Genomic DNA, 54,566 nt, shown 5'->3' on the forward strand with positions numbered 1-54,566 from the left:
TCGCTGTGGTCGCTGGGACCGATCTTCGCCATCGGGCGCGGGCTGACCGCCGATGGCGCCGCCACCTTCATGAGCGCGGTCGTGGTCGCCGGCGCGCTCGCGCAATGGCCGATCGGGTACCTGTCCGACCGGATGGATCGCCGGCGCATCCTCGCCGCGCTGATGGTGGGCGCCATGCTTGCCGGGCTGACGCTCGGCGCCATGCATTTCACCTTGCCCGGCCTCAGCGTGCTCGGCCTGATCTTCGGCGCGCTGTCGCTGCCGGCCTACTCGCTGGCCGCGGCCCATGCCTATGATCGCACGTCAGCCTCCGAATCGGTGGAAACCGCGGCCGGCCTCTTGCTGACCTATGGCATCGGCTCGGTGGTGGGCCCTTCCGTCGCCTCCTTCGCGATGTCCCATTACGGGCCCGGCGCGCTGTTCTACTTCACCGCCGCCGGGCACACGCTGCTGCTGCTGTTCGTGGTGTGGCGGCTCAGCTGGCGGCCGGCGGCGGAACGCTTCACCAACGACACCATCGCCTCCACGCCCACCGGCACGGTGCCCACGCCCGAGATGCCGCCGGACCCGACCGCCGGCATGGATGACCCCTCCCCCGCGCCCCGGCCGCGCCCGGCCACCCGCTCCGCCCCCGGCGACAGCTTTCCCGAGGCGCAGGACGGGCGCTCCGACGGCGGCTGAGGGCGCGGGCCAGCGGTATCGTGCGAGGGTGGAACCCGCGGGCGCCCTCGCCCGTTGACGGCCATCAGCGGGGGTTCGCCATGTTCAAATACGCCGTGATCTTTCTGGTTATCTCGCTTGTCGCCGGGGGCATCGGCTTCACCAATGTGTCGGCGTTCGCACGGCGGATCTCGTTGATCCTGTTCGGCCTGTTCTTCCTCGGCTTCCTGGCGCTGGTGGGGCTGGCCATGCTGGTGGACCAGGCGATGACCACGCCCTGAGGCGGGGGGAGGAAGCACCGCCTCCGGCCTTGACGTAGCGCAAGGCGCGGGCGCGGCGCGTGGGCTAGGCCTTCCTCATCAGGAGGAGAACGCCATGCCTACCGAAACCGCGCTGTTCATCGTCTTCGTTCTGGTCGCCTTCGGCGCCCTTGCCGGCACGCTGGTCTATGTCGACATGCTGACCCGTACCGTGCGCAAGCAGAATCACCCGCTGCCGGGCGAATGAGCCCCGCACGGGGCTGAGGGTTCGGCGGCGCTAGCTGCCGCCGATGAGAATGCCGGTGGCCAGCACCAAGAGGCCGCCGACCACCACCTGCACCGCCGCGCGCAGGAACGGGGTTTCCATGTAGCGGTTCTGGATCCAGGTGATCGCCCACAACTCGATGAAGACGATGACGACCGCGATCGCTGTCGCCGTCCAGAAATCGGGGATCAGATAGGGCAGCGCGTGGCCGAGACCGCCGAGCGCGGTCATGACGCCCGAGGCGATGCCTCGCTTGATCGGCGAGCCGCGCCCGGAGATGACGCCGTCATCATGGGCGGCCTCGGTGAAGCCCATCGAGATGCCCGCGCCCAGCGCCGCCGCAAGGCCGACCTGAAGCGTGGTCCATGAATTCTGGGTGGCGAAGGCGGTGGCGAAGATGGGGGCCAGCGTCGACACCGAACCGTCCATCAACCCGGCGAGGCCCGGCTGCACCCAGGTGAGCACGAACTGGCGCCGGGCGCGGTCGTTCTCCTCCTCGCGGGCGTCGGTGACCTTGTGAGCCATCTCCATGTGCTCGGCCATGTCGTAATGCTTGCGCTCTTCCATGGCGAGGTCGCCGAGGAGCTTGCGCGTGGCCGGATCGGTGCTGGACTGCGCGGCGCGGGTGTAGAAGCCCGCCGCATCATCCTCCATCCGCGCCGCTTCCTCGCGGATGCGCTCGATGCCGAGATTCTCCACCAGCCAGACCGGACGGCGCGAATAGTAGCCCGCCACATGCTCGCGGCGGATGAGCGGGATTACCTTGCCGAAGCGCTGCTGGAACAGATCGATCAGCCGCGAGCGGTGGCCGTCCTCCTCCCCCGCCATGGCGTCGAACGTGGCGGCGGTATCGGGAAAATCGTGGCGCAGCTTCTCGGCATATGTGGCGTAGATGCGCCCGTCATCCTCCTCCGAGGAGATCGCAAGCGCGAGCACCTCCGCCTCCGACAGATCGGAAAAGCGGCGACGATTGGCGAAGGACGAGAACATGGGCCACCTGATTAGAATTATTCTAATAAGGTGGGACTATGTCGCAACGCGGCGAGCCTGACAATCCGTTTCCACGCCGCATCCGCGGAAGTTCGGCGGCGCAACGGCCGGCGGGTCACACGCGCAGCGTGCCGGTGGCCGTTACCGTTCTGTCAGGGCGAGCTTCACCCCAAGCGCGACGAAGGCGGCGGCAAAGCTGCGGCGGAGCCATGCCATGATCGCCGGACGATTGACGATGCGCTCGCGCACGGCGGCGGCGAAGAGCCCGTAGAACGCGAAGACCACGAAGGTCAGGCCCATGAAGACGCTGGACAGTTCCAGCATCCGCAGCAGCGGACGGGCCTCGCCCGCGGCAATGAACTGCGGGAGGAAAGACACGAAGAAAATGGACAGCTTTGGATTGAGCAGATTGAGCAGAATGCCGTCGGCAATCACCTTCAGCGGCCGACGTACCCGGCGCTCGCCGTCCACGTTGAGGGCACCCCTCGCCCGCAGGCTCTGCCAGGCCATGAAGAGCAGATAGGCGACGCCCGCATATTTCACCGTCTCGTACGCGAGCGCGCTCGCGTGCAGCAGCGCGGCAAGGCCGAGCATCGCGGCGGCGAGATGCGGAACGATGCCGAGCGTGCAGGCGAAGGCCGCCAGCAGGGCCGCGCGAGGGCCCTGCCCCAGCCCGGCCGACAATGTGTAGATGGCACCGGTGCCGGGAGAAGCGACCACGATGAAGGTGACGAGGAGAAACTCGGGCGACATGGCGGCTACCCCATCAGCGAAAGGGGTATTATCCGCCGTTGCCGCCGAGGGGGCCACCCGGAAACGCCCTCAATTGGGATCGTCCGGGGTGCCGTCGTCATCCATGTCCGCGTGGAACACATGCAACACGTGGTGAACGATGGGGGAAAGCACCACGCCCGTGGCCAGCACGATGACCAGACCCGAGAAGATGGCGTAGGAGCCGGAGAACAGCTTCCCCGCTTCGCTGTGCAGCTCGGAAACCGGGCCCATGCCGGAGAGGATCATCGCCGCGTTGAGATAGGCGTCGACAAGGTCCATGCCTTCGAAGGCGGCATAGCCGGCCATGCCGATGCCGAGGCCGAACAGCATGATGGCGAACCAGATGGCGACCGCCGCGCCGAGGCGGCGGAAGAATTCCTGGCGGGTGGTGTAGGGCCCGCCGACCCGGCCCCAGAACGACAAGGGCGGCGCCGCCGGCTTCGTGTGCTGGTCGGCCGCCGCCCTCTTCGTCATTCTGCGCGCCATCAGGTGTAAACCCTCGCGCTCGCCCGTCCGCTCAGTTGTCGAGGAACGACCTCAGCTTGCGGCTGCGCGAGGGGTGCTTGAGCTTGCGCAGGGCCTTCGCCTCGATCTGGCGGATACGCTCGCGGGTCACCGAGAACTGCTGGCCGACCTCTTCCAGCGTGTGATCGGTGTTCATGCCGATGCCGAAGCGCATGCGCAGCACGCGCTCCTCGCGGGGGGTGAGGCTGGCCAGAACGCGCGTGGTGGTCTCGCGCAGGTTGCTCTGGATCGCGGCGTCGATCGGCAGGATCGCGTTCTTGTCCTCGATGAAGTCGCCGAGGTGCGAATCTTCCTCGTCGCCGATCGGGGTTTCGAGCGAGATCGGCTCCTTGGCGATCTTCAGGACCTTGCGGACCTTCTCCAGCGGCATGCCGAGCTTTTCGGCCAGCTCTTCCGGGGTCGGCTCGCGGCCGATCTCGTGCAGCATCTGGCGCGAGGTGCGCACGATCTTGTTGATCGTCTCGATCATGTGCACCGGAATACGGATGGTGCGGGCCTGATCGGCGATCGAGCGGGTGATGGCCTGACGGATCCACCACGTCGCATAGGTCGAGAACTTGTAGCCGCGCCGGTACTCGAACTTGTCCACCGCCTTCATCAGGCCGATGTTGCCCTCCTGGATCAGATCCAGGAACTGCAGGCCGCGGTTGGTGTACTTCTTGGCGATGGAGATGACGAGGCGCAGATTGGCCTCCACCATTTCCTTCTTGGCCTGGCGGGCTTCCTTCTCGCCCTTCTGCACCATCTGCACGATCTTGCGGAATTCCTGGATCTCCAGGCCCGTCTCGGTCGCCAGCGTGTGAATGTGCGAGCGCAGGTCGCGGATGCCGTCCAGCTCCTGGCCGACAAAGCCCTTCCAGCCGCGCGAGGTCAGGTTCTTCACCCGGTTGATCCACTTGGGATCAAGCTCGGAGCCCTGATACTGCTTCAGGAAGTCCTCGCGCGAGACGCCGAAGCTCTCGGCGAGGCGCATCAGGCGGCCTTCAAGCGACACGAGGCGCTTGTTGATGTCGTAGAGCTGCTCGACGAGGTTGTCGATGCGCGCCTGATTGAGCGAGAGCGACTTCACATCGAGGATGAGGTCGTCCTTCAGCTTCTTGTACTTGCGGTCCTGGGACGGCGAGAGGCTCTCGTTCTTGAGCTTGGACTCGACGTTCTGGTCCTGCAGGCGGCGCAGCTTCTTGTAGGCATCGGCGATGCGGTCGAAGGTTTCGAGAACCTTCGGCTTGATCTCGGCTTCCATGGCGGCGAGCGACAGGGAGTTCTCCATGTCGTCGTCGTCGTCATTGGCGATGGTCTCGCCGACGGTGGGCTCGCGCTCCTCGGCGGCCTCGGGCGCCAGAGAGCCGCCCTCGACAATCGGGTTGTTCTTCGCCTCGGGGCCGGCATAGGTGGCTTCGAGATCGATGATGTCGCGCAGGAGGACCTTGCCCTCCACCAGCTCGTCGCGCCAGATGATGATGGCCTGGAAGGTGAGCGGGCTCTCGCACAGACCGGCGATCATCGCCTCGCGGCCGGCCTCGATCCGCTTGGCGATGGCGATTTCGCCCTCGCGCGACAGCAGCTCGACCGAACCCATCTCGCGCAGATACATGCGCACGGGGTCGTCGGTGCGCTCGCCCGGCTCGGACTTGGTCTCGGAACGAATCACCGCGCGGGGAGACGCCTCGGTCAGTTCGCCGCTGCTCTCTTCCTCGTCGTCGGCCGCCTCGGCGGCCGCACCGCCCTCGGCCTCGCCCTCGGCTTCCGCCTCCTCGGCCTCGACGACATTGATGCCCATCTCGTTGAGCATGGCATAGATGTCTTCGATCTGGTCGGAAGAGACCTCGTTCGAGGGGAGGACTTCGTTCAGTTCGTCATAGGTGACATAGCCGCGCTTCTTGGCGAGCTTGATCATCTTCCGGACGGCGGCATCCGAAAGGTCCAGCAACGGGCTATCCGGGGTTTCGCCATCCTTCTCGGGGGCTTCCGTCGCTTCCGCTGCCTGCTTCGCCATGCGTGTGCTCCTCAAACGCCGAGCGGCGTCCCGCTTCGACGGACGACAGGCCGCCGAATTCCGGCACCCCGTATGCAAAATTCCGCGCGCCCCTCACCCGACATGGTGAAAGCCGACGCAAACAGGGCCTTCCGCTCCACAGCGCTGCGACGCGCGCGGGCGGGCGACCCGGAGATTTTCTACATCGACCGCATCGGTCGACCCGACGCAGCGCCGAACCCCTCTACCAAAGCTTCGGTTCCGTCAAGTGCTGCGAGCTGTCTTTGTACATCGAGAAACCGTGCCCAATTCATTTCGGAGGGCTCCTCCGCGAGGCGTTTCTCGGCTTCCTTCAGGTCCTTAGATAGGGCATGGCTGCGCCGGTGCAAGACCAGCCGCTGGTTCCACCACAATTCGACATCGCTGCGGCCGGCATCGGCAAAAGCGGGCCAGTCGTGACGGGGCACCGCGACCTGGGCGAGCCGTGCGGCCAGCGGCGCCAGCCCCGCCGCGTCGAGCCGCGCGGCCATCTGTGCGGCGTCGTCGGCCTCGCCATCGATATGGGCATCGAGCAGCGCATTGCGCAGGTCGGCCATTTCCTTGTTCAGAAACGCCATCTGCGCGAGTTCCTCGGAAAACTGGTCGAGCAGCCAGGGGTGGTTCATCGCCGCGAACAGCAGCAGCGCCTCGTTGCGCGGGATCTGCGCCGCCGCCCCGCGCAGCAGGCCCGACAGCCGCATGCTCTCGCCGGCCACCGCCGTTGGGGCCCGCCCCTCCCCCATGCCGCGCGATCCCATGCCGCGCGACCCCTGGCCGTTGCCGCGCCAGGTTCCGCGCGGGCGGGCGCCGCCGGCGGTGAAGTCGCGGCGCTGCCCCCCGCCCTGCACCACGGCCGGCTGGAACAGGCGGCGGAAACGCTCCATCAGTTCGCTGCGGTAATGCTTGCGCACGGTCTCATCGGCGATCAGCCGCACAATGTCGCCGATGCGCGCCTCCAGCGCGGCGCGGCGCTCGGGCGTGTCGATGCTGGCATTCTCGACCTCGCGGATCCAGAGCACGTCGGCGAGCGGCTGGGTGCTCGCGAGCACCGCGTCCACCGCCTCGCGGCCGCCGGATCGCACCAGATCGTCCGGGTCCTGCCCGTCCGGCAGGGTGCCGAAGGTCAGGCTCATGCCGGGCTTGAGATGGGGCAAGGCGAGATCGAGCGCACGATAGGCGGCGCGGCGGCCGGCCTTGTCCCCGTCGAACAGCAGCACCGGCTCGGGCGCCATCTTCCACAGCAGGGCCAGCTGGTCCTCGGTCAGTGCGGTGCCGAGCGGGGCGACCGCGCCGGCGAAGCCGGCCTCGACCAGCGCGATGACGTCGACATAGCCTTCCACCGCGATCACCGGCGCGCCCTTGTGGGCGGCGGCGCGGGCGTTGAAGCCGTTATAGAGCAGCGAACCCTTGTGGAAGAGCGAGGTCTCCGGCGAGTTGAGATATTTGGCCGAGACGTCCTTTTCCAGCGCCCGCCCGCCGAAGGCGACCACGCGCCCGCGCAGATCGGTGATGGGAAACATCACCCGGTCGCGGAAGCGGTCATAGGGCACGGGAATATCGTCGGCGGCGACAAGAAGGCCGGCCTCGACCATGTCCTCCACCGGCACGCCGCGGGCGCCCAGAGCCTCCTTGAGGGCGAAGCGCTCGGGCAGCGCGTAGCCGATGCGGAAACGCGCCTGCGTTGCCGGACCGAGCCCGCGATCGGCCAGATAGCCGCGCCCCTTGGCGCCGGCCCGGCCCTGCAGGGCGGCCTCGTAATATTTCGCCGCCAGGTCCATCACTTCGTGAAGCGTCTTGCGACGGCTCTCGCGGACCTCTTCCTCGCGCGACTGCACCGGCATCGGCAGGCCCGCCATGCCCGCGAGCCGCTCCACCGCCTCCGGGAACGGCAGGCCATCGACCTCCATCAGGAAGTCGAACTGGTCGCCATGCTTGCCGGAGGAGAAGCAGTGATAGAAGCCCTTCTGGTCGTTCACATAGAAGGAGGGCGACTTCTCGGGATTGAACGGCGAGAGGCCGCGCCATTCGCGCCCCTGCTTCTTCAGCTGCACGCGCTTTCCCACCACCTCCGACACCGGGAGGCGAGTGCGTATCTCGTCGAGGAACGAGGGCGGGAAGCGCATGGTGGACGCGGTTCTTTCGTCGGCCGGGCCGAATCAGCAGGCAAGACACGGGCCGTGCTGGCCCATTAGGCGCCTATGGTGGCGCTTAAGTGGCGCCGCGCCGAGCCTTTGCCAACCACGATCCCCGCTATTCACCGCGGGAACAGCAAACCGAACGGTTTACGCTCACCGCAGACAGCCCGGTTTTGAACCACATGGCCGACCAAGCGCGCATCGCCGCACGCCGGCTCCCGCCAACCCACCTCGCCCAGGCCCGGGAACGGCTCGGCTTCTACGCGCGGTTCTGGACCGGGCGGCGTGATCGGCCTGACGCCGGGAATGGCCGGGGATGGCCCGGCCATCAGGCCGCACGACGCGGATGCGCCATACCGCTCAGGCGGTGAGCAGGGCCTTCACGGTGCCGCTGGCCTTGCCGAAATCCATCACGCCGGTATAGCGCTCCTTGAGCGCGGCCATGGTGCGGCCCATGTCCTTCAGCCCGTGCGCGTCGATCTCCGCGATCACCGCGCTGATGGCGGCCTGCGATTCGGCCTCGCTCATCTGCTGGGGCAGGAACACCTTGATGACCTCGATTTCCTCGCGCTCCTGCGTGGAAAGATCGACGCGGCCGGCTTCCTCATAGACCTTCGCGGATTCCTCGCGCTGCTTGATCATCTTGGTCAGCAGGCCCATCACTTCGTCGTCGGCAAGCGGGTCGCGGCCGTGGCCGCGCGCCTCGATGTCGCGATCCTTGATCGCGGCGTTGACCAGTCGCAGCGTTGCGAGACGCAGCTTGTCACCGGCCTTCATCGCCTCCTTGAGGGAGCTATTGATCTCGTCGCGCAGCACTTGTCAGCCTCTTCCATGTGCGCGGGCCGGCCGCGCGGAACTTTTCCGCACCCTGCCGTCATCCGCGTTCGTGTTGTTGATCCGCCCCGACGCCCTTCACGCCACCGCAGATGGCGCTCCCCCGCAGCCATCCGTTCCCCGAAGGACAGATGCGCAACCACAAGGCTGGCGTCCGGCGCGGCGACCGACTAATTAGGGCACACGACGACAGGGAACAAGACACGATGAACGGAAGCGCTGGACAGCACTCCGACGATGAGGTGCGGGTCGACGACGCATGGGCCGAGCCGGTGCCGACGGCACTGCTGGTGCTGGCGGATGGAACGGTGCTGGAAGGCTTCGGCCTCGGCGCCACCGGCCATGCCGTCGGCGAGGTGTGTTTCAACACCGCCATGACCGGCTATCAGGAAGTGCTGACCGATCCGTCCTATGCCGGACAGATCATCACCTTCACCTTTCCACATATCGGCAATGTCGGCACCAATGAGGACGACATCGAGACCATCTCGATGGCCGGCGCCTCGGGCGTGCGCGGCGTGGTCGTGCATTCGGCGATCACCGAACCGTCGAACTACCGTGCCACCCGCCATTTCGACCAGTGGCTGAAGGCCCGCGGCATCATCGCCATCTCCGGCGTCGACACCCGCGCCCTCACCGCGCTGATCCGCGATGGCGGCATGCCCAACGCGGTGATCGCCCACGCCCCCGACGGCATTTTCGACGTCGAGGCGCTGAAGCGCCAGGCCGCCGAATGGCCGGGTCTGGTCGGCATGGACCTGGTGCCGATGGTTACCTCCGCCCAGCGTTTCAGCTGGGACGAGACGCCGTGGACCTGGCCCGAGGGCTTCGGCCGCCAGAGCGCGCCGGGGCACCACGTGGTCGCGGTGGACTACGGCATCAAGCGCAACATCCTGCGTCTGCTGGCCCGCGCGGGCTGCAAGGTCACCGTGGTGCCGGCCACCACGACGGCGGAGGAGATCCTGGGACTGAAGCCGGACGGGGTGTTCCTCTCCAACGGCCCGGGCGACCCGGCCGCGACGGGTGAATACGCCGTGCCGGTGATCCGCGAGATCATCGACAGCGGCGTGCCGACCTTCGGCATCTGCCTCGGCCACCAGATGATCGGCCTGGCGGTGGGCGGGCGCACCATGAAGATGCACCAGGGCCACCACGGCGCGAACCATCCGGTCAAGGACATGACCACCGGCAAGGTCGAGATCACCTCGATGAACCATGGCTTCGCGGTCGACCGCGACAGCCTGCCGGACACCGCGCAGGAGACCCACGTCTCGCTGTTCGACGGCTCGAACGCCGGCATCCAGCTCACCGACAGGCCGGTATTCTCGGTGCAGTACCACCCCGAAGCGAGCCCCGGCCCGCAGGACAGCCACTATCTGTTCGATCGTTTCATCGAGATGATCGCGAAGAACAAGAAGGCGGCGTAAGGCCGCCTTCCCTCACCTCTCGCGGGCGCCAGAACGGCGCTCGCTTCGCCGACCCTTCCCCGCCACCGGAATCTGGTTTAAGGGAAGCGCCAAATCGCGGGTTTAACGCCCGCCAAGAAAGTCCGATCCGGGAACGGCCAAGGACGCGTTGACCGACGCGTCCTTTTTAGTGTGCCCGGACAAATGCGCGAGCCGCACGGGATCCGATGCCGAAACGCACAGATATCTCCACCATCCTCATCATCGGTGCCGGACCTATCGTTATCGGTCAGGCCTGCGAGTTCGACTATTCCGGCACCCAGGCGTGCAAGACCCTCAAGGCCGAGGGCTACCGCGTGGTGCTGGTGAACTCCAATCCGGCAACCATCATGACGGACCCGGATCTGGCGGACGCGACCTATATCGAGCCGATCACGCCGGAAGTCGTCGCCAAGATCATCGCCAAGGAGCGCCACGCCATCTCCGGCGGGTTCGCCCTGCTGCCGACCATGGGCGGCCAGACGGCGCTGAACTGCGCGCTCTCGCTGCGCAAGATGGGCGTGTTGGACGAATTCGACGTCGAGATGATCGGCGCCACCGCCGAGGCCATCGACAAGGCCGAGGACCGCGAGCTGTTCCGCGACGCGATGACCAAGATCGGTCTCGACACGCCGCGCTCGCGCCAGATCAAGAACCTGCCGCAGGCGCTGGAAGCGCTGGATGAGATCGGCCTGCCGGCCATCATCCGCCCCTCCTTCACCATGGGCGGACAGGGTGGCGGCATCGCCTACAACAAGTCCGAATACATCGAGATCATCGAGCGCGGCATCGACGCCTCCCCCACCAACGAAGTGCTGGTGGAAGAGAGCGTGCTGGGCTGGAAGGAGTATGAGATGGAGGTCGTCCGCGACAAGGCGGACAACTGCATCATCATCTGCTCCATCGAGAACATCGACCCGATGGGCGTGCACACCGGTGATTCGATCACCGTCGCCCCGGCGCTGACGCTGACCGACAAGGAATACCAGATCATGCGCGACGCCTCGCTGGCGGTGCTGCGCGAGATCGGGGTGGAGACCGGCGGTTCCAACGTGCAGTTCGCGATCGACCCGGAAACCGGGCGCATGATCGTGATCGAGATGAACCCGCGGGTGTCGCGCTCCTCGGCGCTGGCTTCCAAGGCCACCGGCTTCCCGATCGCCAAGGTCGCAGCGCGCCTGGCTGTCGGCTACACGCTGGACGAGATCGCCAACGACATCACCGGCGGGGCGACGCCTGCCTCGTTCGAGCCGACCATCGACTACGTCGTCACCAAGATCCCCCGCTTCGCCTTCGAGAAGTTCCCCGGCGCCGACCCGGTGCTGACCACTTCGATGAAGTCGGTTGGCGAGGCGATGGCGATCGGGCGCACCTTCCAGGAAAGCCTGCAGAAGGCGCTGCGCTCGCTGGAGACCGGCCTTACCGGGCTCGACGAGATCGAGATCGAGGGCCTTGGCCAGGGCGACGACAAGAACGCCATCCGCGCCGCCATCGGCACCCCGACCCCCGACCGTCTGCTCTATGTCGGGCAGGCGATGCGCCTTGGCCTCGACAACGAGACCATCCACGCCAGTTGCAAGATCGACCCGTGGTTCCTCGAACAGCTGCGCGAAATCATCGACATGGAGGCGAAGGTACGCACCCATGGCCTGCCGCGCACCGCGGGCGCCTTCCGGCGGCTGAAGGCGATGGGCTTCTCGGATTCGCGCCTGGCCGGCCTGTCGCGCCTGCATGAGGCGGAAGTCGCCGCGCGCCGGCGGGCGCTGGACGTGCGCCCGGTCTACAAGCGCATCGACACCTGCGCCGCCGAATTCGCCGCCCCCACCGCCTATATGTATTCGAGCTACGAAACCCCGTTCGCGGGCGTCTCGATGGATGAATCGCGTCCTTCCGGCGCCAAGAAAGTCGCCATTCTCGGCGGCGGCCCGAACCGGATCGGCCAGGGCATCGAGTTCGACTATTGCTGCTGCCATGCCGCCTTCGCGCTGAAGGACGCCGGGTATGAGACCATCATGGTCAACTGCAACCCGGAAACCGTCTCGACCGACTACGACACCTCGGACCGGCTGTATTTCGAGCCGCTGACCGCCGAGGATGTGATCGAGATTCTCGACCGCGAGCGCGCCAATGGCGAGCTTCACGGCGTCATCGTGCAGTTCGGTGGCCAGACCCCGCTGAAACTGGCGCGGGCGCTGGAAGATGCCGATATCCCGATCCTGGGCACCTCGCCCGAGGCGATCGACCTCGCCGAGGACCGCGACCGCTTCAAGACCCTGCTGGACAAGCTGAAGCTGCGCCAGCCCGCCAACGGCATCGCCTATTCGGTGGAACAGGCCCGCCTGATCACCGCCGATCTCGGCTTTCCGCTGGTGGTGCGTCCCTCCTATGTGCTGGGCGGACGCGCGATGCAGATCATCCGCGAGGAAAGCCAGCTCGGCGACTACCTGCTCGGCACCCTGCCCGGGCTGGTGCCGAACGACATCAAGGCGCGCTACCCCAACGACAAGACCGGCCAGATCAACACGCTGCTGGGCAAGAACCCGCTGCTGTTCGACCGCTATCTCTCGGATGCGATCGAGGTCGATGTCGACTGCCTGAGCGACGGCGAGGACACCTTCATCTGCGGCATCATGGAGCACATCGAGGAAGCCGGCATCCATTCGGGTGATTCGGCCTGCTCGCTGCCGCCCTATTCGCTGAGCCCGGACATGATCGCCGAGCTGGAGGCGCAGACCCGCCGCATGGCGCTGGCGCTCGGTGTCGGCGGCCTGATGAACGTGCAGTACGCCATCAAGGACGGCACCATCTACGTGCTGGAAGTGAACCCGCGCGCCTCGCGCACGGTGCCCTTCGTCGCCAAGGTCATCGGCCAGCCGATCGCCAAGATCGCGGCACGCGTGATGGCGGGCGAGAAGCTTGCCAGCTTCGGCCTGAAGCCCTTCGCCGGCGGGCATGTGGCGGTGAAGGAAGCCGTGTTCCCCTTCGCCCGCTTCCCCGGCGTCGACACCGTGCTCGGCCCGGAGATGCGCTCCACCGGCGAAGTGATGGGTCTCGACCGCTCCTTCGCCGTGGCCTTTGCCAAGAGCCAGCTCGGCGGCGGCACCAAGGTGCCGACCTCGGGAACGGTGTTCATCTCGCTGCGCGAGGACGACAAGCCGCGGATCCTGGAGACCGCGGCGATGCTGCAGTCGCTCGGCTTCAAGATCATCGCCACCTCGGGCACGCAGCGCTTCCTTGCCGCCAACGGCATCGCCAGCGACACCATCAACAAGGTTCTTGAGGGCCGGCCCCATATTGTCGACGCCATCAAGAATGGCGGCGTCCAGTTGGTGTTCAACACCACCGAGGGAGCCCAGGCGCTCGCGGATTCGCGATCACTGCGCCGCGCAGCCCTCTTGCACAAAGTGCCATATTACACCACGCTGTCTGGTGCGATCGCAGCGGCGCGGGGGATCAAGGCCTATATCGGCGGCGATCTGGAAGTACGCGCCCTGCAGGATTACTTCAGCTCGGGCCGCCACTGACATCGCCTCCCGGCGATGAGGGACGGCCACGAACGACTTACATGATCAGCCGTCGCGGAGGTTTTTGAGCCAGCACTGGTTCACATACCTTCCGCGAGGGCTGTCTTTGCCTTTAGGGAGGTCAAGAACAGACCTATGGAAAAGTTTCCGATGACCGCCGGCGGTCACGCCGCGCTTGAGATCGAACTCAAGCAGCGCCAGCAGGTCGACCGGCAGCGCATCATCGCCGCGATTTCCGAGGCGCGCGCGCATGGTGACCTGTCCGAGAACGCCGAATACCATGCCGCCAAGGAACAGCAGGCGCTGAATGAGGGCCGGATCGCCGAGCTTGAGGACAAGCTGTCGCGCTCTGAAATCATCGACGTGGGCAAGCTGTCCGGCGACACGGTGATGTTCGGGGCGACGGTGACCCTCATCGACGAGGACACCGAAGAGGAAAAGCGCTGGCAGATCGTCGGCGACATGGAGGCGGACGCCAAGGCTGGCCGCATCTCCATCTCCTCGCCCATGGCCCGCGCGCTGATCGGCAAGAAGACCGGCTCGTCCGTGGAGGTCGTCACCCCCAAGGGTGCGCGCTCCTACGAGATCGCCGACGTCCGCTTCGCCTGACATCCCGCCGCGCGGAGCGCCCGCCCATGACGGCTCGCACATGACAGCCCTGCCATGAAAGCTCGGCCATGACGCGCCCCGCGGGGATCGATGCCGGGCGACTGGAAGTGGTGGCGCCGAACTTCAAGCGCCGCCTCTCCGGTGTCACCGCGACGCTGGAACGTGTGCTGCCCTTCCAGGCCCGTGCGCTGCACATCGCCGCGCTCGGGCCTGGTCTTTCACCTGACGTGCCGCGTATCGGCTTTGCCGGGCTGCTTCATTTCTGGAGCCGCCCGGCGGGCCGACGCGTGCGGATCTGGCATGCTCGCCGTAATGTCGAGATGCTGGCGGGAATCGTGCTGCGCGACGTGCTGCGGATGAAGCTGAGGCTGGTATTCACCTCCGCCTCGCAGCGCCATCACAAAAGCTGGACCAAATTCCTCATCCGCCGCATGGACGGCGTGATCGCGACGTCGGCGAAGACGGCGGCCTATCTGGAGCGCCCGTCCACGGTCATCCATCACGGCATCAATGTCGCCCGTTTTCACCCGCCCGCCAGCAAGGCGCAGGCGCGCGCCGCCCTCGGGCTGCCCGATTTGCGACTCATCGGCTGTTTCGGCCGCATCCGTGCGCAGAAGGGCACGGATGTCTTCGTCGATGCGCTGATCGATACCCTGCCCGCCCATCCGGGCTGGGGCGGCATCGTGCTCGGCCGCGCCACCGGCGCGCACAAGGATTTCCTGGCCGAACAGAAGGCAAAGGTGGAGGCCGCCGGGCTCGCCGACCGCATTCTGTTCCCCGGCGAGGTGGCGACGTCCAAGACGCCGGAATGGTATGGCGCGCTGGATCTCTACGTCGCCCCGCAGCGCTGGGAAGGCTTCGGCGTCACCCCGCTGGAGGCCATGGCCTGCGGCGTGCCGGTGGTGGCGACACGGGTCGGCGCCTTTGACGAGCTGGTGATCGAGGGCGAGACCGGGCAGCTTGTGCCGCCCGGCGATGTCGGCGCCATGAACGAAGCCATCGCCGCCTTCATGGCGCTGGACACGGGCGCGCGCGCCGCCAAGGCCGACGCCGCGCGGCGCCATATCGAGAGCACGCACTCGATCGAGGCCGAGGCGCGCAAGATCAATGCGGTCTATGAGGTGGTCTGGGCGGGCAAGGTCACCCGCTGAGGGTAGAACCTCACCAGCCCCGCCGCCTTCCTAGGAACGCGGCTCAAGCCCCAGCACCGGGGCCACCAATGCGGCCAGCCGGTCGAGCTGGTTGCCCTGAGGCGGCTCCAGCGCCGTCAGCGTGGCGGCGAACTGCTCGCCGGTGACGGTTCCGAGCGGCAGGATGGCCAGGCTCTGCCCTTCCACGCCCCAGCGCGCCGTGCACCAGGAGGCGATCGCCTCGCTGGCATAGCCATCATGCACCTTCGCCGAGCGCAGGCCGATGACCGGGCGCCGCGCGGTCAGCCCTTCGGCCAGCATGCTCATGGAATCCTCGGTCACCACCACCGCATCGGCGCCGAACAGCGCGCGCACCGAACCGGGACCGGCAGTGCGGTAATCGATGAACTCCGCCAGCACACCCTCGCCGGCCAGCGCCGCGAACCTCGCGCCAACCTCGTCCGGGGTGCGGCGCGAGGTGGTCACGCGCCAGCGCACGCCGTGGCTGGCCGCCAGGTCGCGCACCAGCCGGATCAGGGCGTCCCACTCATTCTGGGGCCACTCCTTGCGATAGGCGGTGCCCCCGACCAGCAGCGCCAGTTCGGCGCCGTGAAGGTCGCCCGGCACAGCCAGCCGGCGCGGGGGCGGATAGGCATCGGGGTCGACGGTCGAGGGAATGAGGCTGTACGCGCAGCGCGGATTTCCCGCCGCCCGCGGCGAGGCCACGATCATCAGGCTCACCTCGCGGGTGTCGTAGCCGCCTATCCCGCCGGAATAGAGGAACGGCACCCCGCCAAAGGCGCGGCTGATAAGGATGCCCGCGGCGATGGTTGGCCGGCCCGAGCCGATGATGACATCCGGCCGGTCCAGTGCATCGGCGTCGATGTCGTACATCCGGCGCAGCCAGCTGCGGGCGTCCGGCACGGTGCGGCCGTAGCGGCGCATGATGAACTTGCGCACATCGTCATGGGCGAACCAGTTCGGGTGCACGTCGATGCGCGCGGTCTCGGTCGGCGTCAGACGGCCCACCGCCAGCGCCACACCCTCAGCCTGGTTGAAATGGCCGGGCTTCTTGTCCCGCAGAACCAGCAGCTTCAAAGAACGGCTCCATGTACGCCGGGGCCCAGCAGCTTGCGCTGCGCCGAACGGGAGAGTTTCTGCACCCGGTAGATCGCGCGCTCACGCATCCGCACGCTGAACCCGGCCAGCCCGCCAACCTCGCCGTCCCAGGTCTTGAAGGCGACGCGGTTGCGTCGGTGGATCGGCATCTGGCGGATGGCGGGGAAATGCGGGCGCAGGCGCTCCAGCCACCACGACGCCCCGTGCTGGGACACATGCGCGTTTCGCCCGTCCGACAGCAGGATCTTGGCCGGCCCGGTATCGATGACCAGCAGCGCATGGGTCGCCAGCGCGGCGATGCTGGCGAGCACGGCGTCGATTTCCTCGTCGGGGATGTGTTCCATCACGTCGACATTGACGGCCAGATCCACACGCACCGCCGGCAGGATGGAAATGGCGGGAATCGCGGGATCGTAGCGGTGAATTTCACCGATGCACGCCTTCGCGGCGATGAGAAAGGCGAGGTCGCTTTGCCCGCAGCCGAAGTCGATCAGCGACGCGGGCCGGAGGGCAAGAATATGGGGAAGCATGTCGGCCAGCGCGTGCCGCGCGGTGGCGCCGTAGCGATGACGGGAGTGGAGCTTCGCGTACTCGCCGACAAGGCTGTGGTCCATGCTAGCCCTCGAATCTTCGCTTGAGGCGGCCGATGAAACGTTTGAGCCGGCGCACCCGTTTCTCGACCTTCCGTCCGAACCGCGTCTTGATCGGCGCGTTGGCGAAGGGCGTGCGCGCGCGGTGCTCGAAATAGAGATCGCGCGAGGGGTGGCCGCAATCGGAGTAGTTCGGCTTGATCTGGCCGATGAAGTGAATGATCCGCGCATCCGCCCAGATCGAGGGGTCGTCGACATAACGACCCTTCTTCAGGCGGCGATGCATGTTCCAGCGCTCGTCCAGCGCCAGCCAGTCGCCGCGCAGCGCGCCGTTGAGCGCGTCCTGGTCCATCATCGGCAGTTCGGGATGGGCGTCGACGAACTCGATGACCCGCTCGGAAATCCGCTGATGGCGCCAGGCCTCCAGATCGATCAGCAGCACGCCGCTGTTGAAATAGCGCATGTCCGCCGGCAGGCCGATGTCGAGATTGCGCTTGGCGTGGCGTTCGGGGACCTGAAGGGCGATGTCGTCCACCGCCGCCAGCGCATGGCCCTGCATGTCGATCTCGGCGAGCGGCGCCAGCGAGCCGTTCACCAGCGTGTCGCAGTCGATATAGAGCAGCCGGCCGGTGGCATCGGCCAGCGTCAGCGGCATCAGGATGCGGGCGTAGGCGGTGCGCGAGAGATGATTGTTGACCGGCCGCGCGGCGAAGGCGCCCATCGCATCGGTCAGATCGACGAATTCCAGCCCGTCACGGCCGTAGCTCAGCCGCATCTTCTCCTTGTCGGCGGGGCTGACGCCGTCGCAGAACACATAGACCGCGCCGACGTCCGCACCCGCCCTGTCGGAAAGGGAGGCAAGCAGAACGGCCGTCAGTTCCACATAGGCGGTGTCAGTCGCGGTGGCGACGATCAAGGAGCGCTCCCCTCCATCGGCACCACCGGGGCATCCTTGGTCTGCTTCAGCGAGAGCGCGGTCTTCACGTTGCGCACATTGGGCGCGCCCGTCAGCTCATGCACGAAGTTCTGGAAGCTGCGGAGGTCGGGCGCGACGCAAAGCAGGATGAAGTCCGTCTCGCCCGACAGCATCCAGCAGTCGCGCACCAGCGGCCAGCGCTCGACCTGCTCGGCGAAGGCGTTGAGGTCCGTCTCGGCCTGGCTGACGAGATGAACCATGGCGAAGGCCATCAGTTCAAAGCCGAGCTGCTTTTCATCAAGCAGGGCGCGATAGCCCTTGATGATGCCCTCCTCCTCCAGCGTGCGCACGCGGCGCAGGCATGGCGGCGCGGAAATGCCGACGCGCTGCGACAGCTCCACATTGGTGATGCGGCCGTCGCTCTGGAGCTCGCGCAGGATGCTCATGTCGATCGCGTCGATACGGCGAGGCAAGCCGGCATCTCCTGATAAGGCGGCGGAAGGGGCAATACGGCCGCGACCATAGAGCAGCGACCGGCCAGAGCAATTATCTTTCGCGGGGCCGCAGCGCAATCTTCCCTTGGAAAACTAAGTGTCAATCTCTGTGCCGCTTGCAGAGCGACCCACGAGCCCCTACATTTTCGCATGGCTGGCCCCTGTCGCACTTGCGGACCGCGCATGTGTCACCCAACTGGCCGGATCTCTCCGCTCGAGATCATCGGCTCGGGAACGATCCTTCAGGTCCGCTACAGGTACATCACATGTCGTCGGCTGCGATTTCCAGTGCTTCGCCCCACCACGTCAAGGTTCTGATCATCGGTTCCGGTCCTGCGGGCTATACCGCGGCCGTGTATGCCGCGCGGGCGATGCTGCAACCGGTGCTGATCCAGGGCATCCAGCCCGGCGGGCAGCTGACCATCACCACCGATGTCGAGAACTATCCCGGCTTCGCCGACCCGATCCAGGGGCCGTGGCTGATGGAGCAGATGCTGACCCAGGCCGAGAAGATGGGAACCCGCATCGTCAACGACATCGTGACCAAGGCCGACTTCTCCTCCCGGCCGTTCCGGCTGGAGACCGATTCCGGGCAGGTGTGGATCGCCGAAACGGTCATCCTCGCCACCGGCGCGCAGGCGCGCTGGCTGGATCTGCCCTCCGAGCAGGCCTATCGCGGCTTCGGCGTCTCCGCCTGCGCCACCTGCGACGGCTTCTTCTATCGCGGCAAGGAAGTGTTCGTGATCGGCGGCGGCAACACCGCCGTGGAAGAGGCCCTGTTCCTCACCAATTTCGCCTCCAAGGTCACCATCGTGCACCGCCGCGACAGCTTCCGCGCCGAGCGCATCCTGCAGGATCGCCTGTTTGCGCACCCCAAGGTCGAGGTGGTGTGGAACGCCGCCCTGCATGAGGTGAAGGGCGGCGAGGAGCCGACCAAGGTGACCGGTGTGGTGCTGAAGAACGTGGAGACCGGCGCGCTGAGCGAGCATCGGGCGGACGGCGTGTTCATCGCCATCGGCCATGCCCCGGCGACCGAACTCGTCGCCGGCCAGCTCACGCTCAAGCCGAGCGGCTATGTCTGGACCGCGCCGCATTCCACCCAGACCTCGGTCGAGGGTGTCTTCGCCGCCGGCGACGTCGCCGACGATATTTTCCGCCAGGCCGTAACCGCCGCCGGCATGGGCTGCATGGCAGCGCTGGAGGCCGAACGCTTCCTCGCTGTCCAGGAGCCTCTCGCCCAAGCCGCCGAGTGAGCTGATCCAATGGAACACAAGGCCAACCGCGCCCGCGACATGGACTGGGACAAGCTGAAAGTCTTCCACGTCGCGGCGGAGGCCGGTTCGTTCACCCACGCCGGCGAGGCGCTCGGGCTTTCCCAGTCCGCGGTGAGCCGGCAGGTTTCGGCGCTGGAGCAGGAACTGAACATTCCCCTGTTCCACCGCCACGCCCGCGGCCTGATCCTGACCGAGCAGGGCGACCTGCTCTACCGCACCGCCCACGAAGTGTTCATGAAGCTGGAGGCGGCGCGGGCCAAGCTGACCGACAGCCGCGAGAAGCCCAATGGCGAGCTGCGCGTCACCACCACCATGGGTCTTGGCACCCACTGGCTGACCGCCCGCATCGGGGAGTTCCTGGAACTCTATCCCGACATCCGCATCACGCTGATCCTGACCGATGACGAGCTGGACCTTGCCATGCGCGAGGCGGACGTCGCCATTCGCCTGCGCCAGCCGGTGCAGCCGGATCTGATCCAGCGCAAGCTGTTCACGGTGCATTTCCACGCCTTCGCCTCGGCCGAGTATCTCAAGCGCAACGGCCATCCCCGCACGCTGGACGAGCTGGAGAAGCACCGCATCATCCTGCTCGGCGGCCCGATCCCAAGCTATTTCCAGGGCCTGAACTGGCTGGAGCGCGCCGGGCTGGAAGATGGCGAGCCCGGGCGCACGCCCTCGCTGTCGGTCAACAACGTGCTCGGCCTGAAGCGCGCCGTGGAGCGCGGCGTGGGCATCGGCATCGTGCCGGACTATCTGCTGGAGGACTCGGCGACGCTGGTCCAGCTGTTCCAGGAGCGGCCGACGCCGACGCTGGAGGCCTATTTCGTCTACCCGCAGGAAATGCGCTCGGTCGCGCGCATCCAGGTGTTCCGCGACTTCCTCGTCGCCAAGGCCCAACGCTGGAACTTCTGACGCCGGCACGCCTCACGCAGCGCATCCCGGCCGGGCCGGTGTCCGGACCGTTCACGCCATCACCCCTGCCGCCGGCGTGCCGCCGAAGGGCGGATCGACTGCGCTAGTTCTTCGCGTCGGCGAAGGTCTCCGCCACCTCGCGCGCCACATAGGCGCCGGCATGGCGCCAGCCCTCGTCGGTGTCGCCGCGAAAGCTGAGAAGCCGCTCCATCACCAGCTTCCCGCTCGCGGTGTCGAGCACGGCGAAGCGGATCGAGAGCACCAGCGTGCTCATCTTGTGGACCTTGCCGACCAGCAGATAGGTGGCCCCCTCCTCGCGCGCCTGCCGGCGCAGACGGTCGACACCTTCCGCATCCAGCGTGCAGCCCTCGCCGCAGGAAAGCGGCAGGCTCTCCAGCGCGCCGCTGCGCCCGACATCGGCGCGCAGACCTTCCGTCAGTTCAAGCCGGCGGGCCTCGTGCTCGGACTGCTGGTTACGCGCCTCACCAGACGAATCGCTGAAGCCGATCTCGGGAACGGCGATCCGCGACGGCTCCGTCGTGGCGCAGGCGAGCGACAGGCCGGAAGCGAGCGCCAGACCGGCGAGCGGGACGGACAGGCCAGACCGTGCGGAAATGCGAAGGCGCGCGGGAAAACTGAGGCGCATCGGGGGTTCCTCCTGGTGGCGGCCACTTGCGGGCCATTGCCCCCATGCTAGCGCAGGAACGCCCATGCGCACATTCCGAGCGCAAACCTTCGTCGCTTAAATGTTGGGCATCCAACCCGTATTACCATTGCGATGCAATATCGCATGCCTGCCATGCGGGCATTTTCCATTGAAAGATGCCCTGTCGTTGATCATATGAACCGTGACGCCGAGGCAAGCGCTTCGGCTGTTCCCCTCTGGAAGGTTCGTCGCTTCGGCGACGAGACTCAGCCGGGCTCCTTCGTGGAGCCCGGCTTTTTTCTTGTCCCGCGCCTGGGCGTTCTCACATGAACAGCTTGTCGCCGCTCATCCCGGCATAAAGGCTCGCGACCTGTTCGCCATAGCCGTTGTAGATCACGGTCGGCCGGCGCTCGCCGGTGCCGATGTCGCGCTCCGTGGCCTGGCTCCAGCGCGGATGCGGGACATCTGGGTTCACATTGGCCCAGAACCCGTATTCCCGGCCCTGGATCTTCTCCCACAACCCGACCGGCTGTTCGGCGACGAAGGAAATCCGCACGATCGACTTCACCGACTTGAAGCCGTACTTCCACGGCACCGCGAGCCGCAGCGGCGCGCCGAACTGATTGGGCGCGGGCTTGCCGTAGACGCCGGTGACAAAGAAGGCGAGGTCGTTGGTCGCCTCCGCCATGGTCAGTCCGTCGACATAGGGCCAGGGATAGGTGAAGCGCCGCTGCCCGGCCGCGACGTCCGGGTTCATGAAGGTTTCCATGCGGACGAATTTCGCGCTGGAGAGCGGCTTCGCGAAGGCGACGAGTTCCTTCACCGGAAAGCCGGTCCAAGGCACCGCCATCGACCACGCCTCGACGCAGCGGTGACGGTAGAGCCGCTCCTCCAGAGGCATCGCGCGGATGATGTCGTCGATGCCGACCTCACGCTCCTTCTCCACCAGGCCGTCGATCTTCACGGTCCAGGGCCGGCGCGGCATCTTCGCCGCGACGTCGGCGATCTGGTAGTTGGAGCGCTCGGAGCCGAACTCGTAGAAATTGTTGTAGTTCGCGCTGATGTCCTCCGGCGTGATCGGCCGTTCGAGGGTGAAGGCGTCGTTGTGCCGGGCGGGATAGAGATCCCGGGTCGGGTCGTTGGCGGGGTCGCCCGGCGCGGGACCGCTGGGCGCCTTGGCACCGCCCAGACCGAGCGCGTCGAGAAAGCCCGCGGCCTCGGCGCCGGCGGACAGGCCCACGGCACCGAGAAGACCGGCGCCCGCACCCAGCAGGGCACGACGGGACATGTAGACGGATTCGGGGGTCGCCGCGCTTTCGGGCAGTTCCCACGATGGCCGACGGCGGATGTGCATGGCGATCTCCTCAAGCAGTGACAGGGAGAATACGCGCGCGGGACCCAATCTATTTCACGCCGGCCTTCAACTAACCGTGCATTTGGAGAAAAAAGTGCCGGCGGCGCCCCACGGCACCGCCGGCGACCTTCACGTCATCAGTTCGAGCGCAGGGACAGGCTGCCGACGCCGACCGCGAGGTTGACGCCGGTCTGGCCTTCGATGCTGAACGGCTGCAGCGCGATGGTGCTCTTGGAGCCACCCACCAGCACGTTGCCGGCGGCGCCGATGCCAAGCGCCACGCTGCCGGACACGCCGACATACTTGCCGTCGAGGTCGCCCGACTGCACGCCGCGCGAGGGCGCCAGGACGGACCACAGCAGCGTGTTGCGGCCGGTGACGCCGACGTCGAGGCCCCAGCGGCGGATGGTGCCCTCATAAGTATAGGTGGCGCCGCGATGGGTCTTGAAGGTGCAGTCGAGCGTCCGCTTGGAGCCGATGATGAAGCTCACCGACTTGCTGCCGACGCAGGACAGCATGCCGACTTCGACACGCTTGGTCGGGGCGGGAGCGGGAGCAGCGGCGGCAAGACTGACGCCGGCGCCGACGACGAGCGCGGCGGCCAGAAGCCCGCGCGACAGTACAGTACGGATCATAAAGGTCACTCCCTGGGGCACGCGCGGCCGGTTCGGGCGAACCAGCGATGGAATGCGCGCGGCGATGTCCGGCCGGTGCGAATGCCCGGCCGGACAGGGAGATATTACCTCAGCGCAGCGAACCGCAGAAGCGCTGGATTCGCAGGCAGGCCTCTTCCACATCCTTGGTCGCGGTGGCGTAGGAAATGCGGAATGCCGGGCCGAGGCCAAAGGCCGAGCCATGCACCACCGCGACGCCCTCGGCTTCGAGCAGCTCGGTCGCGAAGACCTCGTCATTCTCGATCACCTTGCCCGCCGGCGTGGACTTGCCGATCAGGCCCGCGCAGGACGGGTAGACATAGAACGCGCCTTCGGGCTTCGGGCAGGTCAGGCCGGCGGTCTGGTTGAGCATGGAGACGGCAAGGTCACGCCGCTCCTTGAACACCTTGTTGTTGGCGGCGATGAAGTCCTGCGGCCCGTTCAGCGCCTCGACGGCGGCCCACTGCGCGATCGAGTTCGGGTTCGAGGTCGACTGCGACTGCAGCGTGCCGATCGCCTTGATCAGCGCCTCGGGACCCGCCGCGTAGCCGATGCGCCAGCCGGTCATGCAATAGGCCTTGGAGACCCCGTTCATGGTCAGCGTGCGATCGTAGAGCGAGGGCTCGACCTGCACCGGGGTGACGAACTCGAAGTCGTCATAGACCAGGTGCTCGTACATGTCGTCGGTCAGCACCCACACATGGGGGTGCTTCATCAGCACGTCGGTCAGCGCCTTCATCTCGGTGCGGCTGTAGGCGGCGCCGGTCGGGTTCGAGGGCGAGTTGAAGATCAGCCACTTGGTCTTCGGCGTGATCGCGGCCTCGAGATCGGCGGGCTGGAGCTTGAAGTTGTCCTCAAGCCGGGTCTCCACCGGCACCGGGGTGCCGCCGGCGAACTGCACGATATCGGGATAGCTGACCCAGTAGGGCGCGGGGATGACGACCTCGTCGCCCACGTCCAGCGTCGCCACCATAGCGTTGAACAGCACCTGCTTGCCGCCGGTACCGACCGTGACCTGGCTCGGCTTGTAGTCGAGGCCGTTCTCGCGCTTGAACTTGGCGACGATGGCGGCCTTCAGCTCCGGGATGCCGTCCACGGCGGTGTAGCGGGTCTGGTTGTCGCGGATCGCCTTGATCGCGGCTTCCTTGACGTTCTCGGGCGTGTCGAAATCGGGTTCGCCGGCGGCGAGCGCGATCACGTCCCGGCCCGCTGCTTTCAGCTCCCGCGCCTTGTTGGAAATGGCGATGGTCTGGGAGGGATTGATGCGCTTGAGGGCGGAGGAAATGAGGCTCATGGCCGGTCTCCCTGTGGTTGTTGCGCGCGACAACTAGTCGAGCCCTTGCGCACTCGCAAGCGATTCCCCACCTGCTGCCGGGCCCGACGATGCGTTACTCTGACGCCCTTGCCGGGATTCGTTCGGGGATGACGGGACGTCACGCGTGTTCAAGCTCCATGCCATGCAGAGCTCCGGCAATTGCTACAAGGTGTTGCTGGCCCTCGCCAAACTCGGCGTTCCCTTCACGCTGGTCGATGTCGACATCCTGCGCGGCGAGAATCGCACGCCTGAATTCCTGATGAAAAATCCCGAAGGCCGGGTGCCGCTGCTGCAGCTGCCCGGCGGGCGCTTCCTGGCCGAATCCAACGCGATCCTGTTCTACCTCGCCGAGGGTACGCACCTGTTGCCGCAGGCGCCGCTGGCGCGCGCGGAGGTGCTGCGCTGGATGTTCTTCGAGCAGCACAGCCACGAGCCCGCCATCGGCGCCGCGCGCTTCTGGCTGAAGCTGGTGCGTGGCGGGCGCGAACTGCGCACCCACGACATGGATCGATGGATGGAGGATGGCTATGCGGCGCTGGGCGTGATGGAGCGCCACCTCGGGCGGCGGCGCTTTTTCGCCGAGGAGACGCTCACCATCGCGGACATCGCGCTGTTCGCCCACACCCATGTGGCGGAAGAAGGCGAGTTCGACCTCGCCCCCTTTCCGGCGGTCCGGAACTGGTTGGAGCGGGTGAAGGCCGACCCCGGCCATGTCGCCATGGACTGGCGTCCGCAGACCCCCCAGGACGTGGCGACAGGCGCGCTGGCCGACGTGGCGGCGCCGCTGGAAACTGAGAAGGTAAACGGGGCTTAACCTTTTGCCCTGAAATGGCCCTGAAATGGCGCCGGCTCGCGCAAAGTCGCGCCGAAGCCGGGTCGGGATCGGATGCGAATCTCCCTTTCGTCAGACAGACGAACCGCCCATTGGAAGGGACTTCGCCATGCCGCGTCACACTGCCGAACTGGCCGCCCCCCGTCACACGACGGGCCGTCGTCTTCGCCGCGCGCTGCTGGAAGCCGGCCTCGTGCTTTCGCTGACACTCGCCATCGTGGCCGTGCTCTGCATGTTCGGCCTCCAGCGCGTCTCCGCCTTGGAAATCCACCCCGCCGCCGCCAGCGACGCCCGGATCGCCATGGGTGCGGTGCTGCTCGCCGGCTTCGTGGGCATGTGCGGCCTCACCAGCTTCATGCTGCGCAGCACGCTGCAGCCGGACGCGCGCGACGCCGCCTCCCGCCGCCGCGAGGGCTGAGCCCCTCGCCGCCGCTGGCGCGCCATCACGGCGTTTTCAGGCGGGGTGTATTGGCGCGGTGCGTGCCGTGATCTAACCATGCGCGACCCGATCGCATTGCGGAGCGCAGATTTGAGGACCGTTTCCCGTCTCACCTTCCTCGCCGGCGCCTTCGCCCTTCTCTTTGGCGCGGTCCCGGCCCCGGCGCAGGAAAGCGTGACGGTGAACAGTTCCGCCGGGCCACTGACGGTGGAAACCGTCGCCGGCGGGCTCGATCATCCCTGGTCGCTCGCCTTCCTCCCGGACGGACGCATGCTGGTGACCGAGCGCAGCGGAAAGCTGCGCATCGTCCGCCGCAGCGGCACCGTCTCGGCACCCGTCGCCGGCCTGCCGCCGGTCTATGCCCGCGGCCAGGGCGGCCTGCTCGACGTGGTGCTCGCGCCCGACTTCGACATGAGTCGAATGGTCTATTTCTCCTATGCGGAACCGCGCGAAGGCTCGTCCGGCACCAGCGTCGCGCGCGGCAAGCTGGTGGAGGACGCGGGCAGCGCCCGGCTCGACAATGTGGAGGTGATCTTCCGCCAGCAGCACGCCGTGGGCGGCAGCGCGCATTACGGCTCGCGCCTCGTCTTCGCCCGCGACGGCACGCTCTTCGTCACCCTTGGCGACCGCTTCAGCGAGCGTGACCAGGCCCAGCGGCTCTCCAACCATCTCGGCAAGATCGTGCGCATCCGGCCGGACGGCAGCGCGCCGCAGGACAACCCGTTCGCCAAGCTGGCGAATGCGCGGCCGGAAATCTGGAGCTACGGCCACCGCAATGTGCAGGGCGCCGCGCTCGACCCGCAGACGGGGCGGCTGTGGACCATCGAGCATGGCGCGCGCGGGGGCGACGAGCTGAACCATCCCGAGGCCGGAAAGAACTATGGCTGGCCGGTCATCACCTATGGGCGCGACTATAGCGGCCTCTCCATCGGCGAAGGCACCCAGAAGGACGGCATGGAGCCGCCGGTGAAGTACTGGGACCCTTCCATCGCGCCGTCGGGACTGGCCTTCTACACCGGCGACCTGATCGCGCCGTGGAAGGGCGACCTGTTCACGGGCGCGCTTGCCGGACAGCGGCTGGTGCGGCTGCGGCTGGACCCGGCGCGTGAGCATGTGGTCGGGGAGGAAGTGCTGCTGGGTGACTTCGGCGAGCGCATCCGCGATGTCCGCCAGGGCCCGGACGGGGCGCTGTGGCTGCTCACCGACAACGCGCCCGGGCGCCTGCTGCGCCTCGCCCCGGCGGACTGAGCGCGCCTCACCACTTCTGAAAGATGAAATAGGCGCCCACCGCGATGAAGGCGAAGCCAATCAGGTGATTCCAGTGCAGCGGCTCCTTCAGCCACAGCACCGAGAAGCCGGCGAACACGATGAGGGTGATCACCTCCTGCATCGTCTTCAGCTCCGCCGTCGAATAGACCATCGAGCCGTACCGGTTGGCCGGCACGGCGAGGCAGTATTCGAACAGAGCGATACCCCAGCTGGCGACGATCGCGATCAGCAGCGGCGCCGAGGTGTGCTTGAGGTGGCCGTACCACGCGAACGTCATGAACACGTTCGAGGCGAACAGCAGGAAGATCGGCAGCAGGGCCGGCGACAGCAGCGAGGTCATGGGTGGGATTCCGATGGGCGATTCTGGGAAGCTCGACCGCCCGCCCCGGCCCGTCAACTCCTCACAGCTCGGCCCAGCTTCGCACCAGATTATGGTAAACATTGGCCAGCGCGAGCACGGCGGGATCCTCGTCCGGCAGCTTGGTGCGCGTCGCCATGATCGCCATGTCGAGGTCATAGAGCATCGCGCGCTGGCCCTGGTCGCGAATCATCGACTGCGACCAGAAGAACGAACCCCAGCGGCTGCCGCGCGTGATCTCGTTGACCGAGTGCAGGCTGGTGGCGGGGTACACCACCGCGTGGCCGGCGGGCAGCTTCACCTCCTGAGCGCCATAGGCGTCCTCGATCACGAGTTCACCGCCATCATACTCGGCCGGATCGGTGAGGAAGATGGTGGTCGAAACATCCGCGCGCAGGCGCTGGCCGGTGCCGGGAATGGAGCGTATCGAACCGTCGACATGGGCGCCGAACTTCATGCCCACATCGTAGCGGTTGAACATCGGCGGCAGCACGCGCAGCGGCATCGCCGCGGAATTGAAGATCGGGTTGCGCCCCAGCGCGCGCAGGATCACGTCGCCCAGTTCCTGCGCCTCGCGCGATTCCACCGGAATCTGCAGGTTGAATTTCGACTTCGCCGCCTGCGGACCGGCGCTCACGCGCCCGTCCACCCAGGGCGAGGCGTCGAGAACGGCCCGGCAATGGGCCACTTCCTCCGGGGTGAGGATGTCGGGGATCTGGATCAGCATGGGCAACGTCCAAACAGCGGGAGGAGAAAACAAAAAGAGGGGAAAGCAGGCACGTGCCTGCCCTCCCCCAATTTGAAGCGGTCGATCGAAAACGAGGGGCGCCTGATCAGAAGGTCGCGCCCACCGTAAGGGTGAAGGTGCGGCCCGAGGCCGGGACGGCGCGGTTGCCCCAGCCGGCGGCGTAGTTCAGCTCGTCGGTCAGGTTGTAGGCATTGAGCGCCACCCGGTAATTGTCCTTCTCGTAGGACACCAGCGCGTCCAGCGAGAAGGTCTCGGGAATGATCGCGGTGTTGGCGGTGTTGGTGTAGTACTCGTCGGCGTAGGTCACGCCCGCGCCCACCAGCAGCTGGCCCGGAATCTGGTGGAAGGCCTTGCTGAGATTGTAGGTCGTCCACAGAGTGAAGTTGTTCGTCGAGACGAAGGGCACCTCGTTGCCGACATACTCATCCGTCGTCGAGGTCATGATCTCGCTGTCGTAATAGGCGTAGGACGCCTGGATCGACCATGCCTCGGTGATGGTGCCGGTGAGGCCCAGTTCCACGCCCTGCACGCGCTGGTTCTCACCGGTCTCGACCGTGTCGCCGGTCACCGGGTCGGTATAGAAGGCGTTGCTCTTGTCGGTGCGGAACAGCGCGCCGGTCACGCCCAGCTTGCCCTCCAGGAACGACACCTTGAAGCCGGCCTCCCAGGTCTCGTTATCCTCGGGGTCGAGATCCTGCTGGTCGGCATTGACCACGGTGATGTCGTTGGTCGGGAACGCGCCCTGCGGGGTGAAGGACTTGGCCCAGCTCACATAATAGGTCTGGAACTGTGTCGGCTCCCAGATCACGCTGACCTTCGGGCTCCAGAAGGTGGTGTGGCTGTCCGCGTTCACCCACTGCCCGCCGCCCGTCGTGGTCCAATAGGAATAGTCGGACGAATAGCTGTCGTAGCGCGCACCGGCGAGCAGCGAGATCTGGTCGGTGAACCAAACCCGGTCGCTGATGAAGGCGCCGAAATCATTGGCCGAGGAATCCCGCTGGCCGTTGTTGCCGTAGGGGTTCGAGTAGAGATAGTAGCCCGTGGTGTTCTCGTAGACCGGGTTCCAGATCGTCGAGGTGCCCTTGTCGCCCGCAACGGAAACCAGCGTGCGCTCGCTCGACGTCGTGTTGAGGTCGATGCCCGCGACCAGTTCGTGGCGCAGGGCCCCGGTCTCGAACTTCGCGGTCAGGGTGGTGATGTTCTGGACGCTCCAGCTCTCCTGATAATAGCCGGGATTGCCGCCGCCGAAGCTGATGTCGGGATCCATGCCGGCGAAGAACTGGCCGGTGCAGCTCGCCGCATACTGGGCTTCCGTCGGCGTCGAGCCACGGCTGCCGCCGGTGGAGCAGCCCGGAACCGTGGTCGCGAAATCACGGGTGTAGTAGCCGAAGCGGGTGTCGTTCGAGACGGTGAGCCAGTCGTTGACTTCCTTCTTGAAGTTCACCGTCAGCATGTTGACGTCGGTCACGTCCTGGTCGGTCACCTTGCCGTAGAACGTGTCGCGCGGCACGCCGAACTCCGTCACCGGCTGGCCCAGCGAGCCGAAGCGCGCGACGTCGCCGAACTGCGGGGTGACGACGGGCACGCCGTAATCGGGCGTGCGCTCGCCGTGCTGGTACAGGTAGTTGACGTGCAGCGTCTGGTCGGTGCCGAGGCCAAAGCCGACATCGGCCATGACGCCATAGCGGTTCGACTCGACATGGTTGCGGTCGGCGACGTCCTGCTCGTTCACCATGCCGACGATGCGGATGGCCGAGGTGTCGCCGAACTGCTTGTTGATGTCGAACACGCCGCGATAGAGCGGGCCGCTGCCGAACTGGCCCTCGACATCATATTTGTCGCCCAGATGCGCCGCCTTCAGCGTGGAGTTGATGGCGCCGCCCGTCGTGCCGACGCCGAAGCTCTCGGAGGTCGAGCCCTTGAACACCTCGACGCTCTCATAGGCGAAGCTGTCGCGGACATAGACGCCGAAATCGCGCAGGCCGTTGATGTAGATGTCGCCCTTGGCCTGGAAGCCGCGAATGCGGAACTGGTCGCCATTCATGCCACCGCCGCCCTCGCCGATGCCGGAGGTGACGCCGGGAACGTTGCGCAGCGCCTGCTCCAGCGTGGTGACGCCCTGCTGCTGCATGGTCTGCTGGGTGATGACCTGAACGGTCTGCGGCGTGTCCTGCACCGTGCCGGGCAGGCGCGACAGGCCGGTGGACGCTTCGAGCGTGTTCGCCGGCGAGCCATCACCTTCCACGGTGATGGTGGAGAGCTCCTCACCCAGCGTTGAGTCGGCGGCTTCCTGCGCCACCGCCCCGAACATCGGTATTGCCGACATCGTTACAGCAAGCCCGGCCGTCAAAGCAGCATTAGGAGCCTGCGACCGAAGCGTTCTCAAAGTTTTCATCTTGCCCAACCCCTTATTGGTATCTTTCTCGGTCTCCTATCCGTGATTCCAAGTGTCTTCAAACATTATGTTTTTTATCTATTCCAATGACGACTTGAGCATTTCGCGTCCAGATTCATATTTTAATTATTCAAAACTAAATCTGCCGCGCGCTACTTGTTGGTTTCCGAACATGGACCTTATGTAACTCAACGAAATTTCGATTGCCGGCTGACGCGCCACCGTCGCCGCGCCGCCCGGAGCACGCCGTCCCGCCATGGCCGACCACTGGATTTCCTTCTCCGAACTGAAGCGAATGGGCCCCGATGTGTTGCGCGCGCGCATCAGTGAGGGACCCGAGCAGGCGGCCCACTGGGTGCGCGCGGCCGCGCTCAGCGGGCTGGTCAACGCGCAGCTCGCCTGGGGCCGGATGCTGGTGGACGGTCATGGCGTTCCGCGTGATCCGCAGGCCGGCTTTCGCTGGTTCTCCATTGCCGCGGGTTCGGGAAACGCGGAGGCGATCAACATGGTGGGGCGCTGCCACGAATGCGGCTGGGGCGTCGAACGCGACCCCGTCGCCGCCGCGCGGCAGTATCGAACGGCGGCGGAGAAAGGCCACGCCTGGGCGCAGTTCAATCTCGCCACCCTGCTGCTCGGCGGCACCGACACCCCGGCCGAGCGGGATGAGGCGCTGCACTGGTATGTCCGCTCGGCACGCGCGGGCCACGCAAAGTCCGCCTCGATGGTTGGGCGTTTCCTTGAACATGGCTGGAACCGGCCGGCCCGGCCGGCGGCAGCGCTGCGCTGGTATCGCCGCGGTGCCGAGGGCGACGACTATCGCGGCCAGTTCGACTATGCCCGTCTGCTGCTGGAGCGCACCGGCCGGCTCGACCTGGCCCTGCCCTGGTTCGCGCGCTCGGTGACGAACGGGGTGCCGTTGTTCTGCCGCGAGGTCGGCGAGGGACTGCGCCATGCCGGCGCGCCCGAATTGCGGCGGATTGCACTTGGCGCGCTGGAGCGGGCCTGCGCGAGCGGGGCCTCCGTGGACATGCGGCGCTACGCCAGCGCGCTGGCCGAAGGTCTGGGCGGCGAAGCGACACCGGAGGCCGCTAAAGCCGCGTTCGCTCGCGCCCGCGCAATTGAAGCCGCAAGCTCAGCAAGCACCGCATGTGTGCGAACTGACTAGATCAGCGCAGAACCGGTCCCGCGCGGATCACCATTACTGAAATATGCGATCTAAATTGAATTAAATTTGAATCAATCACTGTAATTAATTCGACATTTGTTTATTTGTTTCATAACTATACAATAAATATACGTCTATACGTAAATAATTTATGCAATTATTTTGACATGTTGCTGCAACTGTTGCGTCATATTGTGCGTATGACTCCTGACGTCAGATCTTCTTTACGGGCGCTGACGTCCTAAACAGACAGGGAGCCCAATCATGTGGCACATTGACAGAGAAGAGCATCGTCGCGGGCCTAGTAGCGCGAGTATCGGTGCGATCGTGGCATGTCTTCTGATGATCCCGGCGACGGCGGATGCCCGAGCCGGAGCGCGGGGCGGCGCAGGAATCGGCGGTGCGGTATCGAAGGTCGGCAGCGCGGCGGACAGTGCGGTTTCCGGCGTCGGCGGCGCGGTCGGCGGCGTCACCTCGCGGATCGGCGGCGCGCTGGCGAGCCGAGACGGGGTAGTCGGCGGAGTCGGCGATGCGGTTTCCGGCACCACGGAGCGCGTGGGCAATGCCGTCTCCGGCCTGACCTCGGGCGTGGGCGGCGCGCTATCGGGCGGCAGCACGGCAGCGGCCGCCGGGAGTACCAGCACCACTGGCGGCTCGGTCGCCAGTTCCGGTTCCCAGAACAGCGGCACGACCGAGACAGGCGCGGCCGGCACCCGGTCCGCAAGCCGGAGCGACAACGCGTCCAACCGCTCGCTCTCCAACGGCGCAACGGCCAGCCTGTTCGGTCTCGAACTCAATCTGTTCAGGCTGAAGCCGCTGCTTTCGCGCAACAGCACCGGCACTATCGCGAATGTGGACGCCCAGGCCCTCGGCCCGAACGGCGTGAACGCCAATGCCGTCGTGGGCAGCAGCGCGCAGCGGCGCCTTGGCGTCGATGCCCAGGTCAATGCGCGCCGCACGGCGGTGAACGCGGAAGCGACCGTCGGCGATCGCCGCTCGCCCTCGCGCGCCCTTGCCGATGCGCTGTTCGGCGCCCGGCTGCTCGGCGAGCGCGGGGTCAACGCCACGGCCGATGCCACCGTGGCCGGCAAGGGGCAGGTGGCCGACGTGAATGCCAATGCCCGTATCGGCGGCACCAACGGCCTGGTCGCGGACGCCAAGGCCGATGTCGGCGGCAGCAGCCTTGCCACGGTCAGCCTGGGCATCGGTCGCGCCTTCAGCGGCAGCGATGACACCGGCGACAATACCGGCGGAGGTAGTGGCGGCGGGACCGGCGGCGGCTCCGTCGGCATGACACCCGGCGCCAGCTCCGGTGGCGGCTCGGCGAGCAATGGCGGCTCCGCCGGCAATGGTGGCACGGCTCGTCCCTCGGCCACGGCCAGCCGCCGCGTCAACGCCAATTCCGGCACCAACTTCGCCGTCAAGAAGACGCGCTGCACCGGCGTCCTGTCGGAACCGCGCGCCTATGATGCGGGCATCGTGGCGCTGTGCCGCGAACTCGTGGGCGGCTGATCCCCGCCCCGGCCGTCCGGAGCCCGCTCCGGGCGGCCGCGCTTCAGTTCCGGCTGTTGGCCCAGGCCCGTACCTCGGCGACGATGTGCCGGAAATCCCAGAACGCCGCCGCCAGCAGCACCGCCGGCACCAGCGCCAGAACAAGCGCCCAGCCCTGCGACCAGTCCACCGGCCCGCGCGCGAAATCATAGGCGGTATAGGCCCCGAAAAGCGTCACGATCGCCGCGATGCCGAAATAGGCGACCCGGTCCAGGCGGGTCACGATCAGGGCGATCATCGCGGCAATCACGATCCCGATCAGCGCCGCCCAGACCCAGCTCAGCGAGAACAGCGCCGCGGTCCAGCGCCCCGCGCTGGCGGAGATGAAGACCAGCGCCACCAGCACCAGAATTCCCGCCCTCAGGCGGACGATCCCGGCCTTTTCCTGTCCCACTGTCATGATGCCACCTGCCTGAAGCCCGAACGGGAATTCGAGGGCGAGCCTGCCCGAATGCCCGGCGCCACGCAACTTGCGGCGCCTCGGCGCGTTTGGTCTATTCTCCCGCTTCCTTGTGGCGCCGGATGGTTCAGAATGCCGCGCCGCTCATCCCGAAACCGCCCCCATGAAAAACACCATCGCCCTGCTGAACGCCGATGCCGGCACGCTGCTCGACCGCAACGCGGAGGAGGTGCGCGCCCTGGTGGAGCGCGGTCTTGGCGGCGGGGGACGCACCGTCGAGGTTCACCTGCTGCGCGGCAAGAACTTCCTGCGCGCCATTCGCGCTTCGGGGAACGGCCCGCACGACACGGTCGTCGTCGGCGGCGGCGATGGCAGCGTCAGCCTTGCGGTCCGCAGCCTGCATGGCTCCGGCAAGGTGCTGGGCATCCTGCCGCTGGGCACGCTCAACCTGCTTGCCCGCGACATCGGCATGCCGGTCGATCTGGATCAGGCCATTGCCGCGCTCTCGACCGCCGAGCCCGGCGAGGTGGATCTCGCCACGCTGAACGACCGCATCTTCCACACCATTTCCGGCATGGGCTTCTTCAGCCAGATGGCACGCGCCCGCGAGATGGCGCGCAAGCTGAAGCTCTGGCGGTTTGTCGCCGTGGCCCTCGCCGCCTTCTACGCGCTGAGGAGGTCCGGCCGGTTCGAACTCGATGTCACGGTCGACGGCGAGACCCGCCATTTCGACGCGCTGGCGGCTCTGGTCTCGGTCAACCGGTTCTCCGGGCCGGGCTGGCATCGCGGCCGGCTCGACGAAGGCGTGCTGGAAGTGCACATCGTCGAGGAGCGCGGCGCGCTGGCCCGGCTCAAGGCCGGCGCCGACATGGTCAACGATACCTGGCGGAACAATCCGGAGATCATCAGCCTCACCGGACAGGAAATCGTGCTGCGCCGCCCGAACCGCAGCCGCTGCTGGGTGTCGACCGACGGCGAGCTGGACCGGGAGAACGTGCCGCTCACCTATCGCATCAAGCCGGCGGCGCTCGCGGTGCTGAGGCCGCGCCCGCCGGCCGGCTGAGCCGCCCCGTTCAGCGCGGCTCGATCTCGTAGACCAGCGTCACATTCGCCCGCACTTCGGTTTCGCCGGCCTCGACCGGCACCGAATCGGCCTTCATCATCATGGTTGAAGCCACCATGCGCGGCATGGGCGGTATCGCCCCGTCCGCGCTGACGGCGAGCACGCGCACCAGCCGCTGGCCGGCGGCGGCGGCCATGATCTCGGCGCGGTGACGGGCATCCTCGACGGCGGCAACACGCGCCTTGTCCTCCAGCGCGCTGGGGTCGGCGATGTCGAAGGCAATGCCGCCGATCTGGTTCGCACCGGAGGTGACCACCTGGTCAAGCAACTCGCCGAGGCGCGCGAGCTCGCGCAGACGCACCGAAACGGTGTTGCGCACCTCATAGCCGGTGATGCGGGGAGCCTCGTTGCTGTCCTTCTTGGGCGGCGCATATTGCGGCTGGATCGAGAAGCCGGAGGTCGCGACGTCGCGCGCCTCGACGCCGGCCCCCTTGATGGCGGCGATCATCTGCGCCACCGCCGCCGAATTGGCGTCCAGCGCCTCGCGCGCGGTCTTGGCCTCGCTCACCACCGCGCTGGAGAACGACGCCATGTCCGGCACCCCGGACGCGGTCCCCTCCCCGGTCACGGTGAGGGTCGGGCGGCGGGGAACAGCGGACATATCCTGCGCCGCGACAGGAGCAATGGCACCCATCAGGGACGCGGCGATCAGGCAGGCGGGCAGAAACTTCATGGTTCGCTTAATCCTCGGACAGCGGGCCGGGTGACGAAGCGGCACAGCACTGTGCGAACACGGCGGCAATGGGGCGGGCGCGAGCAATGGAACCAGGAAGGTGGACATCTCCACCCGCGCCCACAGCATTCGCCGATGCCCGGTTGGCGGCGCCCCACCCTTTTGCTAGGGTCGCGCCGCGCCTGGCGGCAGCCGGCCGGGCCTGTAGCTCAATGGTTAGAGCCGACCGCTCATAACGGTCTGGTTGCAGGTTCGAGTCCTGCCGGGCCCACCAATATTTTCAATGGGTTATATCAATATTGGAAGATGCGGATGGCCCGGCGCCAACGAAACCGCCAACGTTATGTTTCCCCATCGACCTTCCATGCCAAACTGATCGAACTATCCGACGTCACCCAGAGCGTGCGCTCGAATCCATCATTCAGGGGATAGGGTCCATTTGGTGCGCGTTCGCCGCACTCCCTGCACCGCATGCGTAGCCGCACGGCGTGGACGCTTTCACCTTGCCTCGCCCACATCTGCATCATGGTCTCGCGCACATAGACCGTGCGCCGGCCACACTGGCATTGAAACCCGATAAGAGTGCTTTCACCTGACATGAGAACATGATGAGAACGGATTGAGCCAAGCGTCAATCCAAACGCAGAAAAAACCCGCCCTCCAGATGGAGGCGGGGCTGCGATTTCGGGAGGATCTGTCAGTGACGGCACCCAGGCGCTGCGGGGTAGTGGCGAGCTGTCATGCAGCCCCTTCGGGGCCTCATAGGCCGCGCGGATCAGCAGCGCCACTAATGCAGCCAGCTCCGCTGCCGTGCCGTTCACACGGTTATGCCGGCGGCGGACTAGGATCATGCCCGTCGCGCGATCGCGGATGATGCGCTCGGTCACCGCATCGATCATCCGTTCCCCCTTGCCCGCGCTGCCGGTGTGAATGCCTTGTCGATCCGGCCGCTGATGTTGTCGAGGCGGGTGAGGATTTCCTCGCGCATCTGCGCCAGACTGTCGTTTCGCGCATAGTGCTCCGCAGCATAGAGCTTGTGCTCGCCGAGCTGCTTGTCGAGCAGGCGCACCTCGGCATGCAGGGCGGCAAGCTGCATATCCTTCGGCGCAACCTCGGCCTTGATCCGATACTCGATCCGCAACCACACCCCGACGATCGCGCCGAGGATCGTCCCCATGGCAATGACGACCTCCCAAGTGATCGGTCCCGTCATGGCGTCCTCCCTCGGCTATTGGCCTCGAAACTCGACTGCACCTCGCCGTACCATTGGCGCCCCTGGTCAAGTCTGCCGTTCGCCAGCGCAAGCGCGGTGTAGGTTCGCGCCAGCGCGACGCGGGCGTCCATGCCGACCTTGAGCGCCGGCGCGGGAACGGGCGCCAGCCATGCCGGTGCATCAGGCAGTTGCACCGGAGCCGGTTTAGGGGCCGCCGCGCACCCCGCGCAGATCATCAGCAGTAAGAGGGCAGCGAGTGTCTGGGCGCGCCGCGATGGCGGATTCGTAGTCATCAAGGCGCTCCTGTTTGGCCTGGAGGGTCTCATCGAGCACATGGGCGCGGCGGCTAGCGTCCTTGGCAGCGGACTTGGCGATGGAAAGATCACGCTGGGCGGCGGCGAGTTCAGCTCGCAATTGCTCGGCCTCGCACGCCGCCTGCGCCCCGGCATAGCCCGTGGTGTAGCAGGCATAGGCCAGCGCCAGCGCGCCGCCGACCTGCACCACCGTCCGAAACGGAAGAGCCGGGATGAAGCCGTAAAACAGCGCCGCGATGCCAAGAATCGCGAAGGTGGAGCCGGCCAGCCCGTTGGTCCAGGAGGGGAAAAGGTCGAGAAGCCAACCCATCAGCCCGCCCCCCTCGGCATGACGCCAAAATCGAAGAATCCGCCACCGGTGAAATGGATCGACCAGCAGCGACGACCGTGCGGCTTAGGCCGCGGGCAGTCGCGATCAACTATGGCGAACTCGTTTTCGTCAGCGGCGCGGATGATCTCGATGACGGCCGCCGCGAGAACCTCCGCCTCCACAGCATCTTCCGTCCACGGGATGGCTAGCAAATCAATGTCTTTTACCAGCGAACCATGCGTAGTGATTGCATAGCCGAGCTGCCTCGCTACCTTGCGGAGGGGGTCTATGGTCATCGAGTACATGCGGAGACACGATGTCGCTCGATCGATCACATAACCGACGACTTCGGGGCCGTGGCGCCCGGCGACTTCAATCTGCCGCTGTTCTTCGGTGATCATCACTCCACCCCCGTCACGCACAGCTCACCCTCGCCAATTCGGAAGGCGTCTCCCATCTCCCGGCGCTTGACTAGGCCGTTGACCACCCGCCCGCCGGCGCGGTTGAAGGCGGTCTGCGCGTCGCAGGCCTCGCGCCATTTGCCGGCGCGGATCATTCGGGAGGCGGTCGAGCGGCACCACGCCCCGACGCCGAAGTTGAAGGCGCCCGAGATCATGGAGGCCTGCACAGACACCGGCGCCTTCGCGAAGTTCGGCGCCGCGCACTTGGCGATCGCACCGTAATAATCGCGGTCGACCCGCTCATAGAGCATGGCCTCGCATTCGGGCCGGGTCTTGCGCATGCCGGCGCGCACGCCCTTGGTTTCGCCCCAGCAGATCGTCCACACCCCGACCATGTCGCGATAGGAGGTGAGGCGTAGCCCTTCCCAATCCTTGATGATGTGTTCGACCGCCAGCACGACGGCGGCCGGGTACTGCTTGCCGCCCGGCGCCGCGACATACCAGAGGCCGCCGATCGAGAGCGCCGCCGCCATGACGGCGGCGAGCGCGACCGAGGCCCGCTTGCTGGGCTTGAGCTTCTGGGTGGGCATCAGCGGATATCCTTCTGCGCCACGATCCGCGCCACGAAGGCGCCGGCCACGACGAGGGTGGTAAGGGCAGCGAGCGCGCCGGATGGGATCGGCAAAAAATCCCCCACGAACGGCATCGCGGCCTCAAAACCGGACAGCAGCCCGGCCAGCAGGAGCAAGCGGACGCTCCACGCGCGCGCCAGCACGGCGCGCCAGTTTTCAACCAGCCGCATGGCGGTCTCCGGATTATGGGGTGGCGCTAGACCAAGAGGTCCTGTGCGATCATCTGATCGAGGCCGTCGCGCACGGCGGCCGCCATGCGCGGCGCGTACACCTGCTGATGGCCCCACTCGTTGGGATGAGTGGAGTCCGGCGTGTAGGGTGCAGGGCGGCCGACTGCCAGGTCGGCATTGCCGACGCCGTTGGGCGCGTACACCGTGCCGCCGCCCGTGACCCAGGCGGTCTGCTGGTAGTTCGGGCCGGCCTGCGTGTAGCCGACCGTGTCCGTGTACCAGACGCGCTTGCGGCCCGCGCAGGCGGCTCGCTGGCCGTCGCGGTACTGGCTAGACGTATCGTAGGAACTCGGAAAGCTGTTCGCGAACTTCGAGAACACGAAAAACAGGCAGTTCGGCAGCGCCGCTTGAGCGAGGTCGAGATAGTCCGACACCTGCTGCTCGGCCGACATGACGGCCTCGTTGTCGTTGGTTCCAAGCGGCAGGAGGGCGAAGTGCGGATTGGCAGACGTCAGGTCGCCTAGACGCTGGAACGCGTTGTAGCGCGTGCCCAAAGCGTCCGCGAGATAGCCGGTCGCGCCGCTTCCCGACGCACGCAGATCGCGCGTGCCAAGGTGATAGGGCAGACTGGCCCCAAAGCCATAACCCCACAAGTCTTCGGGAAGACCGTTCGCGCCACCCTCCGTGAAGCTATCACCTATGATGACGCCGCGAAGGTCATCATAGGTCTGCGGCGCCGGCCACACACGATCCAGCGCCGAGGCGCACCGGATGCCGCGAACATAGAAGTTCCCGTTGGCATAAATCTCGTAGAGGCGCGGCTTGCGGGATCCGTGCTCAATTCTGATGTGCCAGGGCGCGCCAGAGCCTTCGCCGATCGCGAGACCACCCTCGTGGGCGAATTCACCGTCAATCAGGATGCGCACGCCGCTACTCGGCGATCTGAAAGTAATGGCAAGATCGGGAGCATCGCACATGAACGACCAGAGCGGAGCCGAGCCGCCCGTGGTCAACGAAGGACTATAGGTGACCACGGCACCAGGCCCCATGTACCGGGTTCCGCCGACATTGAACTCCGCCCACGAACCACGGAGAAAGGTAAAGCACCGATCTCGCACGTCAGGCGCGTGGAAAAACGTCTCTGATCCTCCGTAGGGATTGGTGGCGCCAGGCACCGTGATAGTCGGCGGGGACGCGGTCAGCACCGGAACCTTGGCGGCGGACATGGCGCTGCGCAGCCGGAGCGCGGTCCACAAGGCTGATCCTGGAAGAGCGCGGAGCATGCCGGGTTTGGTGAGACCACCCGCCATCTCGATATCGATCTCATTCATTGGCGCACCCACCTACTAACAGTTGAAAAATTGCCGGAAGCGTCGCGGGTAACTGTCTGCACCCACGTCGTCGATCCATCGGAGATGGTCTTCGTCAGCAGATTGCCGGCCGGGTCGCGGGTGACCGCTGTCACTTCGTAGCTGTCTGGATAGATCATCACCCCGGTGTCATCGAGCACACCGATGCGTGCCGATCCGGCCGTGTCTGAGACCCGCATCAAAACCTCCAAAGACCATCGACATAGACGAGATCGAGCCGCGCGCCCGCGAGATCGACGATGAGCGTCGATCCACCGAGGAAACTCTCGTCCCCTGCTTCAAGCGTGAGAGGGGATGCGGCGGCATCGCCATCGACCATCAGCCCCACAATATCGCCCGCGCTCGGCGCTGCCGGCATGGACCATGTCAGCGGCCCGGCCGAGAGATCGGCAAGGATGCGGGAGCCCGCGACCAGCGCATGGCCATCTGCCGCGATGCGGGTGTAACGGGTCGCCGCGATGGCCTGATCGCGGGCGGCGATCGCGTCGTCCCGTGCGGTTGTGGCCAGTTCGGCAGCATTCCCGGCGGTCGTGGCGGCCGGCACCGCGAGCGCCGCCGCATCCGCCGCCGCCTGCCGGTCGGCCGCAGCACCGGTGCCGTCGAGCAGAATCTCCCAGTCCGCGCCGGCGGCGCCCGGCTCGGTCGTCGTCTCTACCTGCGTCCACCAGGTGGATCCGTTATGCGTCACTGCATCGCGCGGCTGATAGGTTCCGGCTTGCCACGCGCCGCGCGGGACAAAAGCAGCGGGCCCCTGAACGCCAGGAACAAGTATGGAGGCTGACGAAGACCCTATGATCGCGCCACTTCTCGCAATGGCGAAGAGGCCGGCATCAAGCTTCGACGTGCGGCCGTCGATCGTCCGCCAGAGGTCATAGACCAGCGGCGCGCGGAACATCTGCGATTCGCTGATCGTATGCTGCCAGGTAATAGTGCTGTTGCCCGCACCATCCGCCGCCACGACAAGGCGACCGGATTCCGATGTCAGGCGCAGTGATCCACCCTGCCACGACAAAGAAAGGTCGATGTCGCTGCCGGTAAGATCAATATTTGGCAGCGTGAACACCACATCAGGATCGTTGGTGCCGACGTTAATTCCGGGGGCCATGAAGATCTCCAGACATGGATAGGCATCCCGCAGCGCGCAGGATTTGCGGACATGAAAAAGCCGCCCGGAGGCGGCGTGGCGGGGACTTGAAAGAGAAGGTGACGACCTTACGAGTCGACGAAGTACTCCACGTTCATGGAGATGCCTTGCCCCGACGCGACGGGGTAGGACCCGAGCGCCTTAAACAGCACCAGCGTCGTCGACCCCGCGGGAAGCGTGCCGAGCACGATTTCCTTGGTAACGGTATTGCTGCCAATAAAGGTCATGTAGTTTCTCGGGGCATAGGGCATGGTCACATTGACGACCCCTGTTCCGTCCCCGTTGTCCGGGACGGACACAAACAGATTTCCCTTGATGACGTTATTGGGCGCCTGCACGCAGTCAAATCCTGCCGTGCCGCCCGCACCAAAAGACCCATAGAGCGGGGCCGCCACCACTGCTCTGTAGCCGTTATAAGGCCCGGCGATGAAGGGGATTCCAGTGTCACGCGGCGTCACCATGGTCCCCACGAACCCATCTGATGCTGCAGTACTATCAAGAACCGCCGTACCGCCATAAATGGTGGATGTATCCCCCGGCTCGCGCTTGAACACATCCTGACCATAGGCGTTGCCGGTGGACTGAATGTATTCGGCGTGGATGGTGAGCGACCCGCCGGCCTCCGGCCCGCAATGCATGATCGACTCGGTCGTATAGCCGGTATAGGTGCGCAGGCAGAAGCCGGAGAGGATGCAGTCCCGATCATGCGGGGCGAAGAGGATAGCGTCCTCTGTTCCCGATCCTTCGAACAGAACCTCGAATTCTATATCCTCAAGGCTTCCCGTGGGATGCAACTCTGAGAATTCGAAGATGATATGCGTCGGTCCGCCGAAATTGACCGAATAGCAATCCCGGTAATGGGTGCCCTTCGGGTCCACGATATGAAGCGTAGGCCCGGTCTGCGTCCGGTGCATGATGCCCCCGCCGGAGAATGTCGGCAGGGCCGTCGTGTCGATATCCGTGGTGATCGTCGACCCGACGATGCTGGTGATCGTGCCGGTGAGCTTGTCGAGCCCGGCCATGCCCACGCCAGTGAACCCGATCTTCTTCCCGACCTCGAACGGCGTGGGATAGTCGACCGTGATGACCGCGTTCAGCGCATTGGTTACCCCGAGTACATTGGTCGAGTGGTCGACCGCGATATAGGCCCATACGGAATGATCATAGCTGTTGTGGATAAAGGAATGCGACCCGGTAAGAAGTGTCGTGAATTCCGATGTCATCGCGAATACGTTCGCACCCTGATGGATCGCGACAGCGTCCGCATCAGGGTTGAACTGATACCAGCGGCAATAGATCTCCTTGGAGCTTTCCTGCGCATACTTGTTGTAGACGGCCTTGCTGAAATGACCGTCCGACGAACATTGAAAATACAGGGCGCCACCCGAAAAACCGGTAGTGGCCGAACGTGCCGCGACCCACGCGTGAGAAGGCATGTTCGCGCGGTCACCATGAAAGTGGATATTGGACAACGTATAGCCGCGCGACCCGCTGAGATCGAGCATCGGCTTGCCCGTGCACTTACCGATCAATACGAGGTTCTGGAGACGAAGATTCCATGCCGTGATGTCGGTCGCATTGATGCTATCCGAAACGACATAGGTGCCACCCTGACCGTCAAAGACAAAATCACAGGCGCTCATTCGAGCCGAGGTGAGGCCGCTCAGGAAGGAAACACGGACCCGTATCGCATCCAGCGCGGCATTGATCGCGGCAGCGTCATCCGCGACCCCATCGCCGACCGCGCCGAAATCCAGAGGGCAGATGACGAAGTTGGCGTCGAACCGGGTCTTTTTCCACCAGGCGCCATCAACGGATTGGAGCGTTCCGTTCATGGCATCGGAGCGAATCCAATAGGACCCTTTGCCATCATGTGGCGCGTCTTCGCCAAGCACGCGGACCGCGTCAGGCGTCGCGGCGATGGTGGCGGCCTCGAAATCCCCGATCGTGGAGAAGGTCAGGCTTGATGCGGCCCCGATCTCGGATTCGATTGCAGCCATGCGCGAGCCAAGATCCAGGCTCTCGATCGCGCCGATGCGGGAGGTAAGGCTGGAGACGTCCGGCGACCACAGCTCGGCATCGGTGACATCAGCGAGGGCCAGCACCTCGACATCGGTCTTCTGCGTCGTGCCCCATGTCTCGACGTAAAGGCGGGCATAGCGTGCACTGGAGGGTGCAATGGCGTCGATACCGGAGCCGGCGGATGCCGCGATCTGCTTTTCGGTTGATACCCGACCATCGGACACCGTCAGCTCGTCCCACAGCATGAGAGTGGTCGACGAAATGTAGTCCCCCGGCGCCGCATACCACGCGGCCTTGAGCGCCACGGCGTCACCTGCCGGATCAGGCGTATCGATGCGGCGCTGGACGACTGCGCGGGCGCGATAGGTGCGGCCGGGTTCGATCGCCTGAAACCCCCGATGGGCGATCTTCGCCGCCCCGGTCAGACGCGTCACCAGCCCCCGATCCGCCGTGATGATCCACGACTCCGGAACGGATGGCGCGGCATTCTCACCACCGATGATATCGCTCACGAACCGTTCAGGCCCGCTCCCCGGCCGCCATAGCGGCGTCGCATCCAGGCGCAGGCGGATCGGGGGTTCGTTGATCGCCGTCTGGATATCCGGCGATATGTCGACCAATGCATCAAGCGTGGCGAAGGCCGAATTGATCTTCTGACGCGTATAGGCGGCCGCCTCGCCAGGGACGAGCGGAGGAAAACTGACAGTCATTGTGAACCCCTTGAGAGCCTAGATCGCCTCGACGAGCGCCAGCGTCGGATCGGCAAACTTGCCGACATCAAGATCGAGTTGGAGGGACGACGGGTCCTCCGGCACGGTCAGCAAGGCCAGATACCTGAAGTCGGCGACCATGCCAGTTGTCAGATCGTCACGAACTGGAGGAAGAACTACGAGCGTCCATAGAGTCGGCGCATCCAGAGGTTCCTCAAGCCACACCGCACTGTCATCCCACGGAAGGTCGCTCGATAGACGATCGGGCGTGGACAGCGACGGGGTTTTGGCGGCGATGATCATCACCCGGTAGAGCCTCGCGCCGATGGTGAGGTGGGCTCCAATCTCGATATCTAGATTGGACGCCTCGATTTGGATTGTCGTCGACCCGATCGCCGCATCCGCCGCGACACGGGCCTCCTGCACATCGCCAAGCGCGCCATCTGTGCGGTGCATGTCATAGACCCTCACCAGCATATCCTCGCCGGCCGCCAGCCGCCCCGCCATGGCTCGCCATGCCAGAACCTGCGCGCGATTGCGTATGGGGATGGAATAGGACAGGCGCCAGTAGCCCGCGTCGGAATACACCCGCTGCTCAAGCCCCGAGCTGGTGCGCCCGCCAGAGGTGTAGCTGCCGGCAAGGTACGGGTCCGTGATCCGGGTTGGCTTCAGGATTTCAGGCCATTCTACTGTCATGACAGGGTGATCGTTTCCGGGCCATCCGCGGCCGATTGCACACCAGACCCGTTTTCCGCCTTGACCCAGTAATACCAGGGGCCGGCGCCGGGGCTGTCGTCATAGGAGCCGAGCGCGTTGGGCGCTCCATAGATCGGGCCGGATATGTCGCCTCCGGGCCCGGGGAATGCCCCGGTAGGGCCGCGATAGACGCGGGCGGCGACAACATTCGGCGAATTCGGCATCTTCCAGGTGATGGAGGCGGACGTTGTCCCCGATAGGCTAGTGATGACGGGTGCCGCGGGAGCCGCGCTGTCCGCAGTCGCCGTTACGCCGGAAATCGTTACCCATCCGGAGGCGCTACCGACGCCGACATTGCGCCCGCGCACGTCATAGGTGGCGCCATTGGCGAGGCCGAGTACCAGCAGGCGCTGCTCGCCATCGTCCGCCGACCCGCCCGGCTGCCATATCCCATCCGACTGGTTGGCATACTGCACTTCAACGCGGATGCCCGGCCGGCTCGCCTCGGTCCATGTGGCGATGATGGCGGGCGTGGATACCCCGTCAGAAACCGCGATCGAACTCCCCGTCGCCGCAAAGTCGGCAGGAACCGGCAGTGTCGATTCCGGCACCGCCTCGGCGGCGGTCGGCGCGGTACCTTCCTCTGTCGCGGGGTCGAAGGTGTAAGCCGCCGCCGAGAACGAGGCGATGCCGAGCACAACCGTCATCGACGCCATGTCGAACTCGACGCCGGACACCTCGAACGTCTCGTCGATCTCCATGTCGGCGATCTGCACCCGGATCCACCTTTGGTCCCAGGCGCGCAGGCCAGCCAGCGTGGTCTTGATCTTGCCTTGCCAGCGCGGCGAGCCACGAAACGCCGCGATCTTCATCAGTCGGCGGGCGAGGTTGTGGTGCTGGACCTCATAGGCCTCGATAGGCACCGACCGGACCTCGCCATAATCGGAGATCTCGTCCTCGATCCGCCACGGCTCGGCCTCCACCTCGGCCCAATATTGGCTGGTGTCGGTGTACTTCAGTCTGTACTCATTGGCCTCGCGTAGCGGCCCCCCACCATCGGATAGGTCGATATCGATGATCTGTTCATCGGTAATGGTGACGGTCGGCTCCACCCACACCCCGACCGAAAATCCAATCTTGCCGTTAGGCTTGAGCCGGATATCGCCGTCGCACATCGTGATGAAACGCGACAGGACGCTCTGCGGCTCGGCGTCATACTTGTAGCTGAGCGCGCCGTAATAGCGCGGGATTGTGCCCCCTACCTTGATCGGCACCGGCACATCAGAGGCATCGGCCGCAGCGATGAAATCGGCATCGTCGATATAGGCCGGGTCGATCTGCAAGCCATCCACATGGGTCAGGTAGTCGCGAAGGCCAAGAGCCAAGTTTGCGGTGTAGCCTACGCTCGCGGTGCGCGGGTCGTAGACCTCAGCCCCTTCGAAAATCCCCTGAAGCTCGGGAAAGCGATTGGGATAGGTAGCTGAAAGCTGTTCGGGCTCGGTGTTGCGCGCCCGCAGATAGGCGTGAGCGACGCCGTCGCCGCGATGATCCGTGGTCCAATATGGCGACCCCAAAGCCGACACGAGGCTACTATAGGCCGTCTGCGAGGCATCGCCGGGCCGGTATTCGATCCTTACCGTATTGGCTGGATAGGGCGCCGAAGTCACCCATCCCGCCCCGTCAACAGCGACACCGCGCCCATCGATCACCCAGCCGAGTTGCGCGTGCATCTTGTGGGAGGCGAAGGCGATCACCCGGTGCAGGTCCCCGTCCTTGGCCTCCGTCATCGCCATCGACCCGCCGACCAGCACATGCCCGTAATGGCGCCAGCGCGACCCCACAGAGTTACGCAGCGTGGTCTTGACCTCCTGCGGCGTCGGCGCGCGGGTGGATGGCGCCAATAGTGCGGCGGCGAGATAGCTCACGCCCACGCTGATGCCGAGCGTGATCAGGCTTGATGCCGCCGCGATCACGCTGGCGGATGTGGAGGCGGGCAAAAACGCAAAGGCGATCAGCGCTCCTAGCCCGGCATCCGCCGAAGCCGGAACGGTCAACGCCAGAAGCACCATCACAGTCAGAGCGGCATACATCAAACGCTCCACATCGCGACAGGATGGACAGAGGACGTCACCAGCACGCTATGGTCCGATTTGATCGCCCAGCGCAGCCCGGGCGTGCAAATTGCCGCCAGGTGCGTTCCCTGTGCCCGTACGATCGCGAATGCGCCCGGCGCGGGGTCATCGATCCGCGCGGCATCGACAGATCGCGCCAGCCGCGCCACCAGCCTCAATAGCCCGCCTTCTCGATCAAGCCGCGCGTGACAGCTCTCCCGGCTGTCATAGGCGCCACGCAGATGGGCGGCCGGATCGATGCCGTGATTGGCAAGCCACCAGTCCGCGATCACAAGCGAACAGTCGAAATACCCCCATACGAAAGGCTCGGAGGCCATGCGTCGCAGGAACGCGGGGAGATCCGCCCTCATGGCCATGTGACCACCTTGCCCTCGATCCCCGCGACTCGGTCGAAGAACCGGTCACCGGGGGACCGCGCTTTCTGATCGCTATCCGTGTAAAACCCGTGACGGGGGCGGCGATTATTGATGAAAGGCCCTTCAGCCCTGATTGTCACCGTCCAGACATGGCGCTTTCCGCTATCGTCCCATTGCCGGTTTGCCGACATCGTCTTGAGCTGGGCGAAGCGGAAGGGCATGGGGGCGTCAAGGACCTGCCACTCTTCATTAAAGAACTGCCAGTGTACGATGACGACGCTATTGTACCAGTTCGCGCGATCGCCTTTCACCTTGGCGGCGAAATCAGGATCGACCCCGGATACGGTCAGATCAAGCGGCGGGGCGGCACCGTTGACGGCCTGGCTCAGCCCCGAAATATCGCTCACCACCCGCAGCGGATACCAGAGCTGATCATCCGAGGTGCGCAGCACACGGTGCCCATTCCATACCCGCTTGGTTCCCGTCGGAAAGTCGAACCGCACGAGGATGCCGCATCGCACCGTCCGCCCCGCCAGCTGTGCGGCGATGGCGCTAGAAAAATCGACCATGGATATGATGCCCTTGGCGCACGCCTGCTTACGCACCCGAGGAAAGGATGCTTAAGTTGACGCATGGAAATGACCGGGGAAGCGGGATGAAATCAATTACAAAAGTTGCCGTGGCAGCAATGCTTGCCGCAGGAGCATGCGCCAAGCCGGCATCGCAGATCACTTCGGCCTATGTCTCGCCTATACCTTATGAAAACTATGACTGTGAACAGATCGCCGCCGAAGCCACGCGGGTTTCCGACCGGCTGTTGCCCCTGACCGATATTCAGAACAACAAGGCTACCAGCGATGCCATTGCGACAACGGCAGCCATTGTCGTTTTCTGGCCTGCTGCATTCCTCGTCCGTGGCGATGATCAGGCCAGTTATGAACTGGCGCGGCTGAAAGGCGAGATGGAGTCACTCAAGGCAGCATCCGTGTCCAAGGGCTGCAACATTGAGTTTCGCGAACCCCCGCCACCGCCAACAGCAGAGGAACTAAAGGCGAGACAGGAGGATTTCAGGCGGTAGCCTCCACCATGCTTACCCCGTTCCCCTCTGTGCCCCGGATCTCACCTGATCTTCAGATACCCACCCGGACACACCGCCGCGTACCTGGGCCACAACGCGCCTGTTGTTCTCGTCGAGGATGCGGCGGAACTGCTGCTCGCTCATCTGAGAGCCGCGCGCGTCGATCTGATACACCGGGGCAAAGGTTTCGGAGGATTGGCCGCGCGCATGGTTCGGGGCGATGCGGCCGGAGACGTTGGGAATAAATGTCTCCGGCCCGCGCTCGCCTACCGTATAGGCCTGCCCTCCCTGCACCGGACCGCCGCCGGCGCGGCCGAACAGGCCCGAGAACAGCCCGCCGAGAAGACCGGCATCCGCCGTTCCCGATTTACCGAAGAGGTTTGTCACGGCACTCTGGAGGCCGATGTCGATCACCGAATCCAGCACCCTCCCGAGGGCGTTTTTCAGTGCATCGGCGGCATCGACACCGTTGCGGATATCCTGGGAAAATCCTGACAGCACATTGGAGGCCCGCGAGCGCATCTCGTCCATCTGCTGGATCGCCTGCTGCTGCGCGGCCTGCATGTCGTAGAGGTGGCCGGCGAGGCCCGCGATCTGCTGCCCATATTGCGACGTGATATCGACGCCGGCGGCAGCCACCGCATTGTAAATCTCCTGCTCGCGCGCCGTCCGGCCCAGTTGCTCGGCCTCGAATGTCAGCCCGTCGATGACCTGATTGATCCGTTCCTGATCCCGCTCGGTAGATCTCGCGCCGCGCTTCGCCGCGCGTGTTGCTTCCCGCTTGGCGCGCTCGTCGGCGAGCTTCTGCTCCTCCGTATTGATGCGCGTGAGGCTGGCGGCATAGGTCTCTTCGGCCGATTTGCGCGCCGCCGCATCGGGCGCCGTGAACATGGCCTGAGCGAAAGCCGCATCGGCCTGCTGGCGCGGCGACAGGTCGGGAAGGGCGATCTTCGACAGGTCCTCGATCGCCGCCCGGTAGTCCTGTATCGCCTGCGCCCCGACCGAGGCCGAGCCGGTGATTGCATCGAGACCGCGCCGCATGGCATCAAGGGCGCCGCCAGCCCTGTCGGCATCGCCTGTCAGATCCAGCACTCGGGCGGCCAGTTCCTGCAAGGCCTTGTTTGTCGGGTCCGCATTGGCGATAGCAGCCACCGAGCGCCGAAAGGCGGCGATATCAGGCTCACCCTCGCGCGCCGTCTTGCGCAGCTCGATGATTGCATCCCGGAACGGGGCGAACTCGGCGTCGACCTTGAACAGGCTCTGCCCATGCGAGCCAATACGCCCGCCAAGATCCCTCAACACCGATTCGACCTCGCTTTGTAGCGAGGCCGCCAGCTGCGCCACCGAGGCGCGGGCCTGCGTCGCGAGGACATCACTGCTCTGCCGGGAATACTGCTCCAACCCGGCGGCGGCATCGCCATAAGCCTCCTTGATGCTCGATATCAGCGCCTTATGCTCTTTCAGCGTCTCGTCGAGATCCTTGGTCCCGCTCGACAGGCTGGTAAGATACTGCACCCCGACGCCGCCAAGGGTGATCAGGGCGATGGTCGCCAGCGACACCGGGCTGACGACCGACAGGAACGCCGCGCCAAGCGCCTTGACCGTACCTCCCAGCCCACCCTGTCCGCCACCGAGCGCCGCCGAGATCTGCGTCCCCTGCTGGAGCGCAACCGTGAAAGGAGAGGTGCCGGACTGAAGCTGCACAGCGATATCCTGAAACTGGGCAGCCAGGTTCGCGGTCTGCACCGAGCTTTTACCCATCGCGTGGCCGAGCCGCTCCACCTGCTTCTCTGGGCGGGTGAAGGCCTTCTCGCTGTCGTTCGCGACGTTGTTCACATCGACGCCGAACTTCTTCAGCGCGCGCACCGCCGAGCGGGTGTCGGCGCTGATGCTGAGCACCATCTGTTCAATATCGGTAGCCATCTAGCCATACCTGCGCTGCAGTTCTTCCAGCCGCTCACGCGACGGTGGATCGATGCGTTTCTTGATGCCGTTTACCTCGCACCATCCGTCATGCGCGGCGAAAAACTCGTTCAGGGTCGCGGCCCAGAAGACGGCGGGCGGCCATCCGAGGGCGCCGAAGGCGAATTGCTGCCAGCGCCGCCAGGGGATTGGCCCATGCTCTCCCCGGCGGCTTCCGCGTTTCCCTCGGGGGTATCCGCGTGCAGCATCATCGCGGCCAGAAACGCCGTCTTGCAGGCCGGCAGGTCTCTCAGGGTGAGCGCCTTCATCGCCTTGCCCACATCCCCGCGGACCGTCAGGCATTCCACCCCGGCGAGGAGCGCATTGATCTCGACATTGGCGAGCTTCATGTAAAGCTCGCCGAAACTCTGGCATCCGAGTTTCGACGACACCTGCGCCAGCCCGCCCATGGTGGCGGCGATGACCAGTTCGACGCCGCCGATCTCGAGCGGAACTTCGCCCTTTTCGCTGTTATACGCCGGCATCACGCTTCCGCCGTGAACGTCAGTGTCCCGGCGTCGGTCGGAACCCAGGTGGCGGAGAACGCCATCTTTTCCTCCATGTCGCCGCTGAGCTCGAAATCGGCCACCATGAAGGGACCCTCGAACACGCCGTATCCGACCACCCGGATCTGGTAGTTGGTCACCCGCTGCAGTCGCGCATCATCCGCGACCGCCACCCCGCTATCGGAACTGACAAACAGCCCGTCGCCGCTGAAGGTCAGGGTCTGCCGCCCCGGCGCCGCCGTCGCCACGATGGGGGCGGAAGGGTCGTCGCAATCGGGAATGGTAGTGTCGATCTGAGCATTCGACATCTGCAGCGAGCGGGTGCGCACGCCGCATACCGTCGAGAAGGTCTCGGGCGAGTCGCCATTGGAGCGCTTGATATAGAGTTCGCGGGCATTTTCGAGAGACATGATCAGCCCTCCTCCGGGCCGTAGTGGTTGACGCGTAGGGTGACGACGCCATGAACGAACTCGTCATTGTCGCCGTCGGCATAGAGGCGGGTCGCGGTGATCACGGCATGGGCGCCGTGCCGGCCGCTCACCGCGAGATCCTTGAGATGCAGCGCCAGCCGGATATCCGAAATGATCTCCTTGGCCTGCAGGCGGCTGCCGCCGGATGTCCACACATGCAGGGTGATCGTTTCCTCGAGCCCGCTCACGCACTGCACATCGTCAGGCACGGTGTCGCTGTCGCCGAGTTCGACATAGGGCACCGGCGTGTCCTGCGGCGCGTCCGCCAGTACCGGCACGCCGACAGCCGGCGACGCGCCCCCGGCGAGCACCTCATAGACCGCCTTCTGCAGGTCCCATGATCCGTCCGACATCGCTATTTCCCGAAGGTCTTCTTGAGCGATTTGTTGATCGCCCGCGCGACGCGCGAGCGGATGCGTTTGCTCATCCCACGATAGGTCGGGAAGATATGCGGGCGCCTGGTCGATCCGGGGTGCTTCACCCGCGCGGCGTAGACCTGCGTCCCGTCGGAAGCCGTGAACGCCAGCCGCCGCGCTTTATTTGGCTTTATGATGTGCCCCTTGGTGCCGAACTCGATAAACCGCCACCTGAAATCCGCGAAGATTCCCCAGGCATGAGGATCCTTGGTCCGCTGGATCCCAATGGGAGCGCGGCCGTCATTACGCCCGGCGATTTTCCCGGCCTCGATCGAGGCCGCATACTTGCCCGTCTTTCTTGGCGCCCGCGCGCGGATCGCCTCCGCAAGCTCCTTGGCGCCGATCTCGATCGCCTTGGCGTACTCCACCTCGGCATTCGGCACGACCTCGCGGATCTTCTTCAGCAGCGCATCGCGGCCGATCATCCTGGCCTTAAGCGCCATCGAACGTGCACCGGGTGCCATGGGCGACGATGAAATCCACAACCCAGCCCAACGTGCGTTCACGCCTATCAACCAGGTTGATGATGGGCGCCGTCCATGTAAGTGCCCATAGCAGAGGCTTCACCCGCCAAGAGAACTTGACGCGGACAGCAAACTCAATTTGTGCCATCGGCCTCGACGCCCATTTCCAGCATGTCGTGGCGTTGGTCCGGGTTGGCCACGGAACGGATGTTGTAGATCACGCCATCCAGCACCACCCGGTCCTTCTGCGTGATCTCCCGTGTGGCCTGCGAGGAACGGATGCGCACGACGCCACCGAACATGCTGGCCAGCCGCCCGGCCTGCAGCCGCTCGCGTGCGCGCTCGGGCGAGAACTGCGCCCAGACTGTGATCAGCTCCGACCACACCAGAACGTTTCCCCCCGCCCCATCAGGCGCGGGGGTCGACCGCTCGAAGCGCGCGCGCTTGTTCAGATCGCCGGCACGCGTCATGCCAGCACCTTGAACGGCATCAGCAATGCTTCGACTGCGAAGGGAAGCTCGACTTGTGGCCTGTTGCTCGCCGCCTCTCGATTCCCGTACCACTGGCCAACCAGCATGAGGATCGCCAACCGGATCGGCGCGGGAATATGGCCGGCCTCATAGCCCGCCTTGTAACGAATGCGCACGGCCTCTGGCACGTCGGCGGTGGAAGGCCATGTGAAGCCCGGAACGGGATTGATGCCGATATCACCGATAAGTCGGTATTGCTCCGGTTCTATCGCGCGCTCTACGCCGCTCGTGTCGACATAGGAGACCGCAACCACCTCCGCGACCGGCCGGGCGGGAAGCATGATGACACCGAGGCCCCGGTCATCGAAACATCGTCCGGTCACCTCAAGCGTCTGCATACCCAACGATCTGCCGAGCCACCCGGCCGGACCGCCTATCCACCCGGCTGCGGCGGCGACGAGTCCCTCAAGATAGCCGTCATCATCGCCACCATCGACGCGAAGATGTGCCTTCACGTCAGCGATAGGGAAAAGCTCGCCGGGCGGATCGATGATGACGGCTCGCATGTCACTCACCCTTGTTTTTCGGCGCCGGCTCCGCCTTGTTCTTGGCTGGCGGTTCCGCCTTCTCAGTCGGCGGCGGCTCACCGCGCGGCCCATGGGCGGGTTCACCCTCGCCCTCGGTATCGCTGGAATTGGTGAGCGCTTTCTCGCGGTATGCAACCGCGTCCCGCAGCTCTTCGAGGCTCCGGCCTTCCAAATCCCTGCGTCCCTCGGCGAGGATGTGTTCGACCAGCTCGCCCTTGGTCATCTCTTCCGGCTTGAGGGCGGCGGCATCGGCCGTGTGTTCCTCAAGCACCTTCAGTGCGACCAGATGGCTAGCTTCGGTCTGGTCAAGGTGGCGGGTTTCGCCGGCTTTGTAGAAGCGATCACCTTCGTGCGCCCGAAGTACCTTGTAGGTCTTCATGATTTTCGGTCTCCCAGTTGAAGGGAAGGCCGGCGCAGGCCGCCGGCCCCTAGAGGAAGATCAGGTGACGGATCAGGCGACGCGCCCGAAATCGCCATACACGAATGCCTCAGGCCGATAGACAGCGAGTGCCAGGCGCTCCTCGCAGAGCATCGTGATCAGGTTCTTGATGAAGTCGTCTTCGTTCTCGGTCGCGATCTCGACGCGGGCGAGCCAGCGATCGAAGATCTGCGCACCAAGACGGAAAGCACCCGTAAGGTACTTATCGACCGCCATTGCCTGTGTCTGCACCACCGGAAGCCCCCACAGCGTCGGGGCGATTGCACCCTGCGGATTGCCAATGATGTAGCGACCCGTAGTGTCCTTCAGCGTCTCAACCCACGCCCAATCGATCGGGTTCATGATATGGCCAGTCGCCGGGTATTCCGCCAGCACTGCCTGCAGCATGGCGAGGCGCATCAGGTCGATACTGGTCGGGTCGGTAAGGGTGATCGGAGCGGCAAAGGCGCTCGCCTGCGGGATGATACCGAGCAGGTTCTGCCCCGTGCCGTCGCCGTTGAGAAGCTGCCCCTCCTCCTTGAAGGCGAGCCCATAACGCAGCCGACCGTCGATGTAGGAGGAAATCTGCGCGACGTCGTCGAGGATCTGGCGAGAGGCCTTGGAGTGATGGGCAATCACCTTCGCCGTGGTCGTCACCAGCGCCAGCTTGATATCAGACTGCGGCTTTGCAGCCGCTTCCGCCACCATTCCTGCATTGTTGGTGAACCCGGTTTCCTTGACGTACTCCAGCGCGTTGCCGTCCATGCGACCAGGCGTGATCAGGTCGCGGACGGTCATGCGCCGATCCGGCGGCGCGACGATCCCCGGCAGACGGGTATCGACGCGCGCCGCGCCGGCGGAGCCGGCAGTATCGGTGGTCGCCGAGGTGATCGTTGCCTTGGCCTGCATGTCGACGCGACCGCGCGGCTGTGCAGATCCAAGGAAGTCCTTCACCTTCTGGTCTTCGACAAACAGGTCGCCGATCGACTTTTCTTTGTCAGGCTCGCCGCCGCGCCGGGCAGCCGCGAGCTTTTGCTCGTAGTCGGCGACCTGCTCCATAAGGCTATTCATCTTGATCAGGGCATCGTCCGTCTTTTCCTTGACGGAATTGGTCATATCGATGCCCTTGCCGGCCTCGGAGAGTGCCTTTTCGGCAACCTCCTTCACCTGGTCGAGGGACTTCTGGAAAAGGGTCTTCACCTCGCCGGCAAGCTGCTCGGCACTCTTGGTGCCCTGGTCGTTCGGCGGTTCGAAGCAGATGACGGGAAGGCCTTGACGGTCGGCGACAAGGCGCGCGACACCGCCCGCGAGACGGGTATGGATCTGCATAGTGA

The 54,566-nt window shown here is 65.5% G+C and carries 60 protein-coding genes and 1 tRNA gene (1 of these 61 only partly in view); 17 read left to right on the forward strand and 44 right to left on the reverse strand.

Annotation, left to right across the window (positions count from 1 at the left end):
- From G3A50_RS01885 to G3A50_RS22775, 3 genes are all read left to right on the forward strand, one after another.
- Positions 1–681 carry the 3' portion of an MFS transporter gene (locus tag G3A50_RS01885; RefSeq protein WP_163073587.1) on the forward strand. The gene continues 645 nt to the left of window position 1, outside the view, so only the last 681 of its 1,326 coding nucleotides appear in the window; the start codon falls outside the window, past its left edge; the stop codon is at positions 679–681.
- A gap of 80 nt (positions 682–761) precedes the next feature.
- Positions 762–941 (forward strand): DUF1328 family protein, encoded by a 180-nt coding sequence (locus tag G3A50_RS01890; protein WP_163073589.1) that lies wholly within the window; start codon positions 762–764, stop codon positions 939–941.
- A gap of 94 nt (positions 942–1,035) precedes the next feature.
- Positions 1,036–1,167, forward strand: a complete 132-nt coding sequence (locus G3A50_RS22775) for a hypothetical protein (RefSeq protein ID WP_281355834.1) — start codon at positions 1,036–1,038, stop codon at positions 1,165–1,167.
- Positions 1,168–1,197: 30 nt separating this feature from the next.
- Here the strand turns inward: G3A50_RS22775 and mbfA are convergent, their stop codons facing one another.
- From mbfA to G3A50_RS01920, 6 genes are all read right to left on the reverse strand, one after another.
- Positions 1,198–2,175, reverse strand: coding sequence for an iron exporter MbfA (gene mbfA, locus G3A50_RS01895; RefSeq protein WP_163073591.1), 978 nt, complete (start codon positions 2,173–2,175; stop codon positions 1,198–1,200).
- A gap of 141 nt (positions 2,176–2,316) precedes the next feature.
- Entirely contained in the window at positions 2,317–2,928 is a 612-nt protein-coding gene (locus tag G3A50_RS01900; RefSeq protein ID WP_163073593.1) for a LysE family translocator, read from the reverse strand.
- Between the two features lie 69 nt (positions 2,929–2,997).
- On the reverse strand, positions 2,998–3,423 hold the full coding sequence (locus tag G3A50_RS01905; RefSeq protein WP_210255201.1) for a hypothetical protein: 426 nt from the start codon (positions 3,421–3,423) through the stop codon (positions 2,998–3,000).
- Positions 3,424–3,466: 43 nt separating this feature from the next.
- Positions 3,467–5,470, reverse strand: a complete 2,004-nt coding sequence (gene rpoD, locus G3A50_RS01910) for an RNA polymerase sigma factor RpoD (protein ID WP_163073596.1) — start codon at positions 5,468–5,470, stop codon at positions 3,467–3,469.
- 179 nt (positions 5,471–5,649) lie between these two features.
- Positions 5,650–7,611, reverse strand: coding sequence for a DNA primase (gene dnaG, locus G3A50_RS01915; RefSeq protein ID WP_163073598.1), 1,962 nt, complete (start codon positions 7,609–7,611; stop codon positions 5,650–5,652).
- 372 nt (positions 7,612–7,983) lie between these two features.
- Complete coding sequence (locus G3A50_RS01920) at positions 7,984–8,439, reverse strand: GatB/YqeY domain-containing protein (RefSeq protein ID WP_163073600.1); 456 nt, start codon at positions 8,437–8,439, stop codon at positions 7,984–7,986.
- A 224-nt stretch (positions 8,440–8,663) separates the two neighbouring features.
- Here G3A50_RS01920 and carA point away from each other — a divergent pair, with 224 nt between their 5' ends.
- The 4 genes from carA to G3A50_RS01940 all read left to right on the forward strand — a co-directional run bounded on the left by carA (position 8,664) and on the right by G3A50_RS01940 (position 15,186).
- Positions 8,664–9,884, forward strand: a complete 1,221-nt coding sequence (carA, locus tag G3A50_RS01925) for a glutamine-hydrolyzing carbamoyl-phosphate synthase small subunit (RefSeq protein ID WP_163073602.1) — start codon at positions 8,664–8,666, stop codon at positions 9,882–9,884.
- A gap of 206 nt (positions 9,885–10,090) precedes the next feature.
- Positions 10,091–13,426 (forward strand): carbamoyl-phosphate synthase large subunit, encoded by a 3,336-nt coding sequence (gene carB, locus G3A50_RS01930; protein ID WP_163073603.1) that lies wholly within the window; start codon positions 10,091–10,093, stop codon positions 13,424–13,426.
- A 135-nt stretch (positions 13,427–13,561) separates the two neighbouring features.
- Positions 13,562–14,035: a transcription elongation factor GreA gene (greA, locus tag G3A50_RS01935; protein WP_163073605.1), complete on the forward strand. Its 474-nt coding sequence runs from the start codon at positions 13,562–13,564 to the stop codon at positions 14,033–14,035.
- Between the two features lie 68 nt (positions 14,036–14,103).
- Positions 14,104–15,186 (forward strand): glycosyltransferase family 4 protein, encoded by a 1,083-nt coding sequence (locus G3A50_RS01940; protein WP_163073606.1) that lies wholly within the window; start codon positions 14,104–14,106, stop codon positions 15,184–15,186.
- A 30-nt stretch (positions 15,187–15,216) separates the two neighbouring features.
- Here the strand turns inward: G3A50_RS01940 and G3A50_RS01945 are convergent, their stop codons facing one another.
- Genes G3A50_RS01945 through G3A50_RS01960 form a run of 4 tightly spaced genes read right to left on the reverse strand, consistent with a single transcriptional unit; the run spans position 15,217 to position 18,263 of the window.
- On the reverse strand, positions 15,217–16,263 hold the full coding sequence (locus tag G3A50_RS01945) for an ELM1/GtrOC1 family putative glycosyltransferase (RefSeq protein ID WP_163073608.1): 1,047 nt from the start codon (positions 16,261–16,263) through the stop codon (positions 15,217–15,219).
- Positions 16,260–16,898 carry a methyltransferase domain-containing protein gene (locus G3A50_RS01950; protein WP_163073610.1) on the reverse strand — a complete coding sequence of 213 codons (639 nt, stop codon included), beginning with the start codon at positions 16,896–16,898 and terminating at the stop codon, positions 16,260–16,262. The genes G3A50_RS01945 and G3A50_RS01950 overlap by 4 nt, the downstream gene beginning before the upstream one ends.
- 1 nt (position 16,899) lies before the next feature.
- A complete protein-coding gene (locus G3A50_RS01955; RefSeq protein ID WP_163073612.1) occupies positions 16,900–17,790 on the reverse strand; it encodes a glycosyltransferase family 8 protein in 891 nt (296 codons plus the stop codon).
- The gene (locus tag G3A50_RS01960; RefSeq protein WP_163073614.1) at positions 17,787–18,263 is read right to left on the reverse strand and encodes an Lrp/AsnC family transcriptional regulator; all 477 of its coding nucleotides are present in this window, start codon (positions 18,261–18,263) and stop codon (positions 17,787–17,789) included. The genes G3A50_RS01955 and G3A50_RS01960 overlap by 4 nt, the downstream gene beginning before the upstream one ends.
- Before the next feature lie 287 nt (positions 18,264–18,550).
- Between G3A50_RS01960 and trxB the strand changes: the two genes are divergently transcribed.
- On the forward strand, positions 18,551–19,537 hold the full coding sequence (trxB, locus tag G3A50_RS01965; protein WP_163073615.1) for a thioredoxin-disulfide reductase: 987 nt from the start codon (positions 18,551–18,553) through the stop codon (positions 19,535–19,537).
- A gap of 39 nt (positions 19,538–19,576) precedes the next feature.
- Positions 19,577–20,470, forward strand: coding sequence for a LysR family transcriptional regulator (locus tag G3A50_RS01970; RefSeq protein ID WP_170308655.1), 894 nt, complete (start codon positions 19,577–19,579; stop codon positions 20,468–20,470).
- A gap of 103 nt (positions 20,471–20,573) precedes the next feature.
- Here the strand turns inward: G3A50_RS01970 and G3A50_RS01975 are convergent, their stop codons facing one another.
- The 4 genes from G3A50_RS01975 to G3A50_RS01990 form a co-directional block, all read right to left on the reverse strand.
- Positions 20,574–21,116 (reverse strand): DUF2380 domain-containing protein, encoded by a 543-nt coding sequence (locus G3A50_RS01975; RefSeq protein WP_163073618.1) that lies wholly within the window; start codon positions 21,114–21,116, stop codon positions 20,574–20,576.
- A 322-nt stretch (positions 21,117–21,438) separates the two neighbouring features.
- Positions 21,439–22,470: a protein-methionine-sulfoxide reductase catalytic subunit MsrP gene (msrP, locus tag G3A50_RS01980; protein ID WP_163073620.1), complete on the reverse strand. Its 1,032-nt coding sequence runs from the start codon at positions 22,468–22,470 to the stop codon at positions 21,439–21,441.
- 137 nt (positions 22,471–22,607) lie between these two features.
- A complete protein-coding gene (locus G3A50_RS01985) occupies positions 22,608–23,105 on the reverse strand; it encodes a DUF992 domain-containing protein (protein WP_163073621.1) in 498 nt (165 codons plus the stop codon).
- 109 nt (positions 23,106–23,214) lie between these two features.
- Entirely contained in the window at positions 23,215–24,417 is a 1,203-nt protein-coding gene (locus tag G3A50_RS01990) for a pyridoxal phosphate-dependent aminotransferase (protein ID WP_163073623.1), read from the reverse strand.
- Positions 24,418–24,562: 145 nt separating this feature from the next.
- Here G3A50_RS01990 and G3A50_RS01995 point away from each other — a divergent pair, with 145 nt between their 5' ends.
- The 3 genes from G3A50_RS01995 to G3A50_RS02005 all read left to right on the forward strand — a co-directional run bounded on the left by G3A50_RS01995 (position 24,563) and on the right by G3A50_RS02005 (position 26,957).
- The gene (locus tag G3A50_RS01995; RefSeq protein WP_163073625.1) at positions 24,563–25,252 is read left to right on the forward strand and encodes a glutathione S-transferase family protein; all 690 of its coding nucleotides are present in this window, start codon (positions 24,563–24,565) and stop codon (positions 25,250–25,252) included.
- Between the two features lie 127 nt (positions 25,253–25,379).
- Positions 25,380–25,688: a hypothetical protein gene (locus tag G3A50_RS02000; protein ID WP_163073627.1), complete on the forward strand. Its 309-nt coding sequence runs from the start codon at positions 25,380–25,382 to the stop codon at positions 25,686–25,688.
- Positions 25,689–25,766: 78 nt separating this feature from the next.
- Positions 25,767–26,957, forward strand: a complete 1,191-nt coding sequence (locus tag G3A50_RS02005) for a PQQ-dependent sugar dehydrogenase (RefSeq protein ID WP_163073629.1) — start codon at positions 25,767–25,769, stop codon at positions 26,955–26,957.
- Positions 26,958–26,964: 7 nt separating this feature from the next.
- On the opposite strand, the gene G3A50_RS02010 is transcribed toward G3A50_RS02005, so the two are convergent.
- The 3 genes from G3A50_RS02010 to G3A50_RS02020 form a co-directional block, all read right to left on the reverse strand.
- A complete protein-coding gene (locus tag G3A50_RS02010; protein WP_163073630.1) occupies positions 26,965–27,318 on the reverse strand; it encodes a DMT family protein in 354 nt (117 codons plus the stop codon).
- Positions 27,319–27,379: 61 nt separating this feature from the next.
- Positions 27,380–28,063 carry a Fe2+-dependent dioxygenase gene (locus tag G3A50_RS02015; RefSeq protein WP_163073632.1) on the reverse strand — a complete coding sequence of 228 codons (684 nt, stop codon included), beginning with the start codon at positions 28,061–28,063 and terminating at the stop codon, positions 27,380–27,382.
- Between the two features lie 106 nt (positions 28,064–28,169).
- Positions 28,170–30,410, reverse strand: a complete 2,241-nt coding sequence (locus tag G3A50_RS02020; protein ID WP_246252036.1) for a TonB-dependent receptor — start codon at positions 30,408–30,410, stop codon at positions 28,170–28,172.
- 325 nt (positions 30,411–30,735) lie between these two features.
- Between G3A50_RS02020 and G3A50_RS02025 the strand changes: the two genes are divergently transcribed.
- Together G3A50_RS02025 and G3A50_RS22490 are read left to right on the forward strand one after the other, a co-directional pair.
- Positions 30,736–31,644 carry a tetratricopeptide repeat protein gene (locus G3A50_RS02025; RefSeq protein WP_163073636.1) on the forward strand — a complete coding sequence of 303 codons (909 nt, stop codon included), beginning with the start codon at positions 30,736–30,738 and terminating at the stop codon, positions 31,642–31,644.
- 327 nt (positions 31,645–31,971) lie between these two features.
- Positions 31,972–33,156 carry a hypothetical protein gene (locus tag G3A50_RS22490; protein ID WP_246252038.1) on the forward strand — a complete coding sequence of 395 codons (1,185 nt, stop codon included), beginning with the start codon at positions 31,972–31,974 and terminating at the stop codon, positions 33,154–33,156.
- 43 nt (positions 33,157–33,199) lie between these two features.
- On the opposite strand, the gene G3A50_RS02035 is transcribed toward G3A50_RS22490, so the two are convergent.
- Positions 33,200–33,595 (reverse strand): hypothetical protein, encoded by a 396-nt coding sequence (locus G3A50_RS02035; RefSeq protein ID WP_163073638.1) that lies wholly within the window; start codon positions 33,593–33,595, stop codon positions 33,200–33,202.
- Positions 33,596–33,758: 163 nt separating this feature from the next.
- Here G3A50_RS02035 and G3A50_RS02040 point away from each other — a divergent pair, with 163 nt between their 5' ends.
- Entirely contained in the window at positions 33,759–34,658 is a 900-nt protein-coding gene (locus G3A50_RS02040) for a diacylglycerol/lipid kinase family protein (protein ID WP_163073639.1), read from the forward strand.
- A gap of 10 nt (positions 34,659–34,668) precedes the next feature.
- Here G3A50_RS02040 and G3A50_RS02045 read toward each other — a convergent pair whose 3' ends face one another.
- Positions 34,669–35,391: an SIMPL domain-containing protein gene (locus G3A50_RS02045; RefSeq protein WP_163073641.1), complete on the reverse strand. Its 723-nt coding sequence runs from the start codon at positions 35,389–35,391 to the stop codon at positions 34,669–34,671.
- A gap of 198 nt (positions 35,392–35,589) precedes the next feature.
- On the opposite strand from G3A50_RS02045, the gene G3A50_RS02050 reads away from it, so the two are divergent.
- Positions 35,590–35,665, forward strand: a tRNA-Ile gene (locus G3A50_RS02050).
- Positions 35,666–35,732: 67 nt separating this feature from the next.
- Here the strand turns inward: G3A50_RS02050 and G3A50_RS02055 are convergent.
- From G3A50_RS02055 to G3A50_RS02125, 15 genes are all read right to left on the reverse strand, one after another.
- A complete protein-coding gene (locus tag G3A50_RS02055) occupies positions 35,733–36,290 on the reverse strand; it encodes a hypothetical protein (protein ID WP_163073643.1) in 558 nt (185 codons plus the stop codon).
- A complete protein-coding gene (locus G3A50_RS02060) occupies positions 36,287–36,604 on the reverse strand; it encodes a hypothetical protein (protein ID WP_163073645.1) in 318 nt (105 codons plus the stop codon). The genes G3A50_RS02055 and G3A50_RS02060 overlap by 4 nt, the downstream gene beginning before the upstream one ends.
- Positions 36,601–36,798: a hypothetical protein gene (locus G3A50_RS02065; protein WP_246252040.1), complete on the reverse strand. Its 198-nt coding sequence runs from the start codon at positions 36,796–36,798 to the stop codon at positions 36,601–36,603. Before G3A50_RS02065 ends, G3A50_RS02060 begins: the two co-directional genes overlap by 4 nt.
- A gap of 10 nt (positions 36,799–36,808) precedes the next feature.
- Positions 36,809–37,228, reverse strand: coding sequence for a hypothetical protein (locus G3A50_RS02070; RefSeq protein ID WP_163073649.1), 420 nt, complete (start codon positions 37,226–37,228; stop codon positions 36,809–36,811).
- Entirely contained in the window at positions 37,228–37,629 is a 402-nt protein-coding gene (locus G3A50_RS02075) for a hypothetical protein (RefSeq protein ID WP_163073651.1), read from the reverse strand. The genes G3A50_RS02070 and G3A50_RS02075 overlap by 1 nt, the downstream gene beginning before the upstream one ends.
- The gene (locus G3A50_RS02080) at positions 37,629–38,219 is read right to left on the reverse strand and encodes a lysozyme (RefSeq protein WP_163073653.1); all 591 of its coding nucleotides are present in this window, start codon (positions 38,217–38,219) and stop codon (positions 37,629–37,631) included. The genes G3A50_RS02075 and G3A50_RS02080 overlap by 1 nt, the downstream gene beginning before the upstream one ends.
- Complete coding sequence (locus G3A50_RS02085; RefSeq protein ID WP_163073655.1) at positions 38,219–38,431, reverse strand: DUF7940 domain-containing protein; 213 nt, start codon at positions 38,429–38,431, stop codon at positions 38,219–38,221. The genes G3A50_RS02080 and G3A50_RS02085 overlap by 1 nt, the downstream gene beginning before the upstream one ends.
- A gap of 26 nt (positions 38,432–38,457) precedes the next feature.
- Positions 38,458–39,762 (reverse strand): SGNH/GDSL hydrolase family protein, encoded by a 1,305-nt coding sequence (locus G3A50_RS02090; protein WP_163073657.1) that lies wholly within the window; start codon positions 39,760–39,762, stop codon positions 38,458–38,460.
- Positions 39,759–39,980 (reverse strand): hypothetical protein, encoded by a 222-nt coding sequence (locus G3A50_RS02095; protein ID WP_163073659.1) that lies wholly within the window; start codon positions 39,978–39,980, stop codon positions 39,759–39,761. The genes G3A50_RS02090 and G3A50_RS02095 overlap by 4 nt, the downstream gene beginning before the upstream one ends.
- Complete coding sequence (locus G3A50_RS02100; RefSeq protein ID WP_163073661.1) at positions 39,980–40,867, reverse strand: hypothetical protein; 888 nt, start codon at positions 40,865–40,867, stop codon at positions 39,980–39,982. Before G3A50_RS02100 ends, G3A50_RS02095 begins: the two co-directional genes overlap by 1 nt.
- 146 nt (positions 40,868–41,013) lie before the next feature.
- The gene (locus G3A50_RS02105) at positions 41,014–43,677 is read right to left on the reverse strand and encodes a glycosyl hydrolase family 28-related protein (protein ID WP_163073663.1); all 2,664 of its coding nucleotides are present in this window, start codon (positions 43,675–43,677) and stop codon (positions 41,014–41,016) included.
- A gap of 18 nt (positions 43,678–43,695) precedes the next feature.
- Positions 43,696–44,373, reverse strand: coding sequence for a hypothetical protein (locus G3A50_RS02110; RefSeq protein WP_163073665.1), 678 nt, complete (start codon positions 44,371–44,373; stop codon positions 43,696–43,698).
- Positions 44,370–46,463 carry a phage tail protein gene (locus G3A50_RS02115; RefSeq protein ID WP_163073668.1) on the reverse strand — a complete coding sequence of 698 codons (2,094 nt, stop codon included), beginning with the start codon at positions 46,461–46,463 and terminating at the stop codon, positions 44,370–44,372. The genes G3A50_RS02110 and G3A50_RS02115 overlap by 4 nt, the downstream gene beginning before the upstream one ends.
- The gene (locus G3A50_RS02120) at positions 46,463–46,855 is read right to left on the reverse strand and encodes a DUF6950 family protein (RefSeq protein ID WP_163073197.1); all 393 of its coding nucleotides are present in this window, start codon (positions 46,853–46,855) and stop codon (positions 46,463–46,465) included. The genes G3A50_RS02115 and G3A50_RS02120 overlap by 1 nt, the downstream gene beginning before the upstream one ends.
- Positions 46,852–47,430: a hypothetical protein gene (locus G3A50_RS02125; RefSeq protein ID WP_163073669.1), complete on the reverse strand. Its 579-nt coding sequence runs from the start codon at positions 47,428–47,430 to the stop codon at positions 46,852–46,854. Before G3A50_RS02125 ends, G3A50_RS02120 begins: the two co-directional genes overlap by 4 nt.
- Before the next feature lie 86 nt (positions 47,431–47,516).
- Between G3A50_RS02125 and G3A50_RS02130 the strand changes: the two genes are divergently transcribed.
- Positions 47,517–47,939 carry a hypothetical protein gene (locus G3A50_RS02130; protein ID WP_163073671.1) on the forward strand — a complete coding sequence of 141 codons (423 nt, stop codon included), beginning with the start codon at positions 47,517–47,519 and terminating at the stop codon, positions 47,937–47,939.
- Positions 47,940–47,951: 12 nt separating this feature from the next.
- On the opposite strand, the gene G3A50_RS02135 is transcribed toward G3A50_RS02130, so the two are convergent.
- From G3A50_RS02135 to G3A50_RS02175, 10 genes are all read right to left on the reverse strand, one after another.
- Positions 47,952–49,862: a phage tail length tape measure family protein gene (locus tag G3A50_RS02135; protein ID WP_163073673.1), complete on the reverse strand. Its 1,911-nt coding sequence runs from the start codon at positions 49,860–49,862 to the stop codon at positions 47,952–47,954.
- Entirely contained in the window at positions 49,863–50,051 is a 189-nt protein-coding gene (locus G3A50_RS22955; RefSeq protein WP_425483491.1) for a phage tail assembly chaperone, read from the reverse strand.
- Entirely contained in the window at positions 49,973–50,386 is a 414-nt protein-coding gene (locus tag G3A50_RS22495; protein ID WP_246252043.1) for a hypothetical protein, read from the reverse strand. The genes G3A50_RS22955 and G3A50_RS22495 overlap by 79 nt, the downstream gene beginning before the upstream one ends.
- On the reverse strand, positions 50,386–50,817 hold the full coding sequence (locus G3A50_RS02145; protein ID WP_163073677.1) for a phage tail tube protein: 432 nt from the start codon (positions 50,815–50,817) through the stop codon (positions 50,386–50,388). Before G3A50_RS02145 ends, G3A50_RS22495 begins: the two co-directional genes overlap by 1 nt.
- A 2-nt stretch (positions 50,818–50,819) precedes the next feature.
- Positions 50,820–51,230 carry a DUF3168 domain-containing protein gene (locus G3A50_RS02150; protein ID WP_163073679.1) on the reverse strand — a complete coding sequence of 137 codons (411 nt, stop codon included), beginning with the start codon at positions 51,228–51,230 and terminating at the stop codon, positions 50,820–50,822.
- 2 nt (positions 51,231–51,232) lie between these two features.
- On the reverse strand, positions 51,233–51,799 hold the full coding sequence (locus G3A50_RS02155; RefSeq protein WP_246252537.1) for an HK97 gp10 family phage protein: 567 nt from the start codon (positions 51,797–51,799) through the stop codon (positions 51,233–51,235).
- A 92-nt stretch (positions 51,800–51,891) separates the two neighbouring features.
- Positions 51,892–52,227, reverse strand: coding sequence for a phage head closure protein (locus G3A50_RS02160; RefSeq protein ID WP_163073683.1), 336 nt, complete (start codon positions 52,225–52,227; stop codon positions 51,892–51,894).
- Positions 52,224–52,793 carry a head-tail connector protein gene (locus G3A50_RS02165; RefSeq protein WP_163073685.1) on the reverse strand — a complete coding sequence of 190 codons (570 nt, stop codon included), beginning with the start codon at positions 52,791–52,793 and terminating at the stop codon, positions 52,224–52,226. The genes G3A50_RS02160 and G3A50_RS02165 overlap by 4 nt, the downstream gene beginning before the upstream one ends.
- Before the next feature lies 1 nt (position 52,794).
- The gene (locus G3A50_RS02170; RefSeq protein ID WP_163073687.1) at positions 52,795–53,193 is read right to left on the reverse strand and encodes a hypothetical protein; all 399 of its coding nucleotides are present in this window, start codon (positions 53,191–53,193) and stop codon (positions 52,795–52,797) included.
- Between the two features lie 72 nt (positions 53,194–53,265).
- Entirely contained in the window at positions 53,266–54,561 is a 1,296-nt protein-coding gene (locus tag G3A50_RS02175) for a phage major capsid protein (RefSeq protein WP_163073689.1), read from the reverse strand.
- Positions 54,562–54,566 lie beyond the last annotated feature (5 nt).

The organism is Ancylobacter pratisalsi, assembly GCF_010669125.1.
GTDB lineage: Bacteria > Pseudomonadota > Alphaproteobacteria > Rhizobiales > Xanthobacteraceae > Ancylobacter > Ancylobacter pratisalsi.

What these genes read in the sequence shown, in the direction of transcription:
- G3A50_RS02135 (WP_163073673.1), bottom strand. Translation starts at nt 49,862, where the DNA reads ATGGCTACCGATATTGAACAGATGGTGCTCAGCATCAGCGCCGACACC.
- G3A50_RS02060 (WP_163073645.1), bottom strand. Translation starts at nt 36,604, where the DNA reads ATGACGGGACCGATCACTTGGGAGGTCGTCATTGCCATGGGGACGATC.
- G3A50_RS01940 (WP_163073606.1), top strand. Translation starts at nt 14,104, where the DNA reads ATGACGCGCCCCGCGGGGATCGATGCCGGGCGACTGGAAGTGGTGGCG.
- G3A50_RS02130 (WP_163073671.1), top strand. Translation starts at nt 47,517, where the DNA reads ATGAAATCAATTACAAAAGTTGCCGTGGCAGCAATGCTTGCCGCAGGA.
- carB (WP_163073603.1), top strand. Translation starts at nt 10,091, where the DNA reads ATGCCGAAACGCACAGATATCTCCACCATCCTCATCATCGGTGCCGGA.
- G3A50_RS02110 (WP_163073665.1), bottom strand. Translation starts at nt 44,373, where the DNA reads ATGACAGTAGAATGGCCTGAAATCCTGAAGCCAACCCGGATCACGGAC.
- G3A50_RS02095 (WP_163073659.1), bottom strand. Translation starts at nt 39,980, where the DNA reads ATGCGGGTCTCAGACACGGCCGGATCGGCACGCATCGGTGTGCTCGAT.
- G3A50_RS01905 (WP_210255201.1), bottom strand. Translation starts at nt 3,423, where the DNA reads ATGACGAAGAGGGCGGCGGCCGACCAGCACACGAAGCCGGCGGCGCCG.
- G3A50_RS01890 (WP_163073589.1), top strand. Translation starts at nt 762, where the DNA reads ATGTTCAAATACGCCGTGATCTTTCTGGTTATCTCGCTTGTCGCCGGG.
- G3A50_RS01985 (WP_163073621.1), bottom strand. Translation starts at nt 23,105, where the DNA reads ATGATCCGTACTGTACTGTCGCGCGGGCTTCTGGCCGCCGCGCTCGTC.
- G3A50_RS02080 (WP_163073653.1), bottom strand. Translation starts at nt 38,219, where the DNA reads ATGCCCACCCAGAAGCTCAAGCCCAGCAAGCGGGCCTCGGTCGCGCTC.
- greA (WP_163073605.1), top strand. Translation starts at nt 13,562, where the DNA reads ATGGAAAAGTTTCCGATGACCGCCGGCGGTCACGCCGCGCTTGAGATC.
- G3A50_RS02035 (WP_163073638.1), bottom strand. Translation starts at nt 33,595, where the DNA reads ATGACAGTGGGACAGGAAAAGGCCGGGATCGTCCGCCTGAGGGCGGGA.
- carA (WP_163073602.1), top strand. Translation starts at nt 8,664, where the DNA reads ATGAACGGAAGCGCTGGACAGCACTCCGACGATGAGGTGCGGGTCGAC.
- rpoD (WP_163073596.1), bottom strand. Translation starts at nt 5,470, where the DNA reads ATGGCGAAGCAGGCAGCGGAAGCGACGGAAGCCCCCGAGAAGGATGGC.
- G3A50_RS22775 (WP_281355834.1), top strand. Translation starts at nt 1,036, where the DNA reads ATGCCTACCGAAACCGCGCTGTTCATCGTCTTCGTTCTGGTCGCCTTC.
- G3A50_RS01970 (WP_170308655.1), top strand. Translation starts at nt 19,577, where the DNA reads ATGGACTGGGACAAGCTGAAAGTCTTCCACGTCGCGGCGGAGGCCGGT.
- G3A50_RS02085 (WP_163073655.1), bottom strand. Translation starts at nt 38,431, where the DNA reads ATGCGGCTGGTTGAAAACTGGCGCGCCGTGCTGGCGCGCGCGTGGAGC.
- G3A50_RS02045 (WP_163073641.1), bottom strand. Translation starts at nt 35,391, where the DNA reads ATGAAGTTTCTGCCCGCCTGCCTGATCGCCGCGTCCCTGATGGGTGCC.
- G3A50_RS02175 (WP_163073689.1), bottom strand. Translation starts at nt 54,561, where the DNA reads ATGCAGATCCATACCCGTCTCGCGGGCGGTGTCGCGCGCCTTGTCGCC.
- G3A50_RS02010 (WP_163073630.1), bottom strand. Translation starts at nt 27,318, where the DNA reads ATGACCTCGCTGCTGTCGCCGGCCCTGCTGCCGATCTTCCTGCTGTTC.
- G3A50_RS02115 (WP_163073668.1), bottom strand. Translation starts at nt 46,463, where the DNA reads ATGTATGCCGCTCTGACTGTGATGGTGCTTCTGGCGTTGACCGTTCCG.
- G3A50_RS02075 (WP_163073651.1), bottom strand. Translation starts at nt 37,629, where the DNA reads ATGATCACCGAAGAACAGCGGCAGATTGAAGTCGCCGGGCGCCACGGC.
- G3A50_RS02000 (WP_163073627.1), top strand. Translation starts at nt 25,380, where the DNA reads ATGCCGCGTCACACTGCCGAACTGGCCGCCCCCCGTCACACGACGGGC.
- msrP (WP_163073620.1), bottom strand. Translation starts at nt 22,470, where the DNA reads ATGCACATCCGCCGTCGGCCATCGTGGGAACTGCCCGAAAGCGCGGCG.
- G3A50_RS01950 (WP_163073610.1), bottom strand. Translation starts at nt 16,898, where the DNA reads ATGGACCACAGCCTTGTCGGCGAGTACGCGAAGCTCCACTCCCGTCAT.
- G3A50_RS02120 (WP_163073197.1), bottom strand. Translation starts at nt 46,855, where the DNA reads ATGAGGGCGGATCTCCCCGCGTTCCTGCGACGCATGGCCTCCGAGCCT.
- G3A50_RS02005 (WP_163073629.1), top strand. Translation starts at nt 25,767, where the DNA reads ATGCGCGACCCGATCGCATTGCGGAGCGCAGATTTGAGGACCGTTTCC.
- G3A50_RS02150 (WP_163073679.1), bottom strand. Translation starts at nt 51,230, where the DNA reads ATGTCGGACGGATCATGGGACCTGCAGAAGGCGGTCTATGAGGTGCTC.
- G3A50_RS02160 (WP_163073683.1), bottom strand. Translation starts at nt 52,227, where the DNA reads ATGACGCGTGCCGGCGATCTGAACAAGCGCGCGCGCTTCGAGCGGTCG.
- G3A50_RS01900 (WP_163073593.1), bottom strand. Translation starts at nt 2,928, where the DNA reads ATGTCGCCCGAGTTTCTCCTCGTCACCTTCATCGTGGTCGCTTCTCCC.
- G3A50_RS02165 (WP_163073685.1), bottom strand. Translation starts at nt 52,793, where the DNA reads ATGCGAGCCGTCATCATCGATCCGCCCGGCGAGCTTTTCCCTATCGCT.
- G3A50_RS22495 (WP_246252043.1), bottom strand. Translation starts at nt 50,386, where the DNA reads ATGCCGGCGTATAACAGCGAAAAGGGCGAAGTTCCGCTCGAGATCGGC.
- mbfA (WP_163073591.1), bottom strand. Translation starts at nt 2,175, where the DNA reads ATGTTCTCGTCCTTCGCCAATCGTCGCCGCTTTTCCGATCTGTCGGAG.
- G3A50_RS02090 (WP_163073657.1), bottom strand. Translation starts at nt 39,762, where the DNA reads ATGAATGAGATCGATATCGAGATGGCGGGTGGTCTCACCAAACCCGGC.
- G3A50_RS02015 (WP_163073632.1), bottom strand. Translation starts at nt 28,063, where the DNA reads ATGCTGATCCAGATCCCCGACATCCTCACCCCGGAGGAAGTGGCCCAT.
- G3A50_RS02025 (WP_163073636.1), top strand. Translation starts at nt 30,736, where the DNA reads ATGGCCGACCACTGGATTTCCTTCTCCGAACTGAAGCGAATGGGCCCC.
- G3A50_RS02145 (WP_163073677.1), bottom strand. Translation starts at nt 50,817, where the DNA reads ATGTCTCTCGAAAATGCCCGCGAACTCTATATCAAGCGCTCCAATGGC.
- G3A50_RS01990 (WP_163073623.1), bottom strand. Translation starts at nt 24,417, where the DNA reads ATGAGCCTCATTTCCTCCGCCCTCAAGCGCATCAATCCCTCCCAGACC.
- G3A50_RS02105 (WP_163073663.1), bottom strand. Translation starts at nt 43,677, where the DNA reads ATGACTGTCAGTTTTCCTCCGCTCGTCCCTGGCGAGGCGGCCGCCTAT.
- G3A50_RS02020 (WP_246252036.1), bottom strand. Translation starts at nt 30,410, where the DNA reads ATGTCGGCAATACCGATGTTCGGGGCGGTGGCGCAGGAAGCCGCCGAC.
- dnaG (WP_163073598.1), bottom strand. Translation starts at nt 7,611, where the DNA reads ATGCGCTTCCCGCCCTCGTTCCTCGACGAGATACGCACTCGCCTCCCG.
- G3A50_RS02055 (WP_163073643.1), bottom strand. Translation starts at nt 36,290, where the DNA reads ATGATCGATGCGGTGACCGAGCGCATCATCCGCGATCGCGCGACGGGC.
- trxB (WP_163073615.1), top strand. Translation starts at nt 18,551, where the DNA reads ATGTCGTCGGCTGCGATTTCCAGTGCTTCGCCCCACCACGTCAAGGTT.
- G3A50_RS02040 (WP_163073639.1), top strand. Translation starts at nt 33,759, where the DNA reads ATGAAAAACACCATCGCCCTGCTGAACGCCGATGCCGGCACGCTGCTC.
- G3A50_RS02125 (WP_163073669.1), bottom strand. Translation starts at nt 47,430, where the DNA reads ATGGTCGATTTTTCTAGCGCCATCGCCGCACAGCTGGCGGGGCGGACG.
- G3A50_RS02170 (WP_163073687.1), bottom strand. Translation starts at nt 53,193, where the DNA reads ATGAAGACCTACAAGGTACTTCGGGCGCACGAAGGTGATCGCTTCTAC.
- G3A50_RS01975 (WP_163073618.1), bottom strand. Translation starts at nt 21,116, where the DNA reads ATGCGCCTCAGTTTTCCCGCGCGCCTTCGCATTTCCGCACGGTCTGGC.
- G3A50_RS02070 (WP_163073649.1), bottom strand. Translation starts at nt 37,228, where the DNA reads ATGGGTTGGCTTCTCGACCTTTTCCCCTCCTGGACCAACGGGCTGGCC.